The organism is Natronosalvus halobius, from assembly GCF_024138145.1.
Taxonomy (GTDB): Archaea; Halobacteriota; Halobacteria; order Halobacteriales; family Natrialbaceae; genus Natronosalvus; species Natronosalvus halobius.
Window position 1 is genome coordinate 230,687 of record NZ_CP099998.1, and the last position, 56,762, is coordinate 287,448.

55 protein-coding genes and 2 pseudogenes (1 of these 57 cut by a window edge) are annotated in these 56,762 nt (G+C 60.5%); 36 read left to right on the top strand and 21 right to left on the bottom strand.

Annotated elements, in window-relative coordinates:
• Positions 1-596: 596 nt before the first annotated feature.
• The 4 genes from NGM15_RS18015 to NGM15_RS18030 all read right to left on the bottom strand — a co-directional run bounded on the left by NGM15_RS18015 (position 597) and on the right by NGM15_RS18030 (position 3,136).
• The gene (locus NGM15_RS18015) at positions 597-1,019 is read right to left on the bottom strand and encodes a HalOD1 output domain-containing protein (protein ID WP_253438518.1); all 423 of its coding nucleotides are present in this window, start codon (positions 1,017-1,019) and stop codon (positions 597-599) included.
• Positions 1,019-1,486: a DUF7344 domain-containing protein gene (locus tag NGM15_RS18020; protein WP_253438521.1), complete on the bottom strand. Its 468-nt coding sequence runs from the start codon at positions 1,484-1,486 to the stop codon at positions 1,019-1,021. Before NGM15_RS18020 ends, NGM15_RS18015 begins: the two co-directional genes overlap by 1 nt.
• A gap of 743 nt (positions 1,487-2,229) precedes the next feature.
• Positions 2,230-2,517: a transcriptional regulator gene (locus NGM15_RS18025; protein WP_253438524.1), complete on the bottom strand. Its 288-nt coding sequence runs from the start codon at positions 2,515-2,517 to the stop codon at positions 2,230-2,232.
• A 1-nt stretch (position 2,518) separates the two neighbouring features.
• Positions 2,519-3,136, bottom strand: coding sequence for a hypothetical protein (locus NGM15_RS18030; protein ID WP_253438527.1), 618 nt, complete (start codon positions 3,134-3,136; stop codon positions 2,519-2,521).
• A 306-nt stretch (positions 3,137-3,442) separates the two neighbouring features.
• On the opposite strand from NGM15_RS18030, the gene NGM15_RS18035 reads away from it, so the two are divergent.
• The 3 genes from NGM15_RS18035 (at position 3,443) to NGM15_RS18045 (ending at position 7,006) form a co-directional block, all read left to right on the top strand.
• Positions 3,443-4,207 carry a CPBP family intramembrane glutamic endopeptidase gene (locus tag NGM15_RS18035; RefSeq protein ID WP_253438529.1) on the top strand — a complete coding sequence of 255 codons (765 nt, stop codon included), beginning with the start codon at positions 3,443-3,445 and terminating at the stop codon, positions 4,205-4,207.
• A 482-nt stretch (positions 4,208-4,689) separates the two neighbouring features.
• A complete protein-coding gene (locus NGM15_RS18040) occupies positions 4,690-5,478 on the top strand; it encodes a hypothetical protein (protein WP_253438532.1) in 789 nt (262 codons plus the stop codon).
• 538 nt (positions 5,479-6,016) lie between these two features.
• Positions 6,017-7,006: an NAD(P)-dependent alcohol dehydrogenase gene (locus NGM15_RS18045; protein ID WP_253438534.1), complete on the top strand. Its 990-nt coding sequence runs from the start codon at positions 6,017-6,019 to the stop codon at positions 7,004-7,006.
• A 46-nt stretch (positions 7,007-7,052) separates the two neighbouring features.
• Here NGM15_RS18045 and NGM15_RS18050 read toward each other — a convergent pair whose 3' ends face one another.
• On the bottom strand, positions 7,053-7,727 hold the full coding sequence (locus tag NGM15_RS18050) for a helix-turn-helix domain-containing protein (RefSeq protein WP_253438537.1): 675 nt from the start codon (positions 7,725-7,727) through the stop codon (positions 7,053-7,055).
• Positions 7,728-7,812: 85 nt separating this feature from the next.
• Between NGM15_RS18050 and NGM15_RS18055 the strand changes: the two genes are divergently transcribed.
• From NGM15_RS18055 to NGM15_RS18065, 3 genes are all read left to right on the top strand, one after another.
• A complete protein-coding gene (locus NGM15_RS18055; protein WP_253438540.1) occupies positions 7,813-8,580 on the top strand; it encodes a DUF4386 domain-containing protein in 768 nt (255 codons plus the stop codon).
• A gap of 120 nt (positions 8,581-8,700) precedes the next feature.
• Positions 8,701-8,892, top strand: a complete 192-nt coding sequence (locus NGM15_RS18060; RefSeq protein ID WP_253438543.1) for a HalOD1 output domain-containing protein — start codon at positions 8,701-8,703, stop codon at positions 8,890-8,892.
• Positions 8,893-9,274: 382 nt separating this feature from the next.
• On the top strand, positions 9,275-9,655 hold the full coding sequence (locus NGM15_RS18065) for a PadR family transcriptional regulator (protein WP_253438546.1): 381 nt from the start codon (positions 9,275-9,277) through the stop codon (positions 9,653-9,655).
• A gap of 925 nt (positions 9,656-10,580) precedes the next feature.
• On the opposite strand, the gene NGM15_RS18070 is transcribed toward NGM15_RS18065, so the two are convergent.
• Positions 10,581-11,825: an adenosylhomocysteinase gene (locus NGM15_RS18070; protein ID WP_253438548.1), complete on the bottom strand. Its 1,245-nt coding sequence runs from the start codon at positions 11,823-11,825 to the stop codon at positions 10,581-10,583.
• 105 nt (positions 11,826-11,930) lie between these two features.
• On the opposite strand from NGM15_RS18070, the gene NGM15_RS18075 reads away from it, so the two are divergent.
• Positions 11,931-12,086, top strand: coding sequence for a hypothetical protein (locus NGM15_RS18075; protein WP_253438550.1), 156 nt, complete (start codon positions 11,931-11,933; stop codon positions 12,084-12,086).
• Here NGM15_RS18075 and NGM15_RS18080 read toward each other — a convergent pair.
• Genes NGM15_RS18080 through NGM15_RS18090 form a run of 3 tightly spaced genes read right to left on the bottom strand, consistent with a single transcriptional unit; the run spans position 12,083 to position 15,669 of the window.
• A complete protein-coding gene (locus tag NGM15_RS18080) occupies positions 12,083-12,868 on the bottom strand; it encodes an energy-coupling factor transporter transmembrane component T family protein (protein ID WP_253438553.1) in 786 nt (261 codons plus the stop codon). The genes NGM15_RS18075 and NGM15_RS18080 overlap by 4 nt on opposite strands.
• Positions 12,865-14,784 (bottom strand): ABC transporter ATP-binding protein, encoded by a 1,920-nt coding sequence (locus tag NGM15_RS18085; protein WP_253438556.1) that lies wholly within the window; start codon positions 14,782-14,784, stop codon positions 12,865-12,867. Before NGM15_RS18085 ends, NGM15_RS18080 begins: the two co-directional genes overlap by 4 nt.
• A gap of 42 nt (positions 14,785-14,826) precedes the next feature.
• Positions 14,827-15,669, bottom strand: a complete 843-nt coding sequence (locus NGM15_RS18090; protein ID WP_253438559.1) for a QueT transporter family protein — start codon at positions 15,667-15,669, stop codon at positions 14,827-14,829.
• Positions 15,670-15,880: 211 nt separating this feature from the next.
• Here NGM15_RS18090 and NGM15_RS18095 point away from each other — a divergent pair, with 211 nt between their 5' ends.
• Together NGM15_RS18095 and NGM15_RS18100 are read left to right on the top strand one after the other, a co-directional pair.
• Positions 15,881-16,543 (top strand): DUF429 domain-containing protein, encoded by a 663-nt coding sequence (locus tag NGM15_RS18095; RefSeq protein ID WP_253438562.1) that lies wholly within the window; start codon positions 15,881-15,883, stop codon positions 16,541-16,543.
• Between the two features lie 132 nt (positions 16,544-16,675).
• Positions 16,676-17,348 (top strand): annotated as a pseudogene (locus NGM15_RS18100) (IS6 family transposase).
• 1,690 nt (positions 17,349-19,038) lie between these two features.
• Here the strand turns inward: NGM15_RS18100 and scpC are convergent.
• From scpC to NGM15_RS18125, 5 genes are all read right to left on the bottom strand, one after another.
• Complete coding sequence (gene scpC / locus NGM15_RS18105; RefSeq protein WP_253438565.1) at positions 19,039-20,496, bottom strand: succinyl-CoA:acetate CoA-transferase ScpC; 1,458 nt, start codon at positions 20,494-20,496, stop codon at positions 19,039-19,041.
• Positions 20,497-20,503: 7 nt separating this feature from the next.
• Positions 20,504-21,067, bottom strand: a complete 564-nt coding sequence (locus tag NGM15_RS18110; RefSeq protein ID WP_253438568.1) for a MaoC family dehydratase — start codon at positions 21,065-21,067, stop codon at positions 20,504-20,506.
• Positions 21,068-21,156: 89 nt separating this feature from the next.
• Entirely contained in the window at positions 21,157-22,362 is a 1,206-nt protein-coding gene (locus NGM15_RS18115) for an acyl-CoA dehydrogenase family protein (RefSeq protein WP_253438571.1), read from the bottom strand.
• Positions 22,363-22,441: 79 nt separating this feature from the next.
• Positions 22,442-23,308, bottom strand: a complete 867-nt coding sequence (locus NGM15_RS18120) for an NAD(P)-dependent oxidoreductase (protein WP_253438574.1) — start codon at positions 23,306-23,308, stop codon at positions 22,442-22,444.
• A 3-nt stretch (positions 23,309-23,311) separates the two neighbouring features.
• Positions 23,312-23,713, bottom strand: coding sequence for a cupin domain-containing protein (locus NGM15_RS18125; protein WP_253438577.1), 402 nt, complete (start codon positions 23,711-23,713; stop codon positions 23,312-23,314).
• Between the two features lie 115 nt (positions 23,714-23,828).
• On the opposite strand from NGM15_RS18125, the gene NGM15_RS18130 reads away from it, so the two are divergent.
• The 7 genes from NGM15_RS18130 to NGM15_RS18160 all read left to right on the top strand — a co-directional run bounded on the left by NGM15_RS18130 (position 23,829) and on the right by NGM15_RS18160 (position 31,294).
• A complete protein-coding gene (locus tag NGM15_RS18130; protein WP_253438580.1) occupies positions 23,829-24,704 on the top strand; it encodes an NAD(P)-dependent oxidoreductase in 876 nt (291 codons plus the stop codon).
• 115 nt (positions 24,705-24,819) lie between these two features.
• Entirely contained in the window at positions 24,820-26,409 is a 1,590-nt protein-coding gene (locus NGM15_RS18135) for a class I adenylate-forming enzyme family protein (RefSeq protein WP_253438583.1), read from the top strand.
• A 71-nt stretch (positions 26,410-26,480) separates the two neighbouring features.
• Positions 26,481-27,362: a branched-chain amino acid ABC transporter permease gene (locus NGM15_RS18140; RefSeq protein ID WP_253438586.1), complete on the top strand. Its 882-nt coding sequence runs from the start codon at positions 26,481-26,483 to the stop codon at positions 27,360-27,362.
• 105 nt (positions 27,363-27,467) lie between these two features.
• Positions 27,468-28,421 carry a branched-chain amino acid ABC transporter permease gene (locus NGM15_RS18145; protein WP_253438589.1) on the top strand — a complete coding sequence of 318 codons (954 nt, stop codon included), beginning with the start codon at positions 27,468-27,470 and terminating at the stop codon, positions 28,419-28,421.
• Between the two features lies 1 nt (position 28,422).
• Positions 28,423-29,223 (top strand): ABC transporter ATP-binding protein, encoded by an 801-nt coding sequence (locus NGM15_RS18150; protein ID WP_253438592.1) that lies wholly within the window; start codon positions 28,423-28,425, stop codon positions 29,221-29,223.
• On the top strand, positions 29,216-29,923 hold the full coding sequence (locus NGM15_RS18155) for an ABC transporter ATP-binding protein (protein WP_253438595.1): 708 nt from the start codon (positions 29,216-29,218) through the stop codon (positions 29,921-29,923). Before NGM15_RS18150 ends, NGM15_RS18155 begins: the two co-directional genes overlap by 8 nt.
• A 111-nt stretch (positions 29,924-30,034) precedes the next feature.
• Positions 30,035-31,294, top strand: coding sequence for an ABC transporter substrate-binding protein (locus NGM15_RS18160; RefSeq protein ID WP_253438598.1), 1,260 nt, complete (start codon positions 30,035-30,037; stop codon positions 31,292-31,294).
• A gap of 122 nt (positions 31,295-31,416) precedes the next feature.
• Here NGM15_RS18160 and NGM15_RS18165 read toward each other — a convergent pair whose 3' ends face one another.
• From NGM15_RS18165 to NGM15_RS18175, 3 genes are all read right to left on the bottom strand, one after another.
• On the bottom strand, positions 31,417-32,265 hold the full coding sequence (locus NGM15_RS18165; protein WP_253438601.1) for an MBL fold metallo-hydrolase: 849 nt from the start codon (positions 32,263-32,265) through the stop codon (positions 31,417-31,419).
• 89 nt (positions 32,266-32,354) lie between these two features.
• Entirely contained in the window at positions 32,355-33,317 is a 963-nt protein-coding gene (locus NGM15_RS18170; protein ID WP_253438604.1) for an NADPH:quinone reductase, read from the bottom strand.
• A 210-nt stretch (positions 33,318-33,527) separates the two neighbouring features.
• Positions 33,528-34,667 carry an MFS transporter gene (locus NGM15_RS18175; protein WP_253438607.1) on the bottom strand — a complete coding sequence of 380 codons (1,140 nt, stop codon included), beginning with the start codon at positions 34,665-34,667 and terminating at the stop codon, positions 33,528-33,530.
• Positions 34,668-34,875: 208 nt separating this feature from the next.
• Between NGM15_RS18175 and NGM15_RS18180 the strand changes: the two genes are divergently transcribed.
• From NGM15_RS18180 to NGM15_RS18225, 10 genes are all read left to right on the top strand, one after another.
• The gene (locus NGM15_RS18180) at positions 34,876-35,862 is read left to right on the top strand and encodes an aminopeptidase (protein WP_253438610.1); all 987 of its coding nucleotides are present in this window, start codon (positions 34,876-34,878) and stop codon (positions 35,860-35,862) included.
• A 121-nt stretch (positions 35,863-35,983) separates the two neighbouring features.
• Positions 35,984-36,367 (top strand): hypothetical protein, encoded by a 384-nt coding sequence (locus tag NGM15_RS18185; RefSeq protein ID WP_253438613.1) that lies wholly within the window; start codon positions 35,984-35,986, stop codon positions 36,365-36,367.
• A complete protein-coding gene (locus tag NGM15_RS18190) occupies positions 36,360-37,247 on the top strand; it encodes an alpha/beta fold hydrolase (RefSeq protein WP_253438616.1) in 888 nt (295 codons plus the stop codon). Before NGM15_RS18185 ends, NGM15_RS18190 begins: the two co-directional genes overlap by 8 nt.
• A 152-nt stretch (positions 37,248-37,399) precedes the next feature.
• Complete coding sequence (locus tag NGM15_RS18195) at positions 37,400-38,368, top strand: NAD-dependent epimerase/dehydratase family protein (RefSeq protein ID WP_253438619.1); 969 nt, start codon at positions 37,400-37,402, stop codon at positions 38,366-38,368.
• A gap of 46 nt (positions 38,369-38,414) precedes the next feature.
• Positions 38,415-38,771 (top strand): nuclear transport factor 2 family protein, encoded by a 357-nt coding sequence (locus tag NGM15_RS18200; protein ID WP_253438622.1) that lies wholly within the window; start codon positions 38,415-38,417, stop codon positions 38,769-38,771.
• Positions 38,768-39,622, top strand: coding sequence for an MBL fold metallo-hydrolase (locus tag NGM15_RS18205; protein ID WP_253438624.1), 855 nt, complete (start codon positions 38,768-38,770; stop codon positions 39,620-39,622). Before NGM15_RS18200 ends, NGM15_RS18205 begins: the two co-directional genes overlap by 4 nt.
• A gap of 117 nt (positions 39,623-39,739) precedes the next feature.
• Positions 39,740-40,537 (top strand): SDR family oxidoreductase, encoded by a 798-nt coding sequence (locus NGM15_RS18210; RefSeq protein ID WP_253438626.1) that lies wholly within the window; start codon positions 39,740-39,742, stop codon positions 40,535-40,537.
• A gap of 68 nt (positions 40,538-40,605) precedes the next feature.
• A complete protein-coding gene (locus NGM15_RS18215) occupies positions 40,606-42,018 on the top strand; it encodes an MmgE/PrpD family protein (protein WP_253438628.1) in 1,413 nt (470 codons plus the stop codon).
• Positions 42,019-42,096: 78 nt separating this feature from the next.
• Positions 42,097-42,990 (top strand): dihydrodipicolinate synthase family protein, encoded by an 894-nt coding sequence (locus NGM15_RS18220; RefSeq protein WP_253438630.1) that lies wholly within the window; start codon positions 42,097-42,099, stop codon positions 42,988-42,990.
• Between the two features lie 234 nt (positions 42,991-43,224).
• Positions 43,225-44,115, top strand: coding sequence for an NAD(P)-dependent oxidoreductase (locus tag NGM15_RS18225; protein WP_253438632.1), 891 nt, complete (start codon positions 43,225-43,227; stop codon positions 44,113-44,115).
• 41 nt (positions 44,116-44,156) lie between these two features.
• Here the strand turns inward: NGM15_RS18225 and NGM15_RS18230 are convergent, their stop codons facing one another.
• A complete protein-coding gene (locus tag NGM15_RS18230) occupies positions 44,157-45,173 on the bottom strand; it encodes an LLM class flavin-dependent oxidoreductase (RefSeq protein ID WP_253438633.1) in 1,017 nt (338 codons plus the stop codon).
• A 25-nt stretch (positions 45,174-45,198) separates the two neighbouring features.
• Positions 45,199-45,531: pseudogene (locus NGM15_RS18235) on the bottom strand (aldehyde ferredoxin oxidoreductase C-terminal domain-containing protein); the annotation flags it as partial.
• Positions 45,532-45,587: 56 nt separating this feature from the next.
• On the opposite strand from NGM15_RS18235, the gene NGM15_RS18240 reads away from it, so the two are divergent.
• From NGM15_RS18240 to NGM15_RS18250, 3 genes are all read left to right on the top strand, one after another.
• A complete protein-coding gene (locus NGM15_RS18240) occupies positions 45,588-46,838 on the top strand; it encodes a thiolase family protein (RefSeq protein ID WP_253438635.1) in 1,251 nt (416 codons plus the stop codon).
• 4 nt (positions 46,839-46,842) lie between these two features.
• Complete coding sequence (locus tag NGM15_RS18245; protein ID WP_253438637.1) at positions 46,843-47,274, top strand: Zn-ribbon domain-containing OB-fold protein; 432 nt, start codon at positions 46,843-46,845, stop codon at positions 47,272-47,274.
• A 69-nt stretch (positions 47,275-47,343) separates the two neighbouring features.
• Positions 47,344-48,543: a CaiB/BaiF CoA transferase family protein gene (locus NGM15_RS18250; RefSeq protein WP_253438639.1), complete on the top strand. Its 1,200-nt coding sequence runs from the start codon at positions 47,344-47,346 to the stop codon at positions 48,541-48,543.
• Here NGM15_RS18250 and NGM15_RS18255 read toward each other — a convergent pair.
• The gene (locus tag NGM15_RS18255; RefSeq protein ID WP_253438641.1) at positions 48,540-49,712 is read right to left on the bottom strand and encodes an acyl-CoA dehydrogenase family protein; all 1,173 of its coding nucleotides are present in this window, start codon (positions 49,710-49,712) and stop codon (positions 48,540-48,542) included. The genes NGM15_RS18250 and NGM15_RS18255 overlap by 4 nt on opposite strands.
• A 112-nt stretch (positions 49,713-49,824) precedes the next feature.
• On the opposite strand from NGM15_RS18255, the gene NGM15_RS18260 reads away from it, so the two are divergent.
• The 7 genes from NGM15_RS18260 to NGM15_RS18290 all read left to right on the top strand — a co-directional run bounded on the left by NGM15_RS18260 (position 49,825) and on the right by NGM15_RS18290 (position 56,182).
• Entirely contained in the window at positions 49,825-51,000 is a 1,176-nt protein-coding gene (locus tag NGM15_RS18260) for a thiolase family protein (RefSeq protein ID WP_253438643.1), read from the top strand.
• The gene (locus NGM15_RS18265) at positions 50,997-51,392 is read left to right on the top strand and encodes a Zn-ribbon domain-containing OB-fold protein (protein ID WP_253438645.1); all 396 of its coding nucleotides are present in this window, start codon (positions 50,997-50,999) and stop codon (positions 51,390-51,392) included. The genes NGM15_RS18260 and NGM15_RS18265 overlap by 4 nt, the downstream gene beginning before the upstream one ends.
• Before the next feature lie 50 nt (positions 51,393-51,442).
• Positions 51,443-52,093, top strand: coding sequence for a cyclase family protein (locus tag NGM15_RS18270; protein ID WP_253438647.1), 651 nt, complete (start codon positions 51,443-51,445; stop codon positions 52,091-52,093).
• 2 nt (positions 52,094-52,095) lie between these two features.
• Entirely contained in the window at positions 52,096-52,836 is a 741-nt protein-coding gene (locus tag NGM15_RS18275; RefSeq protein ID WP_253438649.1) for a carboxymuconolactone decarboxylase family protein, read from the top strand.
• 47 nt (positions 52,837-52,883) lie between these two features.
• Positions 52,884-54,443, top strand: a complete 1,560-nt coding sequence (locus NGM15_RS18280; RefSeq protein ID WP_253438651.1) for a class I adenylate-forming enzyme family protein — start codon at positions 52,884-52,886, stop codon at positions 54,441-54,443.
• Positions 54,444-54,572: 129 nt separating this feature from the next.
• A complete protein-coding gene (locus NGM15_RS18285; protein ID WP_253438653.1) occupies positions 54,573-55,784 on the top strand; it encodes a thiolase family protein in 1,212 nt (403 codons plus the stop codon).
• 2 nt (positions 55,785-55,786) lie between these two features.
• Entirely contained in the window at positions 55,787-56,182 is a 396-nt protein-coding gene (locus NGM15_RS18290) for a Zn-ribbon domain-containing OB-fold protein (protein ID WP_253438656.1), read from the top strand.
• Between the two features lie 18 nt (positions 56,183-56,200).
• Here the strand turns inward: NGM15_RS18290 and NGM15_RS18295 are convergent, their stop codons facing one another.
• Positions 56,201-56,762: the 3' portion of an LLM class flavin-dependent oxidoreductase gene (locus tag NGM15_RS18295; protein ID WP_253438659.1), read on the bottom strand. It continues 434 nt past the right edge of the window; 562 of the gene's 996 nt are visible here — the last part of the coding sequence; its start codon lies off the right edge, out of view; its stop codon occupies positions 56,201-56,203.

Genomic DNA, 56,762 nt, shown 5'->3' on the forward strand with positions numbered 1-56,762 from the left:
GACACACGGGGTGACACAGACGAAGTGGACGAGTAGGAGGGTTACAACGGCGACTCCGTCTCTTCGAGTCCTCTGACAAAGTCTGTTAGCGTATCGGTGAGTGTACTTGCGCGTTCATCAGATTTGAGTCTCGAAAAGCGGACGATGATCATGCTCTCCCCACCCGTGTAACGAACCCTCTCGAGGGTTTCGGTTCCTTCCCAAATCCTGGATACTTCGACCAGTCCATGCACCCTGTGACTGTATGTCTCGCCTTGCTCAATTTCCCGACCCGAATCTGTTGCCTCCGTAGATCTGGACAGATGCCCGATAATATTCCCCGCCGGTTTCTGTTTCGCCTTGTCCACGGGCGGTCTGCTCTCGGTCACCCGAATCGGTTCCCGCGGGTTTCTCATAGGGGCGGTACCTTGAACCCATATTTAAATTCCGAGAACGATGGCAAGCGTTTCCGTTCACTAATGCTACCTTTCATCTGCTGACACAGTTTTAGGGCTGGTTGAAACGATTCCCATTCTCCCAACTGGGAGGATAGGCCGAGCGGAGCGTGCAAAATACACGGCACGAATCGTGCACGATTAATCGATGCTGCGTCCGTCTTACTCGCCGTCAGCCGCTGCGTCCTCGGAGCGCTCGGAGACTGTCACCCAGCCGTCCGCCTCCACGCTTACTTTGTAGCCGTGATACCGAAACTCGACCGTCGAATCCGTGCCGTTCCGGTTGGCCTCGGGGCGCCCGAACAAGGCGTCGTCGATGCCCGCAATGTCCACCACCTCGTAGAGGGGCGGGTTCGTGATCTCAGTGATGGGGACGTCCTCGGCTTCCGCGACTGCGCCGATGATCACTGTAGTCAGATCGCGGGATTCGTCGGGATTGTAGTGGGCTTGCGTCACGAATGTCCAGCTCCCATCTGGTGTACTCTCCCGCCCTGATGCGCCATGCGTGTCGTCGTCGTCGGGAATCTCAGTGCGGTTCTCCTTGGTCTCGGTTGAGGGATTTGAATCAGATCGCTTCTCATCCATCAGTGGTCACTCCAGTTCGTACTCACTCCGTGCGTGTGTTTCTCCTGTAACGCGTCAATACTCGCCCCGGCGCCTTGCAGGACCGCGAGCACCTGCGGGGCGTTTGCGCTCGCGATGATGATCGCCTCGTCACCAGTCTCGTACTCGATGATGTCTAATTCGACCAACTTCGGGACGTGGGCGTGGTGAAGCGAGACGTACATCTCGTCGCGGTCGAACCCGGCGACGTCCGCTTCGGGAATGTCCCGCTCCCAGGCGACGAGTTTAGTCGCCAATTCCGGGAGCGTCCAGCGAGAACTGGAGAGGAGCGAGTAGCAGAGATAGCGTCGTCTCGGATGAGCCAGCGCCTCGTACACGAACTCTAACTCCAGGATTTCCGCCGGCGGTGGATGTGATTTCCGGATGTAGGCCTCGACGTTTCGGCGCAGGTCATCGCCAGCGTCTGGTCGCTCCGATTCGTCGCCCATGGCGTGTGTTAATCCCACACACGCTTAACTCCTCTCAACGCCTATCGAACTGGACGGTCTGGGTTCACTGACAAAGAGGTTCAGCACTGATTCGCGTCAAGCCACGGTGTCAGCAACGCCTCGACTGGGAGCAAATTGGTTCAATCTCCCGGGAGCACGCTGCTGAACCCATCCTCTGTATCTCGCACGACGGTCCTGACTGTATTCTGGTAAGACGTTCAGACAATGCTGAATACACAGAGCGTATAGTGCGGAGTACCTGCCGACGAAACTGGCGTTAGCTATCCATGCGAACCGACCGTGATGTGATTCTGAAAATAGTTGAACGATCTTCTATCACACTGTTCGACTCCAATCTGCACCGAGATCTATACCATTGCCATACCGATACCGATCCCCATTGCCAAATCGTTCATCGCAACTCCCAGGGCTACTCCAACTCCTGCCCCAACTGCGATGCCTTAACCCATTTTATTCTTGGTTCCGTTTTCTCCTTGTTTTCCGGATATATAACCCGCCTCACTTTACTGCATGATAAGTCCCAAGAATACTTGGTCAAATCTCAAAGGAAACCCAATGGGTCCCCCTTTGTTTGCTGTCTCAGTCGAGCCAGTGGCCATGGGTTCGGCAGATTTTGCTGGCTACGTTGTCTCCGTGGTCGGTCTTTTCGGTGACTCACGGGCTTGATGAGTACGATAAATAACTTCGAAGCGAAGCCGCTAAACTCATCGAAATCGGTCGATTCATCGATCGAGTTCCTCGATGAGTGCTTCGAGCGACTGGATGTGGGTTTCGAACAGCTCTTCGCCACGGTCGGTCAATCGATAACTCGTCTGTGGGCTCCGATCCACGAACTGTTTGGTCACGGTAACACAATCAGCGTCTTCCATCTTCTGGATGTGACTGGCCAGATTTCCCTCGGTAATGCCGAGTTCGGTTTTCAGGTCCGTAAAGGTCGTCTCACCGTTCGCATACAGGTGTGCGAAAATTTGCAATCGTGTTTGTTGGTGGACAAGCTTGTCGAACTCCATATTATACCCGTGAAAGGACGACGTACGAGCCGATGTTATGTGTAGCAAAACCGATTCCGAGCACGGCGAACTCCCACCCGGTGAGGAGAGGGACGTGTGGGATAATCGCGGCTAACACGAGCAGCCAGCCGCCTCCGATATAGAACGCATAGCGGTCGGCTGTCCGGATGTTGTAGGCAGCGAGCAGCTGGCCCATGTACAGATAGGCGATGCCGCTGATTGCGCCGCCAGCGACTACCCCCACTACGATCAAGTCTTCAAATGCGAGCTGTTCTAAGATGGGGAGGAGTCCGACGGCGAGGGCCAAGGCTCCCGCACCAGACGTGATATTCCACGCGGTCCAACTCGGAATGCCGGTCGTCGGTCGATCGTATTCGTGGAGAATCCGCCACGCCACGAGTTGATGGGCGGAAAACACGCTGACGAGGAAAACGACGAGTAGCGGAGAGAACCCTTCGCGGAGTCCGAGTTGTACGATTGGGAGGGCAATCCCCAAGCCGATGCCTTCGACGAGCCAAAAGCGCCACCAGTAGGGGTATTCCTCCGCCAATCCCATCGCTTCCTTGATCTGGCCGAGTTCCTCCTGAAGTCCCTCGGCACTTGGTTCTGTCTCGGTCATGCAGATTGGCACCCACCCACTACTCGAGTGCGTTTCGTGTAGCGGTTGAAGCAGTTGGTGTCCGTCGATTCCGGTGGCATGGATCACAATACACCACACAATGCAAAATAATTTCCGATAAAAAGTGAGTTTGCAATGCAAAGTACTATGTCTCATCCTCTCAGTAGTACAGCCGTAATGTCGAAAAAAGTCAATTCTCGGTCGCCTCGACTCGGGCGGATCGGCGTCTTCGTTGTAGGCCGCGAAATAGTGGCCTTCTTCGTGCTGACGCTGGTCCTTTCGTGGACGGTATGGGCACCTGGAGCATTGGGGCTCGTCGATTTCGATTCGCTCACGCTGCTTGTCGTTGTCGTCGGCGGCTTCGGTCCGTTGGTCGCGGCGGCGCTCGTGACGTGGCTCGTCGGTGGGTCGCTACGAGCCTGGATCGGGCAGGTGCTCCGCTGGCGCGTCCGTCCTCGGTGGTACCTCGCCGCGCTCGGAGTTCCACTCGTCGTGTTTGCGGCGACGAGTATCGTCTATCTCGCGCTCGGGAATGCAATCGAGCCGTCGGATGTTCTCCAGCAGGTGCCGGTCTACGCGCTGCCGCTCATCTTCGTTTTCAATATGGTGTTCGTGTTCCTGCTGGGTGGTGGGCAAGAGGAACTGGGGTGGCGTGGGTTCGCCCTGCCGCGACTGCTCGACCGGTTCGACGCAGTGACCGCGAGCCTCGTAATCGGTGTCGTATGGGCGATCTGGCACCTTCCGTTGTTCATGATGGAAGGAACGAGCCAGTACAGTGGCCAGTTCGTTCCGTACGCGACCACCGTGCTGGCGCTGTCGATTCTGTTCACGTGGCTCTACCGGGCCACCGGACGCAGCGTGTTGCTGGCGATGATTCTCCACGCCAGCTACAACAGCGCGCCGGTGGTGATTCCGTTCCAACCGGCCCAGACCGGTACTGTGGACTGGCTCCTGGCAGCGAGCGTCTGGGTGCTTGCGCTCGGTCTGGTGGCCGTCTATGGCCGCGACCTCCGTTTTGGTGACTCCGAGGGCTCTGAGACGGTGGATGGCCGTGTCCCACCGACTACCTGACTGGGTTTCGGACAGTCTGAAGGGTGTCGGAATACGGACGATTCGGCTGTGGTCACCGGGAGATCACCCGAGTATAGTTCAATGGAGTGGTCCCCAGCGTAGTGTATGTCTGTGAACTGAATTGGCACTGATAATCTCGTTCTGTGAGGACGAGGTTCAACATTGTCTCCAGTAACTACGCATGTCTACTGAACGGCTGTTTCGTTTCGAATGTCCTGAAACGAACGATGACTGTCTGCTGCACACATCCTCTGTATCTCGCACGACGGTCCTGACTGTATTCTGGTAAGACGTTCAGACAATGCTGAATACACAGCGCGAATGGGGCAGGGCTGAGGGTTGATCTGTAAAGGGTTGGTCGGTTAGTACAGGCGGGGTACGCCCTGTCCAGCCAAGACTACGCATCTCTCACAGGAGTACCTACAACTCCTCTTTTAGTTATCCAAATAACTATTTCCGGGCGAGTCTAAATAATTCAACAAATGAGACGACGACGGTATCTACTTGGATTGCTCACGGTACCAGCTGCTGGCGTAGCGGGGTGTCTTTCACGTGATTCAAGTCCGGATGACGGAACTGATTTGACCCCCGAGGATGACCGAGACGTCGAGACGGTTGCCACGGAGACGTTCGACGACGATTTCACCCCAATCTGTGCCGAAGGTGAATCTCTCGAATCGGATATTGAGGGATTATACGCGGAACTCGTGACGGATCACGAGTTTTTCAGAGACACAGAGAGCGGTCGATACGGCGTTCGTGGTCGAATTGCGGCGAGGGAAGATGGGAGTTTTCCGGAGGTCCAAGCAGAATTTTCCGACGAGTCCCATGCAAAGGATACAGGATTCCGCGTTGCTGAGGACGAGACGTATTTGTTCACGGTGGTGACTTCTGAAGGCGAGCCCAACGCGATAGATGGGTATTCGCTCACCGTCGAAGAAGGCGGGGTTGACGATATCGGGACTGTCCCTGAGGAGTACGCAACGATTGATGGGGAGTGGGGCCAGATTGGAACGTACGCTGACGTTTCGGTGTATGGATACGCTGGGACAGTTACCAATGATCACACGAAGGATGTCAGGCTATACCCACACCTGAAGGCGTACCTCGATGAGACGACAGTGGCATACGCTGGCAAAAGTACTGAATTTTTTGACGATCTCGCTCCGGGAGACACGCAAACAGTCTACTTCCCCTATCCACGATGCGATCCCGCGAAAATTGACCACGTTGAGGGATGGCTCGAGTGGTCGACGATGAATAACCCGTAGCTCGCTTCGCGGAAGAAACGAAGAATCTCTCTTGAAGCCAGCAAATCCAATCAGTCTCTCGCAATAGTGTTGATCACTGGCCATAATTCAAAGCCAGATATAATTGGGTGACACAACCAGTAAGCACCCGTATGTAGCGGTTGGTTCCGGGCTGAGTGTGTGAAATAAACAGTGCTACCGTGCTGCATCCATCCTCTGTATCTTGCACACCACTTCTGACAGCAGCTCGGTAGTTCGTTGTGCCTCTGCAAGATACAAAGTGTGGATCTGTCACGGGATTGTGCCGCCGTACGACGAAAATGGGAGCAGACCGGCACGTTTAGGATGATTCAGTTCGTTTCGAGTAAAATGACCAGGCTCCCGAGCGTCGAGTCAATCGCTGTCATCGGGCCGGTGCTGGAGGCAGTCGTCACCGTCCGACCGATACTGGCGACCGTTGGAGCGTTCTCGAGGATTGCGGGGCTTCTGGTCACGGGCGTGAGCGCCCCAGAACGACGACGGAGACGACGAGCCTGTCGCCGGGAACAAGCTGCCAGCGATGATTGAAACCAGAGAGATGCGGGCCGTCGTCATGCGTGGCTTTGGCTCGCCCGACGTCCTCGAACTCACGGCGGTCGAGAAGCCGACACCCGCGGACGACGAGGTGCTGATACGGACCCGTGCGACGACCGTGACCGCGGGCGACTGCGAGTTCCGACGGCTCGACCTCCCGCTCTCCTTTCGGCTCCCAGTCTGGCTCTACGTGAAGCTCTGGAAGGGGAATCGGGTCGTCCCCGGGCAGGAGGTCGCCGGGGAGATCGAATCGGTCGGCGACGACGTGACGCGATTCGTGCCGGGCGACCAGGTGTTCGCCGCGACGTCGTTCCGGTTCGGCGGGGCTGCCGAGTACGTCTGTCTCCCCGAGTCGTATCCCATCGCGAGGATACCGGAACCCATGACCGTCGAGGAGGCCGTCACGCTGCCGACGGGCGGACTGAACGCGATGCACTTCCTGCGGAGCGCGAACGTGGAGGACGGCGACGCGGTCCTGATCAACGGGGCCGGTGGCAGCATCGGCACGTACGCCGTCCAGATCGCTACGGCCTGGGGAGCCGACGTGACGTGTGTTGATAGCGGAGAGAAGCTGGACGTGCTGCGCTCGCTCGGGGCGAACTACGTCGTCGATTACACGCGAGAGGAGTTCACCGACCGCGGCGAGCGCTACGACGTCGTCGTCGACGTCGTGGGTACGAGTCCGTTTTCGCGCACACTGCGCTGTCTGTCGATCGATGGTCGCTACGTCCTGGGCAATCCAACGCTGCTCGGGCGAATCAGGGGTGGTTGGACGAACTTAACCGGCGAGAGAATCGTCATCTCGTCCCTCGCCGGGTACGCGCCCGAGGACGTGGAGGCCCTCGTCGAACTCGTCGAAGCGGGCGAAGTGAGAGCGGTCGTCGACAGGCGATATCCGCTCGACGAGATCGCCGACGCTCATCGATACGTCGAGAGTGGACGGAAAACGGGTAACGTGGTCATCGACGTGGTGTGATACGGTCCGATTGGGCGCCCACCGGGAAGTGTCGGTCGACCGACTCCTACTTTAGGGGACCGAACTCGTCGAGCGCCGCGGTGATCACTTTTCCCTCCGCCTTCTGGAGGTGATCGCTCGCCGTCTGTGGCGCACAGCCGAGCTCGGCGGCGATCTCTTTCAGCGTGGCACCGCGGGGCTGTTCGTAGTATCCGAGGTCGGCGGCGATCTCGAGAGCTTCGCATTGGCGAGCGCTGAGACTCGCCCATGCGGTGTCGATGTTTCCGCGGAATTCGCCGATCTCCTCGATGGTGACCACCATGTCCACCGGATCATGCTCGAACATCTCCTGGAGCTGGGCGGGGTCGCCGATGACGCGGGCACGCATCATTCCGTCGCGGTAGACGACCGGCATCCGCGGGATCACGCCGTGAACGCCTGTTTCGTGGCGTTGAGCTTCGACCAGTGGCTCCCCCTGCGGCTTGATGACGACGAGGACGTAGCCGGCGTCCTCGCCTACGTGGACGGTCTCGACGGCCTCAATCGCTTGAATGTCCGAGGCCTCGGCAGCCAGGGCGGTCACGTCACCGTCGATTGCCACGAAGAACGTCTTGTAGTCATCGAGCGCCGTCATCATCTCTAGGACGCGCCCTTCCTCGATGGACGGCGAATGCGCGAGCAACGCGAAGATGGGCGGTGCGTCCTCTCGGTCCGCCCGGACGGTGGCCCGAAGGTGTTTCACGCCAAGCTATCGCGCCACGCCACGATAAATGGAACGGCTATATCCTAAAAAACGCTCTTCGACGCCGCGTGCGTCTACATTACCGATGAACTTCATACCGGAGGCATCAGATGCGGTACCGGGCGGCGACAGAACAGATCGATCGGTGCGGTCGGCGAGCGTAATCGGCGGCATCGGTCTCATATTGATGCTCGTCCCCGCGCTCTTTGGCACGCTCGTCGTTGTGAAGGGGCTCGTGACGCCCGGCGACGCCACGGCGACCGCCCTCGCCATCCAGGACGCCGCGGGGATGTTCCGTCTCGGGATCGCAGGCTTGCTCGCCGTCGCGATCCTCGACGTGATCGTCGCGTGGGCGCTGTACACCGTCTTCGAGCCGGTGAACAGGCGCATTTCGCAGCTCGCCTTGCTCTTTCGCGTCGTCTACGCCGGCGTCTTCGTCGTCGCAATCAGCCAGCTCGTCGGCGTAATCGGGACGCTGACCGACCCCGACGCGCCGGCCGCCTACACGACTGACCAACTCCATGCACAGGCCATGCTCGACATCAACGCCTTCAACGACATTTGGAACGCCGGCCTGCTGCTGTTCGCCGTGCACCTGCTCCTACTCGGTTACCTAGCGTACCGGGCGGACTATGTGTCGACGCTCATTGGAATCCTCCTCGCTATCGCCGGGTTCGGTTACGCCATCGACAGCATTGGTGCCGTCCTTGTCGCCGACTACTCGCTCCAGGTGACCATCGTGACCTTCGTCGGCGAGATCGTCTTGATCGGCTGGTTGCTGCTCAGGGGCCGCCGCGTGTCAGTGGACGCCGAGGATGCCACGTTGAACCCTCGGAGGGATTATGGCCGGTGAATTGAAGCGACAGGCCTGCAAGGCACCCGGCAGTACCACCCCACTTCGTGTGTAAGGATTATGAGTTACTCATAGTATCCCCCGAAAAATCCCACCCCCTCTGAAGAGACAGATGCCTCGATGCGTGTTGAGCATCAATACGACGGAGATACACCGGCCAGCATTGCAATCTTGGAAGCCATCGCTACCATTGAGGACGTCGATCCAACGGACTCGCCAACTGACCTTGGGACCACGCTCTATGATCAAATTGATCCACAGCACTTGACCAATTCGTCACCGGGAACAACGGTGACAGCGCTGTTACTGTAGATTTGACGGTTCACAACGCTATCAGTACGATGTGCGAGTACATGATTCCGGTCAGCTCGTTACTGAGCGGATCACGTAGCCAAGAGCAGGAATTTGAAACCGCACAGTAGGCACTTCTACTGGGAAATACATTCATTCCACACGAGGTGAAACAAACAATTCGATCGTGCTAAACTCATTCTTTGGATTCATCAGGCACCTCCTATCAATTTCCAAGGCCTTCAACAGAGCCACTCTAACCCAATAGAGACAACGAAAATATTTCGTGAAACGAAGAATCTCAGCAAATCGCTTTGCTTTTTCTATGTGAAACATGATAATTATCGAGTCCAATCTGGATTGAAGCATAGAATTTTAAGCATTGGTACTAGGATGGAAGCATATGGCTGATTCAAACCCACCAGACGAGGAGGGGGCAAGCGGCCGAAACCCTCCATCGGCAGGGCCAATGGAATTTTCGACGTATAATATTCCGACAGACCTCACCGCCTTCCAGACCCATCTCCTCTGTCTCATCCACCGATTCGGTCCCGTCGAAGGAGTAACTCTCCAGAACGCCCTCGAAGACCTCTACCCTGAAGACATCAATCATGGACGGTTGTACCCGAGCCTCGACCGGATGGTCGACTCTGGACTGATCACCAAGCAGACGAAAGAAAAAGACAAACGCCGGAAGGAGTACGCCCTTACTGGTCGAGGCGAGTGGGTTGCAGAGGAATATCTCCTGTTCGTACGGGAGATGATTGCTCCTCCTGCTGAATAAACAACCTGTAAATCCAATTTGTTCGAAAACGCGATAATCGAGGGATTATTTCGAGCGTCCGGTTCTCACAGGAACCTAAGGATTTCCTCGAGGAATTGGGGGCGAAAGCAGGAGTTCATCGACTATTTGGAGTTTGGACTCGTCGAACGGGATTTCAGAGAATTGTTTTGATCAGTCGCGAAGCTCTGCGACCGACTGACCGACCTCTCGGACGTGATCACTTCGCTCGAGATCGAGTTCCTCGGCGAGGTAGTCGACTGTCTCTTCGAGGCTCATACGTGAAGGAAGCGCTGCGAGCTGTATAAACCTAGTGCTGTACCATGACTACGGAAAAGAGTTCCATCGATACGGCTGTGAAAATTGCTGAAACGTTATTCTACGCTTGAATCGCTTACCTAAGCAGAGAGAGACTCAACTTCGCAACGATTCCCGGTGAGTGCGATAAACAAGTCGATAGGGGTGTGTCCCTGCCGACTCGGGCTGCTCTGAACAAATCGACAGAGGTGCTCCTTGTAACTCCTCTCAGTAATTTAGATCGCACATAAGGTGTGTTCAACCCACGCAATTAACCAACATGCACGAGGCAACCATCCTGTGTTGGTTAACCATGTCTGGTAATTCTGTGAATTCGTCTCTATAGTCATCTCCAGATGTTTCTGCTCACCCATTTTGGCATACTATCGAAAACCAACGGAAAACACCTGTCTCCTTCAGTTGCCCCTCCAAAGACTTCCAGGTTCCACTTTAGCGTGTCGTGGGAGCTGTCCTTCCCCGCGTTCTGCACTTGCTTCCGATCGTGAAATAGCGTGCGCTTGCGCTGGATATCGGGGAAGTCGATGGAAATACGCGCTCCGGTACCCGCTAGCCTTCGACGCTGAGCGGGATAGTCCACAGTGGAAACTGCGTCCTCTGCGCCGTGCTCGTCTCAAAAGGCGCTATCAGCGTGTTCCCAGTCCTCGTAGTACTCGCGCTGGTGTTCGGTGAGATCGTCGATTTCGACGTCGAGCGTCTCGAGTTTGCGGTTGGCGACGGCCCGGTCGAGGCGGTCGGGCATCGCGTACAGTCCTGGTGTCAGGTCTTTCCCCTCGCTCGCTAACATATCGCGGGCCGCTTCAAACATCATCGCAAACGTCGTGTCCATCACCTCGGCAGGGTGTCCATTGCTGTGCGGGCCGGTGAGGTTGACGAGACGGCCGTCTGCGAGGACGTTGATCCGGCGACCGTCGGGGAGGTGATAGCGGGTGACTCCGTCGCGCGGTTCGGTGACCCGGTCGGCGGCAGCCTCGATATCCGCGACGACGATTTCGACGTCGAAGTGGCCGGCGTTCGCGAGGATCACGCCGTCGGGCAGCGCGTCCAGGTGGTCCCCGCGAACGACGTCGCGATTCCCGGTGGAGGTGATTACGTAGTCGGCCTCACGGGCAGCCTCAGCCATTTGTGCGAGTCGGTGGCCGTCCATGTGTGCCTCGAGCGCCTTGCGCGGGTCGACCTCGGTTACGATCGTCTGGGCGCCCATTCCCCTGGCCTTTCGGGCGATGCCACGCCCGCAGTAGCCGTAGCCGGCGACAACGACGGTCTTCCCCGAGAGCATCGTGTTCGTCGTGATCATCACGTTCGACAGCGAGGATTCCCCGGTGCCATGGACGTTGTCGAAATAGTGTTTCATCGGCGTGTCGTTGACGCCGTAGACGGGAAACGAGAGCATGTCGTCGGCCTCCATCGCCTCGAGGCGGGTGATGCCGGCGGTCGTCTGCTCGCCACCGCCGAGTACCGTTTCCGCGATTTCGGGGTGGTCGGCGTGGACTTTCACGATCAGCTCACAGCCGTCGTCGAGGATGAAATCCGGCTCGCGCTCGAGTAGTTCGTGTTGACCGGCGGCCCACTCTTCGTCGCTCATCCCGGCCTCGACGAACGTTTCGATACCGTCCTGGTCACGGAGGGCGTCGACGACCGCCGCCTTCGTGCTGTGGGGCTCGCTTCCGGTGACGAGTACCGTTGCGCCGGCGTCCCGAAGCGTCTCGACCAGCACGCCCGTCTTTTGCTCGAGGTGGGAGGCTAACGCGACGCTGTAGCCGGCCAACGGCTGCGTCTCGCCGTACTCGGCGGCCAGCGATCGGAGAATCGGTGTGTAATCGCGCGTCCATGCGAGCGGATCGGTGTCGTCCGTCATATCCTACTCACGGTACCGCCGACGCATAAACGCTGGCACCCCGCCCGTCGGTTACCCGTTTTTCGTCCGAGCGCCGACCAACTGATAAACTATCTCGAGATATGGATGCTAAAACTCCTTGTCGTGATCGTGGTGACCTCGGGCTGGATTCGCGCCGGTACGTCCTGCGCCCGGGGGGTGTACTTCACGGGGCTCATTCCCGCGGTTGACGCGTTCACGTACGCGGGGACGCCCACCTGGTTCGGCGGCAAGTGGATCTAAACCGTCCCGTAGCCCTGTAGACGCAGGGCAATCGCGCCGACCGCGAGTGCGATGCCAAACCCAGCTGTCGCCCAATCGGCCGCCGTGAACGGCTGTTTGTTGTAGAACGAGCGCTCGCCACGTGTGTCGAATCCGCGGGCCTCGAGGGCCATCGCCTGGGTCTGGACGTTACGAATCGCGGTCATGAACACTGGAATCATAAGCGGGATGTAACTCCGCAGCAGGGTGACGGGGTTGCGTCCGCCGGGTTCGTGGCCGCGGGCGGCCTGGGCCTGCCGGACTGTGTTGGCCGACCCCAGAAACGTCGGGAACAGCCGCAGGGCGGTGCCGACGGCGAAACAGAACGCGTAGGGCAGGCCGAGCGAGCGCATCCCGGCGACGATCTCTTCGTTGGAGGTGGTTGTGACGAACAGCAACCCGCCAACGATGAACGCGGCGATCCGCTCGGAGCGCCCGAGTGCGAACAGCACCTCCCGTTCGGTGAGGGTGCCCAGGGGCGTCTCGAGAAGGGGCGCCCCGCCTCCATGGGTGAACGCCGGCCAGACGGCAAAGCCGATCAGGAAAAGTGCGACGACGATGAACGACAGTCGCTTGAAGTTCGGCCAGCCACCGACGGCTACGAGTGCGAGAAACGTTGCCGCAAGCGGAACGAACACCCAACGCGGGTCGCCGAAGACGTACGCCGCCACAAACACGCCCGTGATGAGCGCGAGCTTCGAGCGGGCGTTCAGCCGGTGGAGGAACGTCTCCCGGTCGACGTACAGCGACGGCGAGGCGCTCATGACTCCTCACCCCCGAGATCCTCGCCAAGTGGTGGTTCGGACCGTCTGGCCACCCGCGGTTCGCCTGTTTCCTCGCCCCCGAGACCGTCGACGACTTCGGCGACCGAGAGGGCGGGGAGGGCGTCCGACTGGCCGCTCTGACGGGCCAGTCGGTTCGAAAGGGCGACCGACTGGGGTGGCTCGAGTTCCCAGCGGCCGAGCAGCGACTCGTCGGCGAACAGTTCCCGCGTCGTGCCATCGAATACCTTCTCCCCGTCGGCCATCACGACTGTCCGAGGCGCGTAGCGCGCGACGGTGTGCATGCTGTGGGTAACCATCACGACGGTGAGCCCCTGCTCGCGGTTGAGCCGGGCAACGAGATCCATGAATCTCGCGCGTTGAGTCGCATCGAGGCCGGTCGTCGGCTCGTCGAAGACGATCACCTCGGGATCAGTCGCCAGAATCGACGCCAGGGCGACCCGCTGGCGCTGGCCCTTCGAGAGAGTGAACGGATCTGCCTCCTCGAGGCCGTCGAGTTCGACCGTCGCGAGCGCCTCGGAGACGGCAGCCTCGAGTTCCTCGCCAGTCATCCCGAAGTTCTCGGGGCCGAAGGCGACCTCGTCGGCGACAGTGTCGGCAAATATCTGGTGGTCCGGGTTCTGGAAGACGTAGCCGATCGACCGTCCGATCTCGCTCATCGAGCGGTCACCGACCTCCAGACCCCGCCAACGCGCGCTACCAACATCGGGGGTGAGCAGCCCGTTGAGGTGCTTCGCAAGCGTCGTCTTCCCGCTGCCGTTGTGGCCGACGATCGCGACGACCTCTCTGTCGTGAATCGTGAGGTCAACGTCGTCAACCGCGCGAATCGTCTCCCGGTCGGTCTCGTACTCGTGGACGACCCCCTCAAGGTCGAAGACAACGTCGCCGGGATCAGTCCCGGTGCCGGCAGGAGCGCCGATCGGGGCGTCTCCCTTCCTTGCGGGGGGCGTCCACTCGAGGTCGCTGTCGGCGACCGCGGGGACTGCCTCGTCGACGAACAGCGGGCGGTCTTCACGGGGCCAGCCGAGGCGGTCGAATACGTCGACAACCGGAGGGACGGCGACGCGAGCGGTGCGCAGCGCCTCGGAGTCGGTGAACACCTCCCGGGCGGGCCCCTGCCGGAACACCCGGCCGGCCCGCAACAGAACGACGTGATCGGCCAGTAGCGCCTCCTCAATCTCGTGGGTGACCAAGACAATCGTCTCCGGGCCCTCCCACCCGCCCGGTCCACTCTTCCCGTCGTGAGTGGCGAGAGAACGGATCACCTCCAGGGTGTCGCGGCTTCCGGCCGGATCGAGGTCGCTCGTCGGCTCGTCGAGCAGGAGCAACTCGGGCTGGTTGGCAACGACGCCCCCGAAGACGAGACGCTGTTTCTGTCCGCCAGAGAGAGCGTCCGGCGGCCGTCGGCGATCGAGTTCTTCGAGACCGACGGTCTCGAGGGCATGGGCGGTCCGCGGGCCAATTTCTTCGGGTGGAACCGCGAGGTTCTCGGGGCCGAAGGCAAGTTCACTATCGACGCTCGTCCCGAACAGTTGTGCCTCGTAATCCTGAAGGACCATACCGACGGTGGCGGCCATCTCGGGGACGCGTGCGGCGGTCGCATCCCGGCCAATCACTTCGACGTCGCCGGCGAATGAGCCAGTGATGAAGTTGGGGATGATCGCGTTGAACGTCCGCAACAGCGTCGATTTCCCCCCGCCGCTGGCGCCCATTACGACGGTGAACGTCCCCGTGGCGATTTCAAGGTCGAGCCCCCTCAGGACCGCCCCGTCCCGCTTGTCGGGGTCGTAGGCCGCGTCGTCGGTGAACGACTCGGCTGGTGGAAGTTCGAACTCCCGATCGTAAGAGAAGACCACCTCCTGGAGCGTGGCCGCCGTCGCGTCAGAGTCGGTGTCCATGATATCAGCTACAGGGTGGGTCAGTGACTAAAGTGACCCGGGTTAGCCTAGCAGCTTCGAGAGACGTTCGCCCGAAATTGCCGTCAGACCGAGCACGATCAGGAACGCAATCGCGCCGAGGGCGATCTGGAGGGTCGCCCCACCTTCGCCGAAGGTTTCGGCCTGATCAGCGGCGAACGGGACGTCCTGAAGCCCCAGCGAGATGGCGATCCCGACGGCTAACCAGGCGATCGCGACCAACAGGAGGCCGACAGCGGCGGTCTGAGCGCGTGTCGCCCCTGCCTCCGGAAGATCATCGGCGTGGAGGAGATCAGGGTACAACAGTCCCATCGACTTGATCCGCGGGTAAGTCAGATACAAAAGCGGCGGTCCGAGGATGAGTGCGGCGATCGTGTTGTTCAGGAAGATGATCGTCCCGAGCACCGAGAAGGGGAACAGTCCCAGCAGTTCGAGTCCCCAGGCGATGATTGCCGCACACACGGCGGAGGCGGCGACGGCGATCAGGACGAACTCGACGAACTGGCGGACAGGACGCTCACGGAAGTCGGGTTCGACGTTGCTCGAGAGCGGGCCAAGGTTCCCCCAGAGCTTGTAGCCGATCAGGCCGAAGAAGAAGTTCCCAACGAACCCGAACGCGCTGCCGGGGCCGAACTGTCCCGCGAAGATGTCGTTGATCAGATTACCAATGGCCGACCCCCACGCGGCCGCTGGGCCGAACATAAGTCCGAAGATCACTGGAATAACGTTTCCTGGCCGGACGGCCGTTATGCCGGGGATGATGACGAACCCGGCGAAGGGAATCAACAGTGCAACGTACACCGCCGCGACGACCGCGACGAGCATGATCATCCGCGTATCCCGCCACATCGTGACAAGCTCTCGCATTGGAGTACATGCCGCACACCCACTACTTAACAGTAGCTAATTGAAAATCGTGACTACCCCCACGACTGAAGTCGTGGGCTTTCTCCTCGAATCTGTGAAACTGGCGTACAGCGTGAATTGCTCAAATCGATTGTATCCCAACAGTCTGGGTTGATACCCCGAATGCGAGATGCATCTTCATCGCAAAACAAACATCGCCACCACGAATCAGATGCTCGTTGACGTCCCGATTGGGCTTTATGATGAAAACGACGACGAAACTGGTGAGCGAGGCCGCGACTGTGACACGTTCGCACGCCGCGTTCTCGGATCAAGGTCCTCGAGCGTATTTACGCCGCCAGCACGGCAGGCCGCGCAGGAAGCTACCCAAGATCGATCACACGAGACGGTTTCGAACACGAACCGAAAAATCGTTGAGAAGGGCCTCTCGATCCAGGCGTACCACATCGCCCCCGGTATCGACGAAATCGACTCATTTCTCACGCCTGATGACGACGATGAACGGCAACTCCGGCGCGAACGAATAGATGAAGCACATCCAGAAGTGTGCTTCGCTGCGTTCGCTAGTGATCAACTCCAGTACTCGAAAGCGAGCGCAATCGGATTCGGAGAACGCCTTTCAGCTCTGGAGAACGTTATTGATGAGCCTGGCGAGATGTTCCGCGCAATCAGCCGCGACCTCGTAGACCGTGCGGAGGATTTCAAAGTTAGCGCTATTGACCCCGATGACGTCCTTGATGCGATGGCTTTAGCCGTCGCAGCCTCGGCGGACGAGTACGAGCGACAGACGCTCCCTGAGGACCCGCCAACTGATTGTCTTGGTCTCCCGATGCAGATCGTATATAGAGCCGAAAACTCGTTCGAAAGTAGCTAATCAAGCGAGACCGTGACTGGTATTGTAACGAGAGCGTTCGTGTATCTCGGGAGTATGATATCAGTAGCTCAATGGCAGTATCTAGTTAGGCCAGTTTGAGGAACGAGCAGGTCGTGGAAGTAGTTTGGAATGATGCTCACGGACCTGCTCAGCGGTCATACGCAGCGGAATTTGATGAATGGTGGGAGCGCGAGCGGACGGCGATTGCGCCAGGGTGTTCATCATCCACCTTCACACGACCGGTTGTTCACTTTGAGAGATACAAGCGATTCTCCGCTTACTCGGCGTTGAACGGTTTCACTAGGTCATCTGTCAGTGGGTGAATCGACTGGCTGACAGCATACCAGACCCGCCGAGGGCGAAACTCTCACGGGTCGCGGTTGATGAGACCGCTGTCGAGATCAACAGCGACTTGTATTGGGTGTATGATGCAATAGAAATCGACTCTCGGTCACTCCTCAATGTCGCAGTCTTTGGACGACGAAGCACCGATCCAGCCGCTGCGTTCCTGTACCGATTGACCGAGAACCACGAGCTCACTGACGTTCTGATTCTCATCGATGGCTACGGCTATCTCACTGCCCTTTGCCGATCTGGATTGAGCGATCACCTCAACTACGTCAAGCAGAACCCGATCGAGAAGTGGGTTCACACGTTGAATATATGGATTGACCGTTTTCATAACACGTGGGCAGGAAGTCGGGTGAGCGTCAAAAGATAGATTGAACAGTTTGTACACTACTATAACAATCAACGACCATATCAATTACTCAACGAACAGACGCCAACGGAGGTGCCAGAGTAGACGGTGCCTATGGTGACATTTTATCAATCCAAATCACTAGTCCAATCTTCTACACATTCGGTGTTGAACTGGTATACTCGACTATCCATAATTGGACCCGCAAAGCAGACTTAGAGCTCGAGTCTAGAAGAAGCACAGATCACGCTTCAGTTGATGAGACGTCGATACGATTCAACGATGGACAATGGTGGCTGTACGTCTCTGTGATTCAGCCCCAAACGATTTCCTGCATACGAAGCTCGATCCGACCAGAAACAAGGCTCTTGCGAGTACCTTCCAGTAGGAACTATCCAAGAAACACGGCGCAGACGACGCTGTGGCTATCGTTCGTAGCGACCGATCGTTGAACTACGCCTGTCAACGATATGGTCTCGATTTCAGAAACGAACGGCACGTAAATCGAGACAGTAGCGATCGTATCAACCACCAGGTAAAACGACGTACCTCTTTGTGTTCAAACTGTTTTAATCATGCTCTCACGATTGAGTGGTTGGTTCGACTGAAATTTTCGATGGCGTAGGACCAGAACGCACGACATGAAATTACATCAATTCGACTTCAAAATGACCTGTGAAAGATATTGGAATGCGTCTCACTTCAGATATACCCAGCAGACCGCGTTTCAATGTCTCGAACAGGGGCGTGTACGTTCAGTCTCCGTATACAGGCCAACGTAATTCTCGAATTCAATCGATGTCCTATATGGGTTACAAACATAACGTTGTAATAGTTGGTTAGGGAGGAGATGAGAACAAATCCGACGTGATCGCAGCAATGATGGTACTGTTCAACGACCGAATCTACTGATCGATAGCGATTGTATCGAGCGTGATGCAGACAAGATCCAACGAATACCTATGTCCTTCTCGCAAGACCCGAGGATGGCACTCACAACGATTTCGAACCACGATTGACCGCTCAGAATAGACCGACGTTGCGTCGGTTACGGACGGTAGAATCGAATTGATTCTACGATCCATCGAACCAGGGCACACCTGACGATAACACCAGTACGATTGTTATGCTGTATTACCAGCGATCAGTAGAAATGTTAGTACTCCCACTACCTTCCCTGCTCAAATGCCCTATCCTATCGGAGCGTCAGTTGCGGCATATGTGGGATGTTGGCGAATACCGTTCCACATCGTCGCATATGGGTACTAGTCCTATTGATGCCGCGATAGTGTTCTTCATATTCACGGTTTTTAGATTTGAATCGGACGTTCGTGGTGAATTTTGGCTAATACAGCTAAGCACAGAAATCAACAGTGGTAACTACCTATACAGGTGTTCCGAATTACGGAACGACTTTCGAACGTGCTTCTACGTTCCGTTCGAGGCCGCGTTACCATGTGGTTCGGTACGAGTTACCGACTCCCCGATTGGCCGAGAACGACCTGAAACAAGCCACGAAGTGGCAAACTTGCTCGTCTCGATACGTTGTGACAATACGAACCCGCTTGTCGATCCGAACCGGTGTCCTCTAGGCTGGGACAGGAAATTCATCCTCTCAGGAGGACGCTAGCAGCGCAGGACGTTATCGCTCCGAAACCGTTGCGTGTGCTCGGTGGGCACAGGTCGCTTTGCGAGGTCTCTAGAATTCGCCCGGTGGTCGCCCGTATTCGACAATAGCGAACTGACGCGTCATCTCAGAACGCATCCAGCGGAAATCCACGCGAGACGTGGTTCCTCACGTGTTGGTCGTCCAGGTGAAGACGGATTCGAGATCATGCGGGATGTGTCCGCGTCCGCAGTCGGCTCGCTTCAGATAGGCCGATAAATCGTCACGGAATGTCGGGTCTGCACACTCATCAACGAGAACCTCCGCACACTCGCGGGGCGATAGCGCGCGCAGGTCCGCGACGCCATGTTCAGTCACAACGATTCCGAAGTCGTGCTCTGTATGATCGACGTGCGGAACCATCGGCACGATTCGGGAGATGCTTCCGTCGGCGGCGGTCGAGGACAGCGCAATCACCGAAACTTGACCGTTCCGGGTGAAGTCGCCGCTGCCGCCAATCCCGTTGACGATCTGCGATCCATTGATGTGCGTCGAGTTCGCGTGTCCGTATAGGTCCACTTCGAGCGCGCTGTTGACCGAGACGACGCCGAACTTGTCTACGAGTTCCGGTCTGTTCGAGAGCGAAGCCGGTCGGAGAATCACGTTTTTGGCGTACCGTTCCGCGTTGTCGAACAATCTATCCTGGCCCTCCTCGGAGAGCGCGAACGAAGTCGCACTCGCGACTTCGAGTTTCCCGGCGTCGAGCATGTCGAGCAGTCCGTCCTGGATGACTTCCCCGTAATACACGATGTCGCGGCCACCGAAGTCGACGGAACGAAATGCGCCCATGAGCGCATTTCCGAGACCGCCGACACCGAACTGTAAGTGAATGCGTTCGGCCATGGCGGGGTTTTGGGTACACTCGGTTTTGAGGAAGTCCGTGAGGTTCTCGGCGATCGCTTCATCGACTGGCGTCGGGTCGCGGAACTCGTACGGTTGATCGCGGACGTTCGTTTCGACGACAGCTTCCAGTTTCTCCTGTTCGAACGATATCATCGGATTGCCAATCCGTTCGCCGGGTGACGAGAGCGGGATAGATTCGCTCCGCGGCGGGAGGCCTACCCGATACACGTCATGAAACGCCTGTAGGGAAAGCGGCTGCTCGTAATTAATCTCGACAATGAGCCGGTCGGCCGCCTCGACGAACGCACGCGTCTGGCCGATCGACGTCGACGGGACGAACCATCCGTCTCCGACCGCGATTGCTTCGACGATAGCCACGTTCGGTTTCGGGAGATGTCCAAGCAACACGTCTTCGCCTAACCGGGCGATGTGCCTATCCTGAAAGGCGATCTGCCGGTCGTTAACTGCCTCACGTGAGGCCGTTCGCGCCTGGTAGGTGTACCGTCGAGAGATGGCGTCGGCTTCAACGAGCGCTGTGTCAATCTCGTTTCCGACGCTGCCGCCGCTGATGATGGATAGCGACAGGTCGCGGTCGTCATTGGCCAGCGCCAGAGGGATTTCTTTTGGGTAACCGACACTCCCGAAACCGCTCACAGCGAGCGTTGCGTCCGCCGGAATCGTCGCGGCCGCCCTCGCTGCATCTGTAACTTCGTGGTCGTCACTGAGGCGTTCTGTGATCTCCATGCTGCTGTTACTCCTCTGTGGTGAGGTCCGACGGTTGAACGCCGATACCTTCCGGCCAGCCTGGCGGCTGGGCGGCCGAGGGGCGGGCGTACTCGCGCGTCAGGAGCATTCCGCTCCGTTCGAGCGAAAGCACCAGTTCGTCGTCCTGGTTATACGCGCGCAGTTCGGTCGTGACGATTCCCACATGGTCGCGCGATTCGCTGTCGCGTTTCTCGACGACCTCACTCTCGGCGAACAGCGTGTCGCCGTGGAAGACCGGGGCATGGTGTCGAACATCGTCGTATCCGAGGTTCGCCGTAGCGTTCATCGACACGTCGATGACGCTCATGCCGACCGCCATAGCGATAACGACCAACCCGTTGACGAGGCGCTCTCCGAACTCCGTCCGGGAAGCGTAGGCCTCGTTGAAATGCATCGGATTGAGATTCATCGTGACATTGGTTATCCACACGTCGTCGGTCTCGGTCACCGTTCGACCGTAAGGATGCTTGTAGACATCGCCTACTTCGAAATCCTCGTAGTAGCGTCCGTGCCATCCGTTAACGAGACGGCGATCACTCTTTTCGGACATATAGCCCTCTTTGGCGGACACTGGTATAAAACTGCCCACCAATGAGGTCAACCCGCTCGACGGTACGATTGGGCGACTTCGATCCCGGTTCAGTACGACCGTGGGAGTCCCAGAACCTTTTCGCCGATGTAGTTCAGGACGAGCTGCTGTGCGATGGGAACCAGTCGGGTCAACCGCGCTTCCCTGAAGTAGCGCTCGACGTCATACTCGCGGGCCACGCCGAACCCGCCGTGGGCCTGAACGGCGGCGTCGGCGGCGTCGAACGCCGCCTCTGCGGCCAGGAATTTCGCCATGTTCGCTCGCGTCCCAATCTCCCTCTCGGAGCCGTTAGCGACGGCGTTTGCCGCGGTGTAGGTTAGAGACTTCGCCGCTTGTACGTTCGCATACGCCTCTGCGAACGGATGCTGAATCGCCTGGTTTTTCCCGATTTGACGACCGAATACCTCGCGTTCACGCGCGTATCGGACGCCGCTGTCGATTGCTAATTCGCCCAGGCCGATACACTCAGCGGCGATGACCAGTCGCTCCTCGTTCAGTCCATCGAGCATCTGGTAGAAGCCGTTGCCCTCCTCACCGACGAGGTTCTCCGCTGGGATACGAAGATCGTTGAACCAGAGTTCGAAGGAGTGGACGAAGTTGCTTGCCGTCTTCGGAATAGACTTCATCTCCAGACCGCCTCCATCAAGCGCGTTCTCGATGTCGACGAGGAACATCGAAATCCCCCGCGTCCGTTTGTCGACCTCCTCCCTGGGCGTCGTTCGGGCCATCAACAGGATGTAGTCACTCTCGTCAACCCGAGAGATCCAAATCTTCTGCCCGTTGATGACGTATTCGTCGCCATCCCTCTCGGCGGTGGTTTCCATCGCTGTCGAGTCAGACCCCGCGTTTGGCTCAGTGAGTCCGAACGACTGGATTGCCGTCTCCCCCTCGGCGACCCTGGGGAGCAAGTCCTCCTTCAGTTCCTCGCTGCCGTACTTGACTAGCGGTGCGCTGTTATAAATACCGCCGTGGATTGCCTGAGCCGCGCTGAACCCGCCGCCGTTCGCTGCGATCTCTTCGAACATGACGACGGTCTCAGGGGTTCCCATCCCGGCACCGCCGTACTCCTCGGGGATGAGGATGCCGAACCAGCCCCCGTCGGCCAGCATCTCGGCAAATTCGCTCGGGTACTCCCCGTCTCTGTCCTTCTGCCGCCAGTACTCTTCGTCGAACTCGCTGCAGATGCCACGAATGCTGTCCTGGACCAGGTGCTGCTGTGCAGACAGCTCTACAGTATCTATCGGAATCTCGACCATACAACGCAGGTTCGAGCGGTCTCAGAATAAAGCTATGGGATGCCCGCTACCGGGTGAGGCTCGTGAGACGCGCGTCGAGTTACTCGTCCACGAGAAGTTTCACGACCGCCGAAGCGTCGAGATCGCCGTACCCCAACCGCTCGGCGAGTCGGTAGAGGCCGCTGGCGCCGCCGAGTAACAGAGAGACCTCGTGATCGGCCGCGAACCGCTCAGCGAGCGTCACGTCCTTACACATGAGTGAGAGCGTGAACTCAGAGTCGAACTCGTCAGGGAGAATGAAGCGTTCCATGTTCCGATCGAGGGCGTAGGACGCCCCGGAGGCGTCCGCGACGGTTTCGGCGAATACCTCGTCGTCGATTCCGGATGCCCGAGCCATTGCCAGCCCCTCGCTCAATACGAGCTGGTTCATCCCGAACATGTAGTTGTTGATGACCTTGAGTGAGGCGCCGGCGCCGGTCTCGCCTACGTGGTGGATCGTCTCGCCGATGGTTTCGAGGACGGGCCGAACGGCGTCAAGGGTCTCCGCCGGGCCGCCGACAAGCATCGTGAGCGACCCCGTTGCCGCGTTTCGTGCGCCACCGCTGACCGGCGCGTCGAGGAATTCGATCCCAGCCTCGGCACAGGCATCCGCAACCCGTTTCGAGGCCATCGGTGAGACTGTGCTAGTGTCGATGAGGACGTCCCCCTCGGACAAACCTTCGACGACGCCGTCGTCGTCGAGGGTCGCCGCGAGGAGCGCTTCGTCGGCCGGAAGCGACAGGAGCACAACGTCGGCGCGCCGGCCGACGTCGGCCCCGGAATCGGCCGCGTGTGCGCCCTGGTCGGCCAGCTCCTTGAGTCGGTTTTCGTCGATGTCGAAGAGGACGGCTTCGTATTCGGCGAGCAATACTTCGGCGACGCGACCGCCGATGTTTCCGAGTCCGACAACGCCCACGGTATCCATCATCGGTCAGTTGTTCTCCGGAGCCCACTCGTCCAGCGATTCGTACGGGGGTGTCCAGATGACGATGAGTTCCAGGATTTCCTCGCCCGTGTTCGTCACCTGATGGTACGCATCACGCGGCAAGTAGACGAACGACTCGGGTTCGAGGTCGTGTGTTTCCTGGTCGTCTTCGTCGTCGGGGTGACTGATCCGAATTGACCCCGTTCCAGAACGAACGAAAATTAACTGCTCGGAGTCCTCGTGGGCGTGCCAGTAGTCCTGCCCTCCTGGACCCATACTCGTGAGTCGGAAGACGACATCGTCCGATCCGCGGGAGGGATTGATCAGTTCCCGTGAATTCGTTTCCTCGTGGTGTGGCACGTCGAACGAATCGACATCCGACGGTTTGCAGACGAACGGCTCTGTCATAGCTACGTGTAGTCTCACCGTCGATACCCTTTAGTTTTGTTATCATCTGTCACACCACAGTGATCGGATCTTAACGGGGGAAACGTACTTTTCGTCGTCGCGTGTGGGACGATATATGCCACAGGTAGGATTCATCGGCCTTGGCGACATGGGCGGCCCCATAGCAACACACCTCATCGATGCAGGAATCGACGTAACGGCGTTCGATCTGGAAAGAGAACGCATCGAAGCCCTCGTCGACGCGGGTGCGACCCCCGCAGACAGCGCATCCGACGCCGTTCGCTCAGCGGACGTGGTGATTCTCTCGCTGCCGGGACCCGACGCAGTGAACGCCGTCGTCGACGAAATCGAGTCCGCGATCGAATCGGAGACGATCCTCGTCGACACGACGACATCGACGCCGCTGACGACCGAACGGATCGCCGAGCGTCTTAACGCGCGAGGTGCGGACGTGATCGGCGCGCCGATTAGCGGCGGAAAAATGGGTGCCCAGGACGGGACTCTCTCCGTGATGGTCGGCGGTGATCGGTCGCTGTTCGAAGCCTGCCGGCCGCTATTCGAGACGTTCGCAACCGACGTGTTCTACGTCGGGGCGGGCCCTGGTGACGGTCACACCGCGAAACTCCTCAACAATTACCTATCTTACACCACGCTACTAGCCACCTCGGAAGCGGTGGTCCTCGGTGATATCGCTGGATTGAATCGTGAACTCCTGGTGGACGTGTTCAACGCCAGCACCGGCCGGAGCAGTGCGTCGGAGGAGAAACTCCCGGAGCAAATTCTCAGCGGCGACTACGACACGGGGTTCCCGTTGGACCTGACTGAGAAGGATCTCAGGCTGTTCACCCAGTTCGGGGAGGAGTGTGACGCGCCGCTGATGCTCGGATCCGTCGTTCGGTACCTCGTCGGCTACGCCCGCTCTCACCAGGGCGACGACGCGGACATGACGCGCGTCTACGATTTCGTCGAAGCCATGATGGTTCGAAAGTGAGCCGACCGCGTGCGCGTCTCGAGGGCGTTCTCGTTCGCGCTCCGCGGGTCAGTCGGTCGCCACGCCGCTCGAGTCGGACGGGAAATTTATTGACCCTCGCCGGAAGTGGGTGACTATGGACGAGCCAGCAGCCGTTACACTCGCTTCATTGCTCGACGAACGGGCTGATCGGTACCCGGAACGGACCGCGGTGCTCGATGGGGACCGATCGCTGACATACAAATTGCTGCGCGAACGCGCGGACGAACTCGCCGCGGGCCTTCGGGATCTCGGCGTCGAGCCGGGCGACTCGGTCGCGATCCTCATGGAGAACCGTGTCGAGTGGGTCGAGACGATGTTCGCCGCCCATCGCATCGGCGCGACCGTCGTCGGAGTAAGTACGTGGTCGAAACCCCGCGAACTGGAGTACTACGTGACGCACTCGGGTGCCGATGCGATCGTCGCGACGGCGTCGTTCGCCGGCACAGACTTCGCGTCGATGCTCGACGACCTCGTCGACGGCGAACTCTCGCACGAGTCGACGACGCCAGGGTCGCTGAACGCGCCCGACGCACCCAATCTCGATACCGTCGTGCTCTTTGGAGAGGAGATGCCGGGAGCCGCATCGTACGCGGACCTGCCCGCCGACCCGGTTGGTCTCGAGAGCGACCCAAACGATGCCGATGATGTCGCCTTACTGTTGTACACGAGCGGGTCGACTTCGAAACCAAAGGGAGTCCCTTTGCTTCACAGCGGGATCATCGAAAACGGCTACCACATCGGGGAACGGATGCACCTGACCCCAGCCGACCGAGTCTGGTTGGCGTCGCCGTTGTTCTGGAGCTACGGCTCTGCGAACGCGCTCGCGGCGCTGACGACGCACGCAGGCAGTCTACTACTCCAGGCCCCGTTCGATCCCGACGTGGCGCTAGATTTGATCGATAAGTACGAGCCTACGGTCTACTACGGCATGACTAACATGACGCGGCAACTGGTCGAGGCCGACGAGTTCGACCCGGCAAATCTCTCGTTTCGGACCGGGACGACTATCGGACCGCCCGAAGAGGTCGCGTACACGATGGACGAACTCGACATTCCGCTGTTGTGTAACGTCTACGGCGCGACCGAAACGTATGGGAACTGCGCGGTCACTGACTGCACGCTCCCGCGCGATGTGCGACTACAGACGCAAGGGCGCCCGCTCCCCGGTCAGGAGATCGCCATCAAGGATCCCGAGACTGGCAAGCATCTCGATCAAGGCGCGGTCGGAGAGATTTGCGTCAACGGGCGAATCACGCCCGGCTACCACAAGAACCCGGAGAAGAATCGGGAAGCCTTCGACGAAGAGGGATACCTCCACATGGGCGATCTCGGCAGACTCGACGAGGACGGTCGCGTCCAGTTCCGCGGGCGATTGAAGAACGTCCTCAAGGTCGGCGGAATCAACGTCTCGCCGATGGAAATCGAAGAACGGGTGCTCGAACACCCCGACGTCGACCAGGCATTTGTCACCGGTCTCGATGACCCCGAAAAGGGAACCGTGGTCGGCCTTGCTGTTGTTCCCGAGTCCGGCGCGACGATTACCGAGGCTGCAGTCCGGGAACACTGTGAGTCATTAGCTTCGTACAAACGTCCATCCTCCGTCGTCGTGGTGAACGCCGTGGATCTCCCGGAGACCGATACCGGGAAAATCAAGCGAAACATCCTCACCGAACTGTTCGAGTGAGTATCGTCGGGGCCGTGTTACCGAAACTCCCACGGCAACACTTATCACGCACCCGGTATCATTAACGCCGTATGGCAGATGCCGCTACCATAATCCAGGCTGCCCTAACAGGACTGATGCAAGGGGGTGTTTACGCGCTCATAAGCATCGGATTGACGATCATATTCGGTGTGCTCGGCATCATAAACTTCGCACAGGCGGACTTCATGATGCTCGGAATGTACGTGGCGCTCACGCTGTTTTTGAGCCTCGCCATAAGTCCAATACTTCTGTTTTTCCTGCTGTTACCGGTGTTCATCGTATTCGGCGCCGTGATACAGCGGGGATTGATCGAACCGATCATAGACGAGCAAGAAGACGCACAGCTCATCCTAACATTCGGGATACTACTCATCCTGCAAAACGGCATGCTGGCTATCTTCGGATCCAGCCCGCAGACGATTTCGGTGCCGTACTCCTCGTCCGCGTTCAGGATCGGGTGGATTACCCTGAATCAGGCGAAGGCAATCGCGTTCGTCTTCGCGATCACGACGGCCTTCGCCATCTTCCTGCTCCTCCGGTACACGGAGTTTGGACGGGCCATTCGAGCAACCGCCGACAACACAACGGCAGCGGGGTACGCCGGGATCAACGTCCAGTGGGTGTACATGGTCGCGTTCGGCCTGGGTATCGCGCTAACTGCCAGCGCCGGCGCGTTGTTGGTGATGTACTTCCCGGCGTCACCGACCGTCGGCTTCGACTTTATCGTTCTAATGTTCGTCGTCGTGGTGGCCGGTGGGCTGGGGAGCGTTAAAGGGGCGCTCATCGCCGGGCTCGTGATCGGCGTGATTGAGAGTCTGAGCGTCGTGTGGCTTCCACTGGAACTCCAGCCAGCCACCATCTTCGTGATGTTTCTGCTCGTCGTATTGCTCCGACCACAGGGGTTGTTCGGAACTGCAGAACGAGGTGTCTAACCGATGGCTATGAATTTACTCACAGATGTCGATGACGAACAGATTCGGCGCGGAGGCCGCGCGATACTCGTAGCGTTATTCGTGTCGTTTCTGGTACTCCCATTTGTGGTAACCGGACAGGGCCTGCTCAGACTGGTCCTGCTCGCGTTCATCTGGTCGGGGTACGCCGCCGCCTGGAACCTATTTAGCGGGTTTTCCGGGTACATCTCCTTCGGTCACGCAGTCTTCTTTGGTCTGGGCGGGTTCACGTCAACGGTCTTACTCGCCGATTATGGCGTCACGCCCTGGATTGGAATGATCGCTGGTGCGCTTGTGGCCGTCGCAGCCGCTATTGTCATCGGACTGGTCACGTTTCGGGCCGGACTGTCGGGCATCTATTTCGCGCTATCGGTGCTCGCGTTCCCGCTCATCCTCGCACCGGTCCTTGTGTGGCTGGGGTACATCGAATTGAGCGTGCCGTTCAACAACGACCAGCCGTACTACTACATGTCCTTCCGGGGACTGTTCGAATACTACTACATCGCCCTCGGAATGCTACTATTCACGATGGCCGTCTGCTGGAAGGTCCAGCGAAGTCGCCTGGGCTTCTATCTCCAGGCAATCAAGAGTAGCGAGGAGGCTGCGGAGAGTCTCGGCGTAAGCGCAATGCGATACAAACTGTACGCACTGTCGCTCAGCGCGTTTCTTTCGGCGATGCTGGGGACCGTCTACACCCAGGTCAACTACATCTTTGCGACACAGGGCATCTTCAGCGTTCACGTCTCCGCAGAGCCGGTGATACTGGCCGTCGCGGGCGGTCTCGGGACGCTATACGGGCCGCTAGTCGCGGGACTCACGCTGTTCCCGCTGGCGGAGATGCTACGGTCGTCGTACGGTTCAGTCATTCCAGGCATCCACAACATTATCTACGGGATCGTGCTCATCGTTGTGATCATCTACTTCCCCGACGGCCTGTACGCGAGTCTTCGTCAGCGGATCATAGGCGATGCAGACAAGCCAGAGGGTAGCACAACCAGCAGCGATATGAAAAGCAGTACCTCGACTGAAAGGAGTGATTGAGATGACGGCAAAACAGACGCAATCGGTAACGCAAGCGGACGGAGAGACCATACTCACAGTTGAGAACGTCACGAAGCGCTTCGGCGGTCTCGTTGCGGTCGATGACGTGAGCTTCGAAGTGCCCGAGGGACAGACACTTGGTCTCATCGGACCCAATGGAGCCGGTAAGACGACGCTGTTCAACGTACTCAACGGGTTCCTCGAACCCAACGAGGGGACGGTCTCCGTCAACGGCGTCGAGCTAACCGATAGCACTCCCGACAAACACGCAAAGCACGGGATGGCCCGAACCTTCCAGTTGGTCAAACCGTTCGGCACGCTGAACGTGCTCGAAAACGTGATGGTTGGCGCGTTCATGAACGATCGGAACCGAAGCGCCGCCGAGCGAAAGGCGCACGAAACGCTCGAGTTCCTCGATATCGACCACCTGGCAGACCGGTCGCCGGAAAACATCACGGTCGCACAAAAAAAGAAGATGGAGCTGTGTCGCGCACTGGCGACGGACCCCGACCTGCTACTTGTCGACGAAATCATGGCTGGACTGCACGAAGAGGAGATGAATGACTTGATCAGCGCATTGAAACAGATCAACGACGACGGGACGACGATTGTGCTCATCGAGCACGTGATGGACGCGATCATGCAGATTTCGGAGCGGATCATCGTCCTCAACGAAGGGAAGGTAATCGCCGACGATTCACCCGATGACATCGCTAACAACGAGGAGGTCATTGAGGCGTATCTCGGCCAACGGTGGAAAGAACAGCAGGAAGCGGTCGAGGGAGGTGCCGACAATGCTTGAGCTGTCCGACATCGATGTCGCGTACGGCGAGTCTCAGGTCATCTTCGGTGTCGATCTACACGTAAACGAAGGAGAATTCGTTGCGATGATCGGACCGAACGGGGCTGGAAAGAGCACGCTGTTCAAGACGATTTCTGGGAACATGACGCCGAAAGCCGGCACGATCGACTATCGTGGGAATTCCATCGTCGGCATGGACCCCCACGAGATCACGCAACTTGGTATTAGCCACGTCCCCCAGGACGACAGCCTATTCACCGGCCTCACTGTCATCGACAACCTCCGCGTCGGCTCGTTCATGAAGGACGTTCGCGACCAGCGCGAGGAAAATATGGATCTCGTCTTCGATATCTTCCCCAGACTCGAAGAGCGCCGGGATCAGATTGCCGGGACGCTTTCTGGCGGTGAACGGCGGATGCTCGCGGTTGCGAAGGGGCTCATGTCTGATCCCGACCTGCTGATGCTGGACGAGCCCAGCGCGGGGCTCGCGCCGAACCTCGTCGATCTGGTGTTCCAGCGAATCGAACAGATCCGTGAGGAAACCGGCACGACAGTGTTCCTCGTCGAACAGCGCGTTCTCGAATCGCTGGACATCGCCGAACGAGCGTACGTACTGGAGAACGGCCGCATCGAGATGACCGGTCCGACGGACGAGCTTCGGTCGCAAGACGAGATTCAGGAAGCATACCTGGGTCTGTAGGATTACTCCGCCCGATCCGAAACGCGTTCTTTTCGGTCACATCATACCGCCGGGACAGATGTCAACTAGTAACCAATATGTTTATGGTTCACCCATAGCATATGCCATAGTATGCCATCCAGTAGACGGAAGTTTATCGCGGCAGCAGGTGCATCCGGAATGATTGGTGTGGCTGGCTGTACTGGCGGAGACGAAGTTGACGAAGTCGTTCTCGGAACGATCACGCCGCTTTCGGGACCATTCGCGCTCAACGGAACGCTGACCAAGCAGGGGGTCGACTTCGCGGTCGAAGAAATCAACGAAAACGGCGGCATCGAGGCACTCGACGGAGCCGAGATGACCGTCGTCTCGGAGGACACAGGCGAGACGACCGACAGCGCGACGTCGGCCGCACAGGACCTGTATTCTAACCACGCGCCGTCCGCAGCGTTCGGATCGTGGTTGAGCTCGCAGACACTAGCGACAACGTCGGTGTCTGAGCGGCAGGGCGTTCCGCAGTTGACCCTGTCATACTCCGACGAGATCGTCGAGCGTGGCTACGAATACACGTTCCAGCTGGCACCAAAATCCAGCGAACTCGGCGAACAGAGCCTCGACCTGTCGGTCCAGTTAGCGGAGGCAGTCGATAGCGAGATCGAAAAGGTGGCAATCGTCGGGGACAACACCGCCGCCATCACGTTCACCTTCGACCCGCTTCGTGACGAGATTATTCCGAACCGGGACGGCATCGAAATCGTCGTCGATGAGGTCTGGTCGCCGACTCTGACCGACGCGACGCCGATCGTCCGCCAGCTCCAGGAACAGGAGCCCGACGTGATGATCTTCGGGGCGACGGCATTTCCTGACTCCGTCGCCATCTTGCGCAAGATGAACGAACTCGATGTGCAACTCCCGATGATTGGCATCGGGGCGTGGCTCGCGCTCCCGGCGTACATCGAAAACGTCGGCGCGGACCTCGCGGAGGGGATCATGGCGGCGACCGGTGCACACCCATTAGCCGGCCAGGAGGAGAACGTCAGGCGGTTCACGGAGTTCTCCGACGAACCGTTCATGATCCAGGACTCGCTGATCTCCTACGCTGGCGTGTACGTCGTCAAGGAAGCCATCGAGCAGTCCGGCTCGACTGACCCAGGCGACGTTCGGGACGCGATCTCGGACATCGAGCTCACGGAGGGGAACGCGGTCGATTCCTTCCCAATCGACACGATCCAGTTCGAAGACAATGGGCACATGGAGGGTGCCCAACCCGTCCTGGCCCAGTGGAAGGACAGGGAAGACGCCGACTGGGTCGGTACCGAAGCCGCCCCCTTCACCGTCTTCCCTGAGGAGGTCGCCATGCGTGAAGTCGAGTGGACACCGCCAGAGTATTGAACGCTCGAACGCTCGACCGGTCGATTTTTCGGCAGATTATGAGCGGGCCGCGCGTCACGACAAATTGATGCGAACGGTTGCAATCTCGAGTACGTGGACTGAAAAACGGTGCAGAGCGCCGCCTACTCGGCGGGCGTGAGAACAGTGACGTCGCCGACGGTGGCGGATCGGGTCGGCCCCCAGGACGTCTCGATTACCTCGTAGCTCGCTTCGTCGTTCGCGACTGCCGTAAGCGCCTCGCTCACGTGGTCGAGCACCGACAGGTCGTCGTCGCGTATCGGGTCGCCGTGTCCAATAGTGAGCGTGTCAAAGGCGCCCTCGTCCCGGAGACTGACGAGTCGATCGATGGATTCCCGGTACGCGGAGAGATTTGAATCCTCGAAGTGAGCGAAGATCTCGATGCCGGGTTCGAGGACGTCCGACCCGTGACAGACGCCGGTTTCGCGATCCAGGACGGCAAGTAGCCCAGGGGTGTGCCCGGGGACCGGGACCAGTTCGAGTTCGCGATTGCCAACGGTGAGAGTGTCGCCCGGGTCGACTGCCCCGACGTCTGGGATCGGCTCGATGCTGTAGTTGTCCGGGTCGAAACCGTCTGGGAGGGGCTTCCCGAGTTCCAGCCAGTCGGCCATGAACTCTCGGGGGCGCTGGTCGTAGTCATCTTCAAGGACATCGAGCGAGACGGTACCATCGGGTCCGCGCTCGCGACCGTTAATGACTACGTCGTCGAACTGCGTGGCTGCGCCGAGGTGGTCCCAGTGGGAGTGGGTCAGCAGGACGCGAACGTCGCCACCGACGAGATCCTCGACGACCGAACGGAGGTCGCCGATACCGAGGCCGGTGTCGATCAACAGCGCCTCGTCCCCACCGTCGACGACGAACGTGTTACAGGGGAGGACGCCCTGTCCTTCGGTGATCTGGTGGGTTTCTGGCGCGATCCGCTCGATCGTGAACCAGTCAGTCGTGTCGTTCATACGTTCCGTACGATGCCCCGGATGGTTATCTTTTCGTCGCGGACCTGGGAGCGGTGAAACCGCCGCTCTCCCGATCGTTCGCTCCCCCATTACGGGAGTATGATGAGCTTTCCGTGGAAACTGTCCTCTATGACGGCGCGCTGTGCAGCGGCCGCATCCTCTAGGTCGTATCGACGGGCGATGTGGATGTCGAGCCGTCCGTCGGCCAGGAGGACGGCGACCTCCTCGAGAACAGCACCTAGATCGGGTTCGTTCGACATCGCGAACACCTGGACGGTGGCGTCGGTCCGGATCGCCGGCCACATGTCCGTAATCCGGGACTCGTCCTGCGGACCGCCAATGACGACGACAGTACCGTCCGGTGCGAGCACTTCGAGATCGAACTGGAGGTAGCTGCCAATGCGGTGGTCGAGGACGACATCGACGCCGTCAGGTGCGATCTTTTGAGCGGTTGCCAGCAGATCCGGCCGGGCGTAGTCGAGCACCGTGTCGGCTCCGCACTCCCTGGCGAACTCCCTGGACGCCTCCGAACCGGCGGTGGTGACGACGGTCGCGCCGCAGAGCTTTGCGGTCTGGACGGCGACGTGACCGACACCACCGCTCCCGCCGTGGATGAAGCAGGTCGATGTGGGAGTGAGTCTGGCGTGTTCGACGAACGCCAACCACGCGGTCGTGCCGACGACGCCGGCGGCAGCCCCCTGTTCGAAGCTAACTTCGTCCGGGAGCACAGCGTACCGCCTGGGTCGTGCGACAACGTACTCGGCATAGGTTCCCTGACGGTCGTTTTGGAGGCCAGTTCCGAACACGCGATCACCGGGTTCGACGTCAGTCACCGTCTCGCCGACCGATTCGACGATGCCGGCGAAGTCCGCTCCGGGGATCCGGGGTAGCGGATGATCGCGATCGCCTTCCCGCGAGTACACTTCCGTCGGATTCACCCCAATCGCACGAACCTCGACGAGTATCTCGTCAGGTCGCGGCGACGGGTTCGGCACCGATTCGACCTGGAGCTGCTCCGGACCACCGGTTTCATGAAAGCGGGCTGCACGCATGTTGACACACCACGCAACCATCGTAGAAAAGCGTTCTGTACAGGCCTGCCAGGGTGCCGTCGTGAACGCGGCTGGGGTCGGTATTGACGCCGGCCAAAGCGGTTCACCGGTGTCCCACGATTACGTCCATGCCGTCCAATCTCGGTGGGGTGAACGCCAGCGCCGAGACGGTCGACACGTTTCATCTCAGGTGCCCCGCGAGAGCGGGCGTCAGCTCGGATTCGATTCCGGGAGGGCCAACGCGATAACGACAGCAATGGAGGCAATGCCGCCGGAGAACGCGAACGCGAGGAGGTAGGCGCCGCTCCATTCAATGATGAGGCCGGTAAGGATGGGAGCGCCGAATGCGCCGAGAAATCCCATTGCGTTGACGACGGCCAACGCCGTCCCGACGACGTTCGGGGCGACAAGCTCCCTAACGTAGACGAACAGCAGCACCTGACCGATCTGGCTGAAAAAGCCAGCTACGAGCAAGAGCCCGATCGTCAGGCCGACTGACCCGACCAGCGCGATGCCGACGACCGTCGGTGCGGTGACGAGGAACGCGAGGACGACGAGCGGCTTCCGGCGGCCGCCGAACGTGCGATCGGAGAGTACACCGCTAAAGCTTCTGGAGAGCAGGCCGATTGCGGGAAAGGCAGCGGCGAACAGCCCGCTCTGAGTCAGCGAGAGCTGGTACTGATCCCGAAAGTACGTCGGCATCCAGTTGTTGATGATGAAGGTGAGCGATATCGCGATACAGCCCAGCGTCGCGACGCCCCATACGGCCCGGTGCCGGAACACCGCGAGGAACTCCGAGTGCGTCGGTCTGGACTCGGTCATCGTCTCCATCTCGAAGTCTTGGCTCACGATCCAGAACGCGACGGTCAGCACCAATGCCAGCGTCCCGTAGAGGGGGAACGAGAGGGCCCAACCGAACCGCTCGGCGACCAACGGGGTGGCGAACTGGCCAACGGCAAAGCCGAGCGGAACACTCGTCGCGTAGATCGTGATCGCCGTTGCCTGCCTGTCGCTGGCTGCGACGTTACCGACCGCGTTAACGCTGGCCGTCCAGATAGCGACGACGGCCAGGCCGCCGAACAGCCGGCTTCCCAGAAGCGAGAGGTAGCCGCCGGTCCCGGCCGCGTACCAGCCCCATACCGAGGCAACGAATAACCAGGCGCTGCTCGCGAGGAGCGCGTTCCGATTGTCGACGCCGTCCAGCACCATACCGATGGGAATCGCGCCCACGGCCATCGAGAGGAAGAGCACGCTCATGACCCAGCTCGCCGCCGTTGGGCCGATCGAAAGTCGACCCATGATGACGGGAAGCAGGCTCGCTGGCGCGATCTGGTAGGCTGCGACGAACACGTAGACGGTCCAACAGAGGAAAACTGGATACCAGTATCTCTCGCCAAGCCAATCACTAAACCTGCTGGACACGTCCATCTGTGGGCCAATTCGCTCGGACCGACGTTAATCTAGGGGCATCCCCGCCCATTGGCGTGTCGTCTGGCGAAACGAACGGAAGGCGACGGGAGAGGTACGCTTTTTACCGTGGTCAGAAATACATAGCGTGATGTTCGCAGAGACTGCCGAGCTCGTACGCAACGCGAGCAAACCGTTTGAATTGAACGCCGAACCTGGCGATGACGTGGTCATCGTGACCGACTCGGCCATCGACGAATCGGTATGGGCTGCGCTGTTTGCGGCCGCAAATGAGCGCGGGCTCGACCCGACGGTGGCCCTCATTCCGCCCCGAGAGAAACACGGAAACGACCCGACGTCGGCCGCCGCCGAGGCGATGCTGGGCGCCGACCTCGCCGTGATGGTCACGTCGACGGCCATCACCCACTCCGAGGCGGGTGCCGCTGCCCAGCACGCTGGCGTCAAGTGCATCGCGATGGACGAGATGACCCCGGACATCCTCCGTAGCGGCGCGGCGGGTGCCGACTACGAGGCCATGCAGGGGATCGCACAGACACTGGGGGAAATCTACGCCGATGGCTCGGAAATGCGGATCACGAGTGATCACGGAACTGACGTAGTCGGCGACATCGAGGGGCAGACGTACTGGCCGATCGCCGGCAAAATCGTCGAGAACGCCACCCAGAACATCTGTGCGTTCCCGGACGGCGAGGTCGGCGTCGCCCCCGACGAGGGAACGACGCAGGGGACCGTCGTCTGGGACACGACTGTCCACGGCATCGGCCTGCTCGACGAGCCGATCGAATTGACCGTCGAGGACGGTTGGGTAATCGACATCGATGGCGGGCGCGAGGCCGACGAGTTTCGGGAAACGTTGGAGAACGCAGACGAGAACGCCTGGTACTGCGCCGCCGAGATGTCGATCGGTATCAATCCCGACGCCGAGATTAGCGGGCGCATGCGCACCGACAAGAAGGTCGAAGGGGCAGTCCACATCGCGACTGGGGCGAACAAGGATCTCGGTGGGAAGATTCAGAGCGCTCTCCACATCGACGGGACGATCCGCTACCCGGACGTCTGGGTCGACGACCAGAAGCTCGTCGAGGACGGCGAGATCCTTGTCGAATCCGGCGCGTAACCGTTTGGCCGACACAGAGCACGACCGGTGTGCCGATACAACCGGCTCGCAACGGCGATCAGTCCGTTTTCACGCGGCCGACAACAAGGTCTAAATAGCGCATCTTCGTGTACGTAGATGTATGCCAACGTTCCCCAGCAGCGGATGGCTCGATTCAGCCGTGTCTGCCGTCGAAGCCGACGGTCAGTTCGACCGTACAAGTCGGGCGTTCGAGGCGACTGTCCGCTTCGATTTCGGCGAGGAGGCGTACGCGGTCACGATCGACGAGGGCGACTTGACGATCCACGAAGACCCGACGTACGTCGCCTGGGATTTCGCGCTCCGCGCACCCGAGGAAACCTGGAAAAAGATGTTTTCGGAGTCGCCGCCACCGCTCCACCACGATCTCCTCGGAGCCTGGCTCCGAGGAAACGTGACCATGGAGGGCGACCTCAAGATAGCTATCCAGCACATTCAGCCACTGAAACGTATGCTGACGGTGTTCCAGGAGGTAAACAATGAGTGACGGCGTCAGTGCCCCGGAGAACTTCGAGCACGGTGAACACGAGGCCATCGACGCGGGATTCGTCTGGCTTGAGTGCCAAGACGAGAAGTACCGCACCTACTACGAAACGGCCGGCGACGGCGACGTGCCGCTCGTCCTCCTGCACACGGCGAGCGCGGATTCGCGGCAGTACCGCCACCTGCTGAACGACGCAGACCTGCTCGAAGAGTTCACCCTCTATGCGTTCGATATGCCGTGGCACGGCCAGACGTTCCCGCCGATGACCGACGAGTGGTGGACGGAGGACTACCGACTGACGACGGACTTCTACGCCCAGTTCGTCATGACGTTCGTCGACGCATTCGACCTCGATCAGCCCGGCGTCGTAGGATGTTCGATGGGTGGCGCTATCGTCCTGGAACTTGCTCGCTCGTACGCCGAGGACCTTCGGGCCGTTGTCGGGCTCGAATCGACTGCACATGCCCCGACACGCGACATCGGCTACCTCGACCATCCACACGTCAACCAGGAGGTTGTCCGGCCGGAGTGGACCTACGGATTGCAAGCGCCGGACAGTCCCGAGCAGTTCAAACGCGAGTCCTGGTGGACCTACAGCCAGGGCGGGAACGGCGTCTACGTCGGCGACCTATACTTCTACACGCAGGACTGGGACATCCGCGACGAACTCGGCGACATCGACACTGACGAGTGTAGCGTCTACCTTCTGACCGGCGACTACGACTTCTCGGCCAGCCCCGATGACACCCGCGAGGTCGCAGAACAAATCGACGGCGCGGAATTCAGCGTTATGGAGAACATGGGCCACTTCCCAATGGTCGAAAACCCGGCGCTGTTCAGGGAGTACATCGACCCGGTCCTCGAAAAGGTCAAAAACGACTGATCCCGGTGGTAGCGACGACGCAACGGCCTGCGTCGACTGCCGGCGTCGAAACGCACTACATTTTTGGAGTTGCTTTCGGACCCCCGCTTCAGACGGGCGACAGCCCTCGGCCGTGGGATGAGATTATATGAGTGGGGATTCACGGGTCTGATATGCGCGTTCTGGTAACTGGCGGGACCGGGTTCATCGGGGCACACGTCCTCAAGCAACTCGTCGGACGGGGTCACGAAGTGGCCTGTTTCGACCTGGCGGAGCCGACGCCGGTCGCTCGCACGGTCGAAGACAGCGTCGAATTCATTCGGGGGGATATCTCGGATCCGGTATCAGTCGCTGATGCCCTCGCCCGCTTCGACCCCGACCGGGTCGCCCACCTTGCGGCGCTGCTGGGTCGCAGCTGCCAGCGGAACCCGCGCCGGGCGTTCGAAGTGAACGTCGACGGGACGCTCACCCTGTTCGACCTGGCGGCGAGCCACGGCGTCGACCGCATCGTCACGGCCTCCAGCGTCAGTTCCTACGGCGATATCACGGACCGCGACAGTCTCGACGAGTCGGTCGTCCAGCGGCCGACGAACGTTTACGGCCTCACAAAGTACGCCGTCGAACGGCTGGGGCGAACTTACAGGAAGCAACAGGGTATCGAGTTCGCCGCGATGGAACCGGCTCACGGCATGGGACCCGATCGAATGCGCGGAAACGTCGAGGACTCCTTCGTCGTCAAGGCCGCGGTGGCCGAGGTGCCACTAACCGTGCCGGCGGTCCGGCAGCCGATCGAGATCGTCTACGTCACGGACACCGCACGGGCATTCGTTGAAGCGGTTCTCGCCGATTCGTTGCCCCACGACCGGTATCTGGTCGGCACGGGCGAGCGCGCGACTCTGGAGGAGATCGTCGAGATGGTTCGCGAGCACGTCCCCGACGCCCAGTTGACCCTTGGCGACACCCGCGGCGAAGACGAACTGGCAGCCCACCCGCCAATAGATACCAGCCGCATTCGCGAGGACCTTGGCTGGGAGCCCGAGTACACCATCGAAGAGGCCGTCGCAGCGTACGTCGAGTGGCTTCGCGAGAACCCTGAAAAGTGGTCATTCGACGCGACCGACATCCCCTGGGACGCCGCCTGACGGGGTCCCAAAACGTCTTGATAGCCCGCAACCATGGTGCACTCGTATGGATCACGGGAAGCGAAACGAACTGATAGACGAGTACTTCCGCGCGATGGACGAGGAGACCTTCGCAGACTTCGCGGACGTGTTCGCGGACGACGTCGAGTACCGGTACCCGAGCGAACAAGATATGCACGGAGTCAGCGCCGTCCGCGAATTCTTCGAGGAGCACCGGGAGCACTCGAACTCGACCCACAAGATACTGCGCCGGGTTGCGGACGAGTCGGTGACAGTCTGCGAGGGGACCGTCACGGCCGATCGACCCGATGGGGGAACGCTAGAGGCCGCCTTTGTCGACGTCTTCGAGTTCGACGACGAAGTCGAGCAAATCGATCACGTGGGGGTGTACACGCGGGCATGAACCCCACGACGGACTGGTTCGATGTCGACGAGATCGAGCCCGACACGTACCAGATAACCGAGGCCCGTGGCGTGCTGCCCTGCAACTCGTTCGTCGTCGACGGCGGCGACGAGGCGCTCGTCATCGATACCGGTCTCGGCATCGGTGACCTCCGCGCAACGGTGGCCGACTTGGTCGATCCCGTGCCGCGACTATTGCTCACTCACACCCACTGGGACCACATCGGGGCGGCCCATCAGTTCGACGACGCGGTCGTCCACGACCGCGAACGGACCGCGGACGGGTCGGTCACCATCGACGGCCTCTCGGACGAATTCGTCGACCGGCCCGACCAGTTCGTCGCCAGTTGGCGCGACCTCGACCGGACGTTCCCCAAAGGGTTCGACCCAGACGAATACACCATCCTGCCGGCGACAAACGTGGGCGCGATCGAACCGGGCGACACTCTCACCGTCGGCAACCGCGAACTCGAACTGCTCGCGGTCCCTGGTCACTCGCCGGGCCAACTCGGCGCGCTCGACCACGAGGCGGGAATCCTCTTCGGTGGTGACGTCGTCGGCATCGGCGGCGATCTGTACGCTCACTTCGAGGACTGTGACATCGAGGCGTACATCGAGACGTTCGACGACCTGCTCGATCATTACAACGCGGGCGCGTTCGACGTGCTCGCGACGGGACACAACCGCCCCTACCGAGACGAGGAGATCGAAGTCCTGGCAGAGATGCGCGCCGGACTCGCCGACATCCTCAACGAAAGGGGCCAGTACGAGACGATTGACACGGACTGGGGTCCCGCCCGCCGGTACGACTTCGACGAGTTCACCGTACTCACCGGCACTGACGTCGTCTGATTCGACTGCGTCGGCTGCCGGCGATCCACACCGCTACCGGGGAATGGGGGCGAGACGGCCGCGCAGCAGGCTCGCAGTGCCAGCAGCCTTTTTATCGGTTCGGACCAACGACTGAGCATGGACCTCGGACTAGCGGGAACCCGCGCGCTCGTGACGGCGTCGAGCAAGGGACTGGGACGAGCGGTTGCGGCCCAACTCGTCGACGAAGGAGCCACCGTCATCATCAGTTCCAGCGATCGAGACAACCTGGCCGACGCCAAAGCAGCCATCCTTGAGAACACCGACGCTAACGAAAATGCGGTCCGGACGGCAGTCTGTGACCTCTCCGAGCCCGAATCGATTCCCAGTCGCCTGGGGCCAGCAATCGAGGACCTGGGCGGATTGGACGTCCTCGTCACGAACCACGGGGGAACGACGCCGCTCTCGTTCGAAGAGGCAGATTTCGAGGACTTCGACGACGCGTACGAGAGCGTTCTGAAGAGCACCGTGGCGACTGTCAAAACTGCACTTCCGCACCTGAAGGACGGCGGCGGTACGATTACGACCCTCGTGGCCGCGTCGGCGCTAGAGCCCCCCAGGGGATCGGTACTCAACAGTGCTATTCGCCCCGGACTGTACGGCCTCTCCAAGAGCCTTGCCGACGAGTATTCCGAGCACGGCATCCGGACAAACTGCGTCAGTCCGCGCGCAGTGTTAACCGACCGAATTGAGTACAAGATAGACGTACTAGCCGACCGGGAGAACATCTCCCGCGAAGCGGCACGCGATCGCCGGACGGAGGAACTGCCAATCGGTCGACTCGGGTCACCCGAGGAGTTCGCGCGGGCGGTGACCTTCATCGCTTCGCCAGCCGCGGATTTCATCACCGGATCAGTCCTCCAGGTCGATGGCGGCTGGCACCGACACGCGTTCTAGACCACCGTATTCGAACACGCGTCGCCAGGGGGCGAAACCTTAACAGTGGTATTCGTCCACATATGACTATGGCTGCAGGTAGCAGTAGTACGGCTGACGAAGCAACGCTTGCGGAATCACTGGTCGAACGGTGTCTTGACGTCACGGTCGACAATCTGACTGACGATGCGTACGACCGAGCACACGTCCTGTTCAGGGACGCACTCGGGGTCATTCTCGGGAGCGCGATGGCAACGGAGTCGAGCGAAATCGTCCAGGACATGGTTTCCGTGGTATACGGGGACGGTGAGGCGACCGTTGCCGGGGGCGGCAGTGCGCCCGTTCCGGCGGCGGCGTTCGCGAACGGGACCATCTTCCACGGCATCGAACTGGACGATACGCATAGCGGCGCATCCGTCCATCCGGGGGCCGTCGTGATTCCGGCCGTTCTCGCGGTTGGAGAGGCTAAAGGAGCGACCGGGAGCGAGGCCCTCGAAGCGATGGTCGCCGGCTACGAGTGCATGGTTCGCATCGGGCGTGCCGCCAATCCGGCGGCATTGTACGAGCGCGGGTTCCATCCGACAGCCTGCTGCGGCGTGTTTGGGTCGGCGCTGGCCGCGGCGAAGTTGCGGGGCCTGTCCGAGGCCGAGACGGTTGATGCCGTCGGCATTGCGGGGAGTTTTGCCGGTGGTAATCAGGAGTACCTCGCGGAGGGCGTGCTAAGCAAGCGCATCCAGCCAGGTCACGCCGCCCGGTCGGGGATCATCGCCACCGAACTCGCCTCGCGCGGTTATACGGGCCCGCGGACGATACTCGAAGGCGACAACGGCTTCTTCGCGGCCTACTCGGACGACAGCGACCCGGACGCCCTGCTGGCGACGATTGACGACGATTCGAGCTTCGAAGTCACTCGAACCGGCATCAAACCCCACGCGTGCTGTCGGTACAACCAGACACCCATCGACGCCGTGCTTGACCTGACCGAGGAACACGACGTCAGCGTCTCAGACATCGACTCCATCACCGTCGAAATCGTCGACGCTGCCATGTCCATCGTCGCGATTCCGCACGACCGGAAGACCCGTCCAAAGTCCTCGACGGCCGCGCAGTTCTCACTGCAATACAGTGTCGCAGTCGCCCTCATCGAGAGGCGAGCGTTTCTGGAGCAGTTCCGCGAGCCACATCTCTCGGACCCCGACGTTCACGACCTCATCGACCGTATCACAGTCGAACACGGCGAAGATCTCGAATCGTACTATCCTGACTTCTTCCCGGCGCGCGCGACCGTCAGGACGACCAGTGGCGAGGAGTACTCGATACTACTCAAAACCTGTCGCGGCGAACCGGCGAACCCGCTGTCGGAGGCGGAACTCCGCGAAAAGTACGATCTGTTGGCAGAGCGGTACCTGGACACCGAGGATGCAGCGGCCCTCGAAGCACTCGCGACCGACCTCCCGTCGGTTGCAGACGTCGGAGAGATCACGGCCTATTTCCGGGGCTGAGCGGTCCGTCTCCGGCGCTGAGCAGCCGTTCCCAAGATATTAATACACCTGCGGTTGAACGTAGAGATGATTCGTTCCATGCCAGCAGACATCACGGGAATTGTTGCCCCAGTGCTGACGCCGTTCGACGACGACGGCGAACTACAGCCCGAACACATCGCGGACAGCGTTGAATTCACACTCGAGTGCGGCTGCCACGGCGTCGTCGCTTCAGGCACCGGCGTCCAGGAGACCGCGGCGTTGTCCCCCGAAGAGCGCAAGACAGTCATCACCGAAACCATCGACGCGGTCGACGGCGACGTCCCGGTGCTGGCCGGTGTGTCCTATCCGGCCCAGCCGGTCGTAACGGAACTGGTCGAACACGCTGAGAGCGAGGGTGCCGACGCGCTGCTGGCGATGCCGCCGTGGGGTGTCGAACCGAGCTCCGACGCCATCATCCGCTACTACACGGATATCGACGCCGTGACTGACCTGCCGATTCTGATGTACAACAACCCGAGCGTCACCGTGGATATGTCCAAGGAGACGATGGTCCGGATCGCCAAGGAAGTCGACGGCGTCGAGTACGTCAAGGAGAGTTCGCGCGACTGGGCGAAGCTTGCGTACCTCTTCGAAACGGTTCACCACGCCGGACACGCCGATGTCCTGGCGACGATGGATGTCCTCCTGCCGACGCTACAGGTTGTCGACACCGGCGTGATCGTCCCGGCACCGATCTCGAAGCCGTCGATGGACGTCTACGAGGCCTTCCAGGACGGCGAGCTGGAGCGCGCAATCGAGATCCAACGCGCGTTCGGCGACTTCCCGCCGGCGGCTGCCGATGTCGGCCTCACCCCCGTCTGCAAGGCGGGTACCGAAATCGCCGGCGTCCCCGTCGGCTCGCCGCGCGCTCCCTATGGCAGCCTCTCCCAGGAGGGGCGCGACGCGGTCGAGGCGTGGATGGACGAGGTTGGCGTGCCGCGGATGGACTGATACGAGCCGGCGCGTAATCGCTGGATGTGCCGGTCGAACAGGCACCCGCTCACCGTTTTTATCGCCGAGTCGCTGACGAATCGTGCGAGTGCGCCGGCGAGGCCGCCTGGTTGATCGCGCCGAGCGGTTACCCGTCGCCGACTGAGCACAGCATCGAGACGCCTGGTATCGATCGTCGATGTGGTGTGAGGCGGGGTAACAGTTATGGCACTGCCTTTCGCACCTACGGATGCTATGGTACGAGTCGGATTTATCGGACTCGGTACGATGGGCGGCCGGATGTGTCACAACCTGCTCGCCGACGACCACGACCTCGTGGTCTTCGACATCCGCGAGGAGGCCGTTGACCCGCTCGTCGAAGCCGGCGCCGACAGTGCAGACACGATGCTCGAACTCGCTCGCAAATCAGACGTGGTGATGCTCTCGTTACCCGGCCCGGACGAAGTCGTCCAGGTGGTCGACGAACTCGGCGACGGTCTGGGCGACGGCGACGTCCTGGTCGACCTGACGACGTCGACGCCGTCGACGACGAACGCCGTCGACGAGGAACTGAGCACGCGCTCGGTGGATGTCCTCGGTGCGCCCGTGAGCGGCGGTCGATCGGGTGCCGAGAACGGCACACTCTCAGTGATGGTCGGCGGCGACACCGACGTATTCGAGGCGTGCCGACCGATATTCGAGTCCATCGGCTCGGATATCTTCTACATCGGCGAACAGCCCGGTCACGGTCACGCGATGAAACTGGTCAACAACTACCTTTCGTTCGTCGCGATGATTTGCACGTCCGAAGCCGTCTCCATTGGTGAACAGGTCGGGCTCGAGGTCGAGACCATGGTCGACGTATTCAACCAGTCCAGCGGGCAGAACACGGCAACCTCGTTCAAGTTCCCTGAGTATATTATGACCGAGCAGTATGACATGGACTACAACATGGCGCTAGTCGAGAAGGACATGCAGCTGCTCATGGACGTCACGCGCGAGACCGGAACGCCGTTCATGGCCGGTGGGACTATCCGACAGATCATCGCGTACATTCGTGCCGAACTCGGCTACGAGGCCGACTATACGGAGATCTACAAATACTTCGACAAGATAGCGAACGACGGCGCGGAGACGAGCTACTAACGACCCCAATCGCGATTGCGTACCGGTAGAGCAGTGGCCGTTCAGAGTTCGGACGGTGCGAGTTCACGAACAGTGCGATCGGCCATCTCCCGATCGACTGGGTGCGGAACGGCGACGAGCACTTCGTCGACTAGCGGCCGGTCGCGAACCGACCGCAGTTTCTCGCGTGCCATCTCTGGCGTTCCCGCGATCCCGATGGCGTCGACCATTTCGTCGGTGACCGCCACACGGGCCGCACTCTCGTCGCCGCGTCGCCACGCGTCGGCGATGTGATCGGCCTGGTCGGCGAAGCCCTCGCCGACGGCGTTCTTGTAGGAGTCGTCGGCGAATCCACCGACATAGCTCGCGATATTGGTCCGAATCTCCTCGCGGGCGGCCTCAGGATCGTCGTCCACGACGGCTGCAACGTAGGGAACGACGGCGACGTCGTCCGGGTCGCGACCAGCCTCGCTCGCCGCGCCGGCAACGGTTTCGAAGGCGTTGTCCAAATCGTCGAACGGGACGTTGTAGGGTATCCAGCCGTCGCTCACCCGACCGGTCACGCGACGGTTCGCCGGACCGAGCGCGGCGCTGTAGATGGGCACATCGGCCGAAAGCGGGGGGAACCCGGAGACGTCGAACAAATCGCTCTCGTAATCGAGTTCCTCGCCGTCACCCAGCAGTTCCCGAAGCAGCGAGATCGTCTCGAACATCCGGTGAACGGGGCGATCCCAGTCGACGTTGTGGAGGTCCTCGACGAGTTCTGGGTGACTCGCGCCCAGGCCAAGGACGAACCGATCGTCCGAGGTCCGTGCCATCGACGCGGCAGCCATGGCCAGCGTGGCGGGCGTTCGGGTAAACACGTTGACGATGGACGTGCCGAGTCGCAGTTCGTCGGTGTGGCGAGCGGCGGCGGCCAACTCGATGAACGTGTCACAGCCCCAACTTTCGTTCAGCCACAACGAATCGTACCCGAGCGACTCGACAGTTCGTCCGAACTCGCTGACGTCGTCGGCTGTCGGAACGCGCGGCATCGACGCTGTCTGCGGCATAACCAGTCCAACTGGTACGTCACTCATACCTGCTCGAACCCGCTCCATCGCGTTAAACGTTAGCATCAAAACTCGCCCGCGGGTGGCGCCAATCGTCAGCGAGAGCGGCCCCGTCGTTTCCAGGGACGCGGTCGGCGGGGACCGTCCGCACGATCCAGGCGTGGGCGTCGTAGTAGGCGTTGAGCGCCTCGTCAAACCCAGGAGGTTCGTATGGGAGAGAATCGGCGTCGCGGTCGAGTCCACGCTGGTTGTTGAAGTGGCGTTCAAGTGTGATCACCCGCTCACCGAGGGCCAGCAGACCGTCGTACTCGGTCCCGAAGATGGTTTCCAGCCTCTCAAAGGACTGGACACCGTGAGAGAACTGACAGATAATGCCACAGTCCTCGACGGCGCGTTTGTCGCATCACAATTGTTAACTCGGCTCGAATCACGTGGTGGTACATGGCGAACCGACCACAGGCGGCTATCGTCGGCTACGGCGACGCCTTCGCCGACTTCGACGATCCGAAACCGCCAATCACGCTGGCCGCTCGAGCGGTCCGGGAGGCAGTCGAGGACGCGGGCCTCGATCGATCCGACGTCCGCGGACAGGGCTTGCTGACGGCGCGGCGACCGGCTGCAGACCACCGACCGCAGTGGAACAACGCGCTCGCAAGCTACCTCAACCTGGCGCCGACCTACAGCACAGAGGTTACAATGCACAGCGCGGGCGCGGTTTCGATGATCGAACACGCGAGCATGGCCGTCCGGGAAGGCGCCGTCGAGTACGTCGTTTGCGCCGGGGCCGACGCGGCAGCCTCGTTGGGAGCATACCCCCACATCGCGCCGTCCTCGGACAAGTACACGAACTATACGGAGTTCGCCGGAACGATGGACGTCCACCCCGAGTTCGAGTACCCGTACGGCATCATCATGCCCGCAGCGTTCGGCATGGGCGCGCGCCGACAAATGCACGAACTGGGGCACACGGCGGAGGAGTTCGCGATGGCAAGCGTCGTTTGTCGGGAATGGGGGATCGAGTTCCCGCACGCGACTCTCGGGCACAAGGGGCCGATTACCGTCGAAGACGTCCTGGAGTCGCCGATGATCGCGTCACCGATACGGCTGCTCAACGTGATGCCGCTCGGTCCTGGCGGCTCCGGCGGGGCGTTCGTCGTCACGTCAGTAGAGAACGCCGAGTCGCTCGACGCTGACCCTGTCTACGTCGACGGCTACGGGGCGCGAGCGACCCACGAACACGTTACGCCGCGGTTGAACTGCCCGTACTGGCCCGAACGCGGCAACCTCACTGACACCGGGATGGCCGACGCTGCGGAACGCGCGTTCGCGATGGCTGACCTCGGACCGGCCGACATCGACGTCGTCGAAACCGACGCGGGCACGTCGAACGCGGTACCATTGATGCTCGAAGACCTCGGTTTCTGTGAAAAGGGCGACGGCGGCAAGTTCGTCCGCGAGGGGCACATCGATCCCGACGGCGGCTCCATCGCGTTCAACACCGACGGCGGCGCACTGACAGCCGGCCAGTCCGGCGTCACGCTGTACGTCGACCGCATCATCGAATGCCTCCGTCAGCTTCGGGGCGAGGCGCTCGGTAAACAGGCCGACGGCGTCGAACGCGGTCTCGTCTACGCAACCGGCGGCCCGCTGTACGCATGCAACACAATCGCGATTCTCTCGAATACGCGGTGATACCATGACGAAGAACAATACCTACTACGACAAGGGACTCGGCGGCGGCAGGAATACGCTCGATGCGCGACGGTTCTGGGAGGCGGCCCAGGAGGAACGGCTCATCGTCCAGCGCTGCGACGAGTGCGATGAGTACGTCTTCCCGCCCCAGGACGTCTGCGCCTACTGCTGGGCGGACGCGCTCGACTGGGTGGAAGTCGACGGCGAGGGCCGGATCCACAGCTTCTCGACGATTCACGTCGACATCCACTCGACGTGGGGCGACAGGGTGCCGTACACGGTTGCGTTCGTCGAACTCGACGAGGGACCGTTCCTTGTGACCAACGTCGTCGACTGTGAACCGGACGACATCGAAATTGGGACGGCCGTCGAGGTGACCTTCGGCGAGCTTCCGGCCGAAGATGGGCTCTTTCCGCAGTTCCGGCTCCGGGAGTGACGCATCCGCGAGAAAGTGCCTATCAGAAGAGGTAAGACGCGGTCGTTCGTCAATTACAGTCGAATCACGATGTCGCAGGGACCACTCTCAGACGTTTCCGTACTGGAACTCTCGACGATGATCGCCGGCCCGTACGCCGGCCAATTGCTCGGTGACCTCGGCGCGGACGTCGTTAAGATTGAACGACCAGGAACGGGTGAACTCTCGCGAACGCTCGAACCAAGCGAAAACGGTCACAGCTTCTACTACCTGACGGCCAACCGGAACAAGCGGAGTCTGGCGCTCGATGTGACGAGGGAGGACGGTCGAGAGGTCTTCATGGATCTGGTCGCCTCGGCCGACGTAGTACTAGAGAACTTCCCGCCGACGTTCACCGATAACTACGACATCGGCTACGAAGCCGCCCGCGAACGCAACGACGAGATCATCTACTGCTCGATCTCCGCCTATGGCGAGACGGGACCGTACCGAACCGACCTCGGTATCGACACGACCATCCAGGCGCTTTCGGGAACGATGTCGATGGCCCGCGAGGAAGGCGGCAAACCGATGCGAACTGGCGTACCGCTGAACGATATCTTCGCATCGCTGTACGCCGTCCAGGGCATCCTGACGGCATTGTACAATCGTCGCGAGACGGGCGAGGGCGAGTTCGTCGACGTGTCGCTGCTCGACGCCGGCGTCGCCGGGCTGGTGACGCGGGCGACGTACAGTTTCTTTACGGGAGAACCGTACCCTCCGTTCGGCCGTCGACACAATTACTTCGCGCCAGAGGGCGTCTACGAGGTCAGTGATGGCGATGTCCAGCTCTCGGTAGTTACCGACCGCCACTGGCGACGGTTCTGCGAGGCTATCGACGCCCCGGAACTCGCCGCCGAACTGAAGTTCGAAACGGTAAACGATCGCGTTGAAAACGTCGACGACCTCGAAGCCGCGCTGGCGGAGAAACTCGGTGAATGGACGGTCGACGATCTCGTTGATACCCTCCAGGAAGCGAACGTTCCTGCCGCACCGATCAACGACACGGTCTCGGTCTGGGACCATCCGCAGGTCCGGGCGCGTGAAATGCGGCAGTCCCTCGAACACCCCGAGGCGGGCGAGATCGACACGCTCGGCTTCCCGGTCAAATACGACGATATCGAACAGTCGATCGACCAGCATCCGCCGATACTCGGCGAGCACACCGAGACGATTCTGGAGGAACTTGGATACGAGGAGGACGACGTCGAAGCACTCGTCGACGACGGGACGGTCGAGCAATCGGATTAATCGGAGAGCAGGCGGTCGGCGATGATACGCTTCTGAATCTCGTTGGTTCCCTCGAAGATCTTGGTCAGCCGTGCGTCACGCCAGTAGCGCTCGACGTCGAATTCGGTAGTGTAGCCGTAGCCGCCATGGATCTGAATGCCCTCGCTCGTTACCTCCTCGGCGATATCACTGGCGAACAGTTTCGCCATGGCCGCCTCAGCGTCGGCTCGTTCGCCCGCGTCAACGGCCTGGGCAACCAGTAGCGTCAGCGCGCGCGCAGCCTCTGTCTTTGTCGCCATCTCTGCGAGTTTGAACCGGATTGCCTGGAAGTTGCTGATGGGTTCGTCGAACTGGTTGCGCTCGGTTGCGTACTGGAGGGAGTCTTCGAGCGATGCGCGAGCGAGGCCGACGGCGCGCGCAGCCGTGTGGACTCGACCTTCCTCGAAGAACTCCATGATCTGATAGAACCCTTTCCCCTCTTCGTCGCCGACAAGTTTGTCGACATCGACCCGTACGTCGTCGAAGTAGACCTGCCACGTCTCCCAACCGTGGTAACCGATCTTGTTAACCGGACTGCCGGAGAGTCCGTCTCGATCGAACGTTCCCGAGGGTTTCTCGACGATGAATCCCGAGATACCCCTGTGAGCGGGTTCGGCGTCCGGGTCGGTCACGGCGTAGGTCAAGATGAAGTCGGACTCCTTGGCGAAGGTGATCCACATCTTCGTCCCGTTCAGGATGTACTCGTCGCCGTCGCGGACGGCCGTCGTCTGCATGTTTGCCACGTCCGACCCGGCCTCGGGTTCGCTGATTGCGATGGACTTCAACATCTCGCCGGTCGCCATCTTCGGGAGGTAGTGCGCTTTCTGTTCCTCGGTCGCGCCCGCCAGACTCTGGCCGCGGGCGATGATGCTGCCGACTGAGAGCCAGCCACGCGACAATTCCTCGGCAATGAGCGCGTAGGCCATCAGATCGAGCCCGAGCCCGCCGTACTCCTCATCGATGAGAATGCCGAAAAAGCCCATTTTGGCGAGTTTCTCGATGAGTTCGTCCGACATCGGCTCCTTGTTCGGATCTCGTTCGCTCGCTTCGGGGCGAACCTCGTTATCGACGAACTTTCGGGTTTCGTCCCGGAGCATCCGGTGCTCATCCGAGATGATCGAGTCTGATATCTCTCCGCTTCGGCTGCGCATACAGTTCGTTGCGGCATCGAGATAATGACTCTTGTGGTCAATTCGCACATGTCGCGCGAATTGGGGGCAAGAGGAAAGCTATATTATCGTCGGCAGAACCATTTGCTAGTGAATGTCTTACGACCAGAACCCGGTACTGATTGGTGCCGGGACGACTGCCGAGTTCGGCGTGTTCCCCGATCGGACGATACTCGGGCTCGCAGCGGAAGCGCTGAAGGACGCATTGGACGACGCGGGACTCGACCGACACGAGCTCGACGGGCTGGTGACGAACATGGGGTCGCCGCTGTCGCGACACTACGACAGGATCTGCGAGGCACTCGACCTCGACATCGAGTTTTCGGCCCAGTACTGGGCTCACGGTCGATGGGCAAGTAGCTGCGTCCAGCACGCCGCGATGGCAGTCGAGGCGGGCCTGGCCGACTACGTCGCGGTCGGCCTCGGGCTGAAGTTCAACGCCGTCTCGCAGTTCGGCGGGAACGAGCGCGCGAGTCTCTCCGAGATCGGTTCGATCTCGGAACACTCCGAACGGCCCTGGTACGGAATGACCGCACCGGTCGGCGGCAACGCGCTCGCCACGCGCTACTACATGGAGAAATACGGGGCGACGAGCGAGGATCTGGCTCACATCTCGAAGACCTTCCGCGACCACGCGGCACTGCACCCGCGCTCGCACTTCGCCGATCCCATCACTATCGAGGAACACCAGGAGTCCCAATATATCGTCGATCCGCTCCGGCTCTACGACTGCGCGCCGCTGACCGACGGCGGCGCGTACGTCATCGTCACGACGGCTGAAAACGCCGAATCGCTCCCCAACGAGCCAGCGCACATCGCCGGTATGGAGGGGCTAAGCGCGGGCCGAAACAATCACCTATTCGCCCGCCCCGGAATGGGCATCCGCACCCAGGAAGAGTACGAGTACGACGCGAGCGTGACCGATCCCATCTACGAACGTGCAGGCGTCACCCGTGACGACATCGACGCGCTGTTCACTTACGACGCATTCACGCCAAACGTCTGGTACGCGCTCGAACGTTGGGGTTTCTGCGATCCCGGTACCGCCTTCGAGTTCGCTCGCGACGGTAACATCGGTCTCGACGGCGAGTTGCCCATGAACACCCACGGCGGGTTGCTCTCGAACGGGCACATCACGGCCTGGAACCACTTCGTGGAAATGTACGACCAACTCCGTGGCAAGGCCGGCGACAGACAACTCGATGGGGCCGACACTATGCAGTACGCGACTCCATTTGGTGACTCAATCATCCTCAGAACCCGACCATGACGAACAGACCTCTTCCGCAGATCGACGACGACGCACCGTTCTGGAACGCTGCGAGCGACCACGAGTTCCGCATGCAGCAGTGTGGGGAATGTGGCCACGTCCGCTGGCCCCCCAGCCCCGTCTGTACGGAGTGCTGGGCCGAGGAACACGAGTGGACGGAACTCAGCGGCCGCGGAGAAGTCAACACCTGGGTTGTCTTCCACCGGGTCTACTTCGACGCGTTCGCCGACGACGTGCCCTACAACGTGGCGGAGGTCGAACTCGAGGAGGGCCCGCGCTACCTCGCGCCGGTCGAGTGCGACAACGACGACCTCTACCGGGGGATGCCGGTCAGCGTCGTTTTCGAGGACGTGACCGACGAGGTGTCGCTGCCGAAGTTCGAGCCGAAGTAACGCCTGGGATCGACCAAACACTAATATCGCGGCCGGTAGACTGTGTCGGTATGTGGCACGATTTGAGCCAACCGTTCTACGGTGAGATGCCCCACTCGGGCGCACTCCCGTCGCCTGAGTTCAAGACCGTCAAAGACGTCGAAGACGACGGGATCAACGTCCAGTACTACTCGGTCCCGACGCACATCGGGACGCACATCGACGCTCCGCTGCACTTCATCGAAGGTGGAAAGTCAATCGACGAGTTCCCACTATCGACGTTCGCCGGCGAGGGCATCGTCCTCGACGTTTCGACCAATGAGGTCCGCGAGATTACAATGACGGACGTCGAGGCGGCCGACGGCGAGGTCCGGCCCGGTGACATCGTCTTCCTGTACACTGGTTGGTACGAGAAGTACGGTACCGACGACTACGATCCACACCCCTGGCTGGCCGAGGAGGTCGCCGAATACTTCGCCGACGTTGGACCGAAACTGGTCGGCCTCGATACGATTACTCCCGACATCCCCGTCGAGCAGCGGCCCGACGGGTGGCTCGAGTTTCCGGTCCATCGGACGATGCTGAGCGCGGAGGTTCTCATCGCCGAACACCTAGCTAACCTGAAGCCGTTTCTCGGCCAGCGGATCGACGTGGTCGGCTTTCCAATCAAGATCCGTGGCGGCGACGGAGCGCCGGCGCGCTTCGCGGCGAAGGAGCTGTGACAATGTCGGTCGACGATCGAACCATGCGGGGCGACGATCCCGTCTGGGACCGGTTGGCTGAGATCGACCCAGAGTTTCTAGACCGGTACGATGAGATCGCGTCTCATCCAATGGACGGACCGCTCGACGAGAAGACGGCCGAACTGGTTGCGCTGGCGTCTCACGCCGCGTGTACGACGCTGTACGAGCCGGGAATACGGCGCCACGTTGGCCGTGCCTTCGACGCGGGTGCGACGGTCGACGAGGTGATGGACGTCATCGAAATGATCTCGGCCATCGGCGTCCACGCGGTGACGGAGGGCGTCCCGGTGCTGGTCGACGAGGCCGGCCTGCCCGAGGACGCCGTCGAAGCCGAACTGGAGAAACAGGAGCAGCTTCGAGACGAGTTCGAGGCCGAGCGCGGCTATTGGGACGAGCTGTGGGACCAGGTTCTCCGGATCGACCACGAGTACTTCGAGCACTATCTGAATTACTCCGCACACCCGTTCAAGAGTGGTCCACTCGACCCGATGGTGCGCGAATTCGTCATCATCGCCGCGGACGCCTCCACGAACCACCTCTACCTTCCGGGGCTGCGAATTCACATTCGCAACGCCCTCGGTCACGGTGCAACGCGCGAACAGGTCATGGCGGTCATCGAGATCGCGAGCGTCATCGGTATCAACACAGTGACCGAAAGTCTCCCGATCGTGCTCGAGGAGGCGGCCGCCCGCGATATGTTGCCGGACGACGTCGAGAAGTGACAAAAGCGAACCCGTAAAGATAAGACGAAGTTGTGCGAACTAGAGTCATGGGAAACCACCTCGTGCATCACGAGCTGGAACGACAGGCATACTGGCGGGGCGACGAGACTGGACTCGTCTTCGAGGGAGATGAGTATACCTTCAGGGAGTTCAATGCCCGCGTCAACCAGACAGTGAAGGCGCTCCGTGATATCGAGGTCGATGTGGGCGACCGCATAGTGGTTCACGGACACAACCACGGTGACCTTCACACGCTGTTTTTCGCCTGCTCGAAGCTTGGCGCGGTCTACTCGACGATTAGTACGTTTCAGTCCCGGTCGAACGTCGAGCACATCTGCGAAACGCTGGATCCGGCAGCAGTCTTCTACACGGCCGACGAGGACATCCTATCGGACACGTTCCCAGACGTTCGTGCGGCTGCACCCGACGCCGAGTTCGTCTCGCTGGACGACTCAGCGACAATCGACGATCCGACGCTCGACGAACTCGTCGCGGCGTACGACGGAAGCCGACCAGCGGGGAGCAACGATCACGACGCCGAGGACCTCCACAACATCTTCTGGACCTCAGGAACGACCGGACGGCCCAAAGGCGTTCTGCGGGACCACAAGGCCACGCTCCACTTCAACGACAACTTGCACGACGTGTTCCCGTTCGGGCCAGAGAACGTTCGGCTCACAACCAACGACATGATGTTTGCCGCGCCGTACCTCCAGTATGGGCTCCCGACGGTCGCTAGTGGGACAACAAACGTCGTGCTCAGGACGTTCGACCCTGATCGTGTCTACGAGCTGTACAAAAAGTACAACGTCACCGTGATGATGCTGGTATTCACGCAGGGGACGGTCCTCCTTGATTACCTCGAAGAGCGCGACCGAGAGATTTCACTGCGCGCTGTCCACGGCGTCGTTCCGACGGCCAAGCGGGCACGCGAACTAGCGAAGCTCACCGACGAACTCTACCAGATCTTCGCGACCACGGAGTCAGGTCTCGTGCTGGTCAACCGGCTCACGGAACCGTACAACGATCCACCCGTGCTCGGCCGTCCAGGGCGGAGCACGGACGCCAGACTGCTTCCGCCGGGTGAAACGGAGATTCCCAACACACCGCCAAAACCCGGTGACATCGGGGAACTCATCACGCGTGGTGACGCGCTTATGACGCGGTACTTGTCCGACGAAAAGCAACACGAGTACGTCACGGACGGGTGGTTCCATACGGGCGACGGCATGCGGGTGACGGAGTCGGGCGATCTCGTCTTCGAGGGGCGTATCGACGACCGCATTCGGAGCGGGGGCATCAACATCTACCCGGCTGAGGTTGAGGCGGTCCTGCTCAAACATCCCAACGTGGTCGAAGCCGTAGTTGTCGGTGTCGACGACGACACCTGGGGCCAGCGAGTTTGCGCCCTTGTCGTCACGCAGCAGGCCGTCGAAGAAACCGACAGGCTCGAAGCCGAACTCGACGATCGGTGTCAGGACAGCGAGGATCTGACAAGCGAGATGCGACCGAAATCGTACGCCTTCACTGACTCGACGGCCGACGTGCCGACCGGCGCAGTGAACAAGATCGATCGCAAGGCTGTCAGCCGTCGGTTTTTCGAGTAGGCACGACTCATGTTCGCTGTTTTGGGCGGGCAGATCGGCTTCCACCTCGGTGTGGCGTCACGTCCTGGACGTCGTCCAACTCGTTTGCCGGACCCGAATCCTTTTCTCGTCAGGTATCACACCACGTCCATGGGAATTGCTGACAATCCAGTGGTCATCGGCTGGGGCGAATCTTACGCCGATGATGACGAGTTGAAGGCGCCGCTCCAGCTCGCCGGTGAGGCGATACGGAACGCACTCGATCGCGCTGGCATCGAGAAGGACGAAATCGAGGGGCTACTAACCGGCTGGCCACCGCTAGCCGACCAGCGACCGCGGTATAATAACGTCCTGTCGAGTCACTTCAACCTGACACCAACGTTCTCAACGACGGTAACGTTCCACAGCGCGGGCGTCATCTCCATGTTCAAGTACGCGGCGCTAGCGGTTGAGACTGGAGTCGCTGACCCTGTACTGTGCGTCCAGAGCGACGCAGCCGCGTCGTTCGATGACCCACAGGGCGGGATGGCCGGGACGGACGTCGACCCCGTTTTCGAGCATCCCTACGGGTTGGTGTATCCCGGAGCGATGGGGCTCATCGCCCGCCGTCAGATGGCCGAATTCGGAACGACGCGCGAGCAATTCGCCCGCGTCGCGGTCAGCGCCCGCGAGTGGGGCGTCGATCACCCACACGCGACACTCGGAGACAAGGGACTCTTGACGGTCGAAGAGGTCCTGGATGCCCCACCGGTAGCCGAGCCGCTAGGGCTGTACGACTGCGTCCCCTGGGGACCAGCCGGCACTGGCGGCGCCTTCATTGTCACGAGCGCAGAGAACGCCGACAGCTACGACGGAGACGCCGTCGAGATACTTGGCACCGGCGAGTGTTCGACCCACGAGTACGTCTCGGCCCGCCCCTCGCTTCGGTCCGGGGCGATCACCGAGTCTAATCGACTGACTCACACTGGTGCGCGGAAGTCGAGCCGACTCGCTTACGAAGCCGCCAACCTCGGCCCGGACGACGTGGACGTTGCCGAAGTCACGTACATGTTCTCGAACGTCGCCTTGTTGTTGCTGGCCGATCTGGGCTTCTGTGACGTGGACGAGGCCGGTGAGTTCGTGGCGAACGGTGGGATCGCCCGTGAAGGGGGAGAGATTGCGTTCAATACCCACGGCGGCGACCTGACGTTCGGGCAACCGGGCGTGAGCATGTGGATGAACACCGCGATCGAGTGTATCCGCCAGCTAACCGGCGAGACCCTCGGTGCGACTGTCCCCGACGTAGAGGTCGGCCTCGTTCACGGAATGGGGAGTACATGCGCATGTCACAGCACGGCCCTGCTGGGCCGAGGAGGGCGGTGACAATGTCCGCGAGCGACCCGCTCCACTGGCCAATCGTCTCCGAGTACCTCGAACACGCGGCGGATGGACGGTTGGTCTTTCCAGTGTGTGCGGACTGCGGCGAATCGCACTTCCCGCCGCGAGTGGCCTGTCCGCACTGCCTGTCCGCCGATGTCGACCTGCGGGAGTCGGCGGGAACAGGAATCGTTTACTCCTACACCGTCGTCCACGTGGACTACCACCCGACGTGGGGAGAACGGACGCCATACTGCAACGCGCTAGTTGAGTTAGACGACGGGCCGATCGTGTTTGGAAACGTCGTCGACTGCGACCCCGACCAGGTTTCGGTCGGCGCGCCCGTGACGGTTGATTTCACGGACGTTGTGGGAACGACGCTTCCGGTGTTCGTGCTCGGCTGAGGTGACCGGTCCGGGCGGTCAATACGACCCCAGTTCAGCGATGGTCGTCTCGATGGTTTCTCTCGGGGCCTTAGGCGGGTAGACGATCGGAACGTCCGCGCCCAGTTCGCGGTACTCGCGCAGTTTCTCCCTGCCCTCCTCAGGCGTGCCGCCGATGGCGATCTCGTCGAGCAACTCGTCGCTCACGCGATGGGCGGCCTCCTCGCGATCGCCGGCCGACCAGGCCTCGCGGACGGCTTCAACGTCTTCCGCGAAGCCGAACTCGCGGAACACCTTCGCGTAGTAGTCCATCGCCCCGAGGTAGAAACTGAGCAAGCCACGGACGTGGTCGCGGGCGCGTTCGCCGTCTTCGTCGACACAAGCGACGACGTACGGGGCGATAGTAACATCCTGGGGATCACGGCCGGCGTTCTCGGCGCTCTCTCGAATCTCCCCGACGAACTCCTCGAATTTCCCGCGCGGGACGTGGACAGGAAGCCACCCATCAGCGAATTCGCCGGTGAGCTTACGGTTAGTTGGCCCGAGCGCAGCGTTGTATATCGGAACGTGGTCCCTGATCGTTTCGTAGGAGCGTGGGTAA

Bases quoted from the DNA above. Each gene is read 5' to 3' on its own strand.
- NGM15_RS18250 (WP_253438639.1), top strand. From the start codon at position 47,344: ATGTCGCAGGGACCACTCTCAGACGTTTCCGTACTGGAACTCTCGACG.
- NGM15_RS18275 (WP_253438649.1), top strand. From the start codon at position 52,096: ATGTCGGTCGACGATCGAACCATGCGGGGCGACGATCCCGTCTGGGAC.
- NGM15_RS18215 (WP_253438628.1), top strand. From the start codon at position 40,606: ATGGCTGCAGGTAGCAGTAGTACGGCTGACGAAGCAACGCTTGCGGAA.
- NGM15_RS18160 (WP_253438598.1), top strand. From the start codon at position 30,035: ATGCCATCCAGTAGACGGAAGTTTATCGCGGCAGCAGGTGCATCCGGA.
- NGM15_RS18055 (WP_253438540.1), top strand. From the start codon at position 7,813: ATGAACTTCATACCGGAGGCATCAGATGCGGTACCGGGCGGCGACAGA.
- NGM15_RS18240 (WP_253438635.1), top strand. From the start codon at position 45,588: ATGGCGAACCGACCACAGGCGGCTATCGTCGGCTACGGCGACGCCTTC.
- NGM15_RS18170 (WP_253438604.1), bottom strand. From the start codon at position 33,317: ATGCGTGCAGCCCGCTTTCATGAAACCGGTGGTCCGGAGCAGCTCCAG.
- NGM15_RS18045 (WP_253438534.1), top strand. From the start codon at position 6,017: ATGATTGAAACCAGAGAGATGCGGGCCGTCGTCATGCGTGGCTTTGGC.
- NGM15_RS18095 (WP_253438562.1), top strand. From the start codon at position 15,881: ATGCTCGTTGACGTCCCGATTGGGCTTTATGATGAAAACGACGACGAA.
- NGM15_RS18130 (WP_253438580.1), top strand. From the start codon at position 23,829: ATGCCACAGGTAGGATTCATCGGCCTTGGCGACATGGGCGGCCCCATA.
- NGM15_RS18015 (WP_253438518.1), bottom strand. From the start codon at position 1,019: ATGGATGAGAAGCGATCTGATTCAAATCCCTCAACCGAGACCAAGGAG.
- NGM15_RS18290 (WP_253438656.1), top strand. From the start codon at position 55,787: ATGTCCGCGAGCGACCCGCTCCACTGGCCAATCGTCTCCGAGTACCTC.
- NGM15_RS18120 (WP_253438574.1), bottom strand. From the start codon at position 23,308: ATGATGGATACCGTGGGCGTTGTCGGACTCGGAAACATCGGCGGTCGC.
- NGM15_RS18065 (WP_253438546.1), top strand. From the start codon at position 9,275: ATGGCTGATTCAAACCCACCAGACGAGGAGGGGGCAAGCGGCCGAAAC.
- NGM15_RS18110 (WP_253438568.1), bottom strand. From the start codon at position 21,067: ATGTCCGAAAAGAGTGATCGCCGTCTCGTTAACGGATGGCACGGACGC.
- NGM15_RS18155 (WP_253438595.1), top strand. From the start codon at position 29,216: ATGCTTGAGCTGTCCGACATCGATGTCGCGTACGGCGAGTCTCAGGTC.
- NGM15_RS18190 (WP_253438616.1), top strand. From the start codon at position 36,360: ATGAGTGACGGCGTCAGTGCCCCGGAGAACTTCGAGCACGGTGAACAC.
- NGM15_RS18115 (WP_253438571.1), bottom strand. From the start codon at position 22,362: ATGGTCGAGATTCCGATAGATACTGTAGAGCTGTCTGCACAGCAGCAC.
- NGM15_RS18210 (WP_253438626.1), top strand. From the start codon at position 39,740: ATGGACCTCGGACTAGCGGGAACCCGCGCGCTCGTGACGGCGTCGAGC.
- NGM15_RS18140 (WP_253438586.1), top strand. From the start codon at position 26,481: ATGGCAGATGCCGCTACCATAATCCAGGCTGCCCTAACAGGACTGATG.
- NGM15_RS18090 (WP_253438559.1), bottom strand. From the start codon at position 15,669: ATGCGAGAGCTTGTCACGATGTGGCGGGATACGCGGATGATCATGCTC.
- NGM15_RS18070 (WP_253438548.1), bottom strand. From the start codon at position 11,825: ATGACGGACGACACCGATCCGCTCGCATGGACGCGCGATTACACACCG.
- NGM15_RS18205 (WP_253438624.1), top strand. From the start codon at position 38,768: ATGAACCCCACGACGGACTGGTTCGATGTCGACGAGATCGAGCCCGAC.
- NGM15_RS18060 (WP_253438543.1), top strand. From the start codon at position 8,701: ATGCGTGTTGAGCATCAATACGACGGAGATACACCGGCCAGCATTGCA.
- scpC (WP_253438565.1), bottom strand. From the start codon at position 20,496: ATGGAGATCACAGAACGCCTCAGTGACGACCACGAAGTTACAGATGCA.
- NGM15_RS18080 (WP_253438553.1), bottom strand. From the start codon at position 12,868: ATGAGCGCCTCGCCGTCGCTGTACGTCGACCGGGAGACGTTCCTCCAC.
- NGM15_RS18220 (WP_253438630.1), top strand. From the start codon at position 42,097: ATGCCAGCAGACATCACGGGAATTGTTGCCCCAGTGCTGACGCCGTTC.
- NGM15_RS18075 (WP_253438550.1), top strand. From the start codon at position 11,931: ATGCTAAAACTCCTTGTCGTGATCGTGGTGACCTCGGGCTGGATTCGC.
- NGM15_RS18085 (WP_253438556.1), bottom strand. From the start codon at position 14,784: ATGGACACCGACTCTGACGCGACGGCGGCCACGCTCCAGGAGGTGGTC.
- NGM15_RS18135 (WP_253438583.1), top strand. From the start codon at position 24,820: ATGGACGAGCCAGCAGCCGTTACACTCGCTTCATTGCTCGACGAACGG.
- NGM15_RS18245 (WP_253438637.1), top strand. From the start codon at position 46,843: ATGACGAAGAACAATACCTACTACGACAAGGGACTCGGCGGCGGCAGG.
- NGM15_RS18180 (WP_253438610.1), top strand. From the start codon at position 34,876: ATGTTCGCAGAGACTGCCGAGCTCGTACGCAACGCGAGCAAACCGTTT.
- NGM15_RS18260 (WP_253438643.1), top strand. From the start codon at position 49,825: ATGTCTTACGACCAGAACCCGGTACTGATTGGTGCCGGGACGACTGCC.
- NGM15_RS18265 (WP_253438645.1), top strand. From the start codon at position 50,997: ATGACGAACAGACCTCTTCCGCAGATCGACGACGACGCACCGTTCTGG.
- NGM15_RS18150 (WP_253438592.1), top strand. From the start codon at position 28,423: ATGACGGCAAAACAGACGCAATCGGTAACGCAAGCGGACGGAGAGACC.
- NGM15_RS18125 (WP_253438577.1), bottom strand. From the start codon at position 23,713: ATGACAGAGCCGTTCGTCTGCAAACCGTCGGATGTCGATTCGTTCGAC.
- NGM15_RS18025 (WP_253438524.1), bottom strand. From the start codon at position 2,517: ATGGAGTTCGACAAGCTTGTCCACCAACAAACACGATTGCAAATTTTC.
- NGM15_RS18280 (WP_253438651.1), top strand. From the start codon at position 52,884: ATGGGAAACCACCTCGTGCATCACGAGCTGGAACGACAGGCATACTGG.
- NGM15_RS18255 (WP_253438641.1), bottom strand. From the start codon at position 49,712: ATGCGCAGCCGAAGCGGAGAGATATCAGACTCGATCATCTCGGATGAG.
- NGM15_RS18195 (WP_253438619.1), top strand. From the start codon at position 37,400: ATGCGCGTTCTGGTAACTGGCGGGACCGGGTTCATCGGGGCACACGTC.
- NGM15_RS18225 (WP_253438632.1), top strand. From the start codon at position 43,225: ATGGTACGAGTCGGATTTATCGGACTCGGTACGATGGGCGGCCGGATG.
- NGM15_RS18040 (WP_253438532.1), top strand. From the start codon at position 4,690: ATGAGACGACGACGGTATCTACTTGGATTGCTCACGGTACCAGCTGCT.
- NGM15_RS18165 (WP_253438601.1), bottom strand. From the start codon at position 32,265: ATGAACGACACGACTGACTGGTTCACGATCGAGCGGATCGCGCCAGAA.
- NGM15_RS18270 (WP_253438647.1), top strand. From the start codon at position 51,443: ATGTGGCACGATTTGAGCCAACCGTTCTACGGTGAGATGCCCCACTCG.
- NGM15_RS18185 (WP_253438613.1), top strand. From the start codon at position 35,984: ATGCCAACGTTCCCCAGCAGCGGATGGCTCGATTCAGCCGTGTCTGCC.
- NGM15_RS18030 (WP_253438527.1), bottom strand. From the start codon at position 3,136: ATGACCGAGACAGAACCAAGTGCCGAGGGACTTCAGGAGGAACTCGGC.
- NGM15_RS18285 (WP_253438653.1), top strand. From the start codon at position 54,573: ATGGGAATTGCTGACAATCCAGTGGTCATCGGCTGGGGCGAATCTTAC.
- NGM15_RS18200 (WP_253438622.1), top strand. From the start codon at position 38,415: ATGGATCACGGGAAGCGAAACGAACTGATAGACGAGTACTTCCGCGCG.
- NGM15_RS18020 (WP_253438521.1), bottom strand. From the start codon at position 1,486: ATGGGCGACGAATCGGAGCGACCAGACGCTGGCGATGACCTGCGCCGA.
- NGM15_RS18230 (WP_253438633.1), bottom strand. From the start codon at position 45,173: ATGAGTGACGTACCAGTTGGACTGGTTATGCCGCAGACAGCGTCGATG.